The organism is Streptomyces sp. 796.1, from assembly GCF_047525675.1.
GTDB lineage: Bacteria > Actinomycetota > Actinomycetes > Streptomycetales > Streptomycetaceae > Streptomyces.
In genome coordinates, this window is record NZ_JBLIWA010000023.1 from 47,334 (window position 1) to 105,004 (window position 57,671).

The following is a 57,671-nucleotide window of genomic DNA, read 5'->3' on the forward strand; positions in this document are numbered from 1 at the left end:
CCCCCCCCCCCCCCCGGCGTGGTCTGCGACGTCATGGACACCGGCCGCCCTGCCCAAGGACCCGCCGCAGCCAGGAGTCCCGCACGGCAGCCGCGGCCCTGGACGCCTCGGCGTCCGGCGAGAAGCCCGTGAAGCCGTGGTAGCCACCGGCCCATACGTGCAGTTCGGCCTGGCCGCCGGTGGCCCAGATCCCACTCGCGTACGCGAGTGCCTCGTCCCGGAAGACCTCGGCGGCGCCGACCGTGATGAAGGCCGGCGGCAGCCCGGACAGGTCGTCCGCGCGGGCGGGTGCGGCGTACGGGGACACGGCGTCGGTGCCCCGGTCGGCGCCGAGGATCGCGTTCCAGGCCGTGTCGTTGTTGTTGCGGTCCCAGATGCCGATGCCGTCGTACTGCCGGCTGGAGACCGACTCGTTGCGGTCGTCCAGCATCGGGCAGTCCAGGACCTGGCCGGCCAGCGCCGGGCCGCCGCGGTCGCGGGCCAGCAGGGCGACGCCGGCGCTCAGGCCGCCGCCCGCGCTGGACCCGCTGACCACGATGCGGCCGGCGTCGACGCCGAGTTCGGCGGCGTGCTCGGCGAACCAGAGCAGCCCGGCGTAGCAGTCCTCGACGGCGGCCGGTGCCGGGTGCTCGGGAGCGAGCCGGTACTCGACCGTCACGGCGACGGCCCCGTAGCGCACCACGTCCTCCACGAGGCCCGCGGCCCCGAAGAACCGGTTGCCCAGGACCATGCCGCCGCCGTGGATGGAGTAGATCCCCGGCGCGTCCCGCACCTCGCCGCGTGGCCGCAGCACGGTCAGCTCCACCTCGGGCGCCCCGGCCGGACCCGGCACCCGCACGTGCTCGAACTCCACCGGATGGTCGCCGATCACCGTCTCAAGCGGCGGCACGATGGTGGCGAAGTGGGCGCGGTTGGCCAGGATCGTCGCGGCCCGCAGCGGGATGCCCTCGATGAGTTCGCGGCACGCGGCCAGCCCCGGTTCGAGCTGCGGATCGTAGGGGACGGGGCGTGGCCGCGGCACGCCGCCCACCGCGGGTTCGGCCGGCACGGTCAGGGACCTTCCGGGTCGACGATGCCGCGGTCCACCCAGAACGGCTCGACCAGCGAGCGCAGTTCGTCGGCGCCGACCCGCTCCAGCAGGTCGAGGGCGCCGATGTTCTGCTCCACCTGCTCAAGCCGGGTGGCGCCCACCAGGGTGGTGACGTTCGCCGGGTGGCTGAGGGTGAAGGCGACGGCGAGTTGGGCGGCCGTGGTGCCCAGCTTCTCGGCGAGTTCGACGATGCCGGGGACGGTGGCCACGATCGCCTCGCGGACCGAACCGGGGTCGCGCCCGATCTCCCGGGTGGGCGCGGTCCGGCCGGCCAGGATGCCGCCCTCAAGCACGTCCGACGACTGCATGCTGAACCCGGCGCCGAACAACTCGGCGAACGGCTCGCCGTCCGGGATGGAACGGCGCGCCAGGCTGTACTTGAGCTGCGCGATCTGCGGCCCGGCCACCCCGCGCTCGGCGGCGATCCGGCGCAGCTCGCGGATGTTGGAGGCCGACCAGTTGTTGACGCCCCAGGCCCGGATCAGCCCGGCGTCGGTGAGCCCGGCCAGGTCGTCGACCAGGTCTTCCAGTCGTACGTCATCGCGCCGCAGGTCGCCGAGGATCACCAGGTCGGCCCGGTCGAGCCCGGTGCGCAGGAACGCGTTGTCCAACTGGGGCTTGAAGCCCTCCTCGCCGAAGCCCTCGATCCACAGCTTCACCGAGGCCAGATAGGCGTCGCGGGGCACGCCCACCGCGCGCATGATCGATCCCCACAGCACGTCGGTGAAGACCGGGGGCTTGCCGGGGAGGCCGTACACACCCACGTCGAACAGGTTGACCCCGCGGTCGAGCGCGTAGCGGACCATGGCTACGGCGTCGGCGAAGTCCATCCGGTCGAAGATGTGCCACGAGCCGAGGGAGAGCGCCGAGGTCTCCAGGTCGCTGGTGCCGATGCGGCGCCGGGGAAGCAGTGTGCTGGTCACGCGTGATTCCTTTCTGCGGGTCGGCTCACGGAGCCGGATCGCACTCGCTCAGGGGGAGTCTTCGCCGCGCTCAGGGCAGCCGGGGGTCGATGACGGCCTTGATCTCCTCGTGCCGGCTCATCGCGGCGATGCGCGCGGAAGCCTCGGCGAGTCCGACGGGCGCGCCGAACAGGCGGTCCCAGGGCATCCGGTCGGCGAAGGAGGTGAAGAAGCCGATCGCCTCGTGGTAGTCGGCGATGTCGCCGTTGAGCGAGCCGACGATGGTCAGCTCCTTGCCCATCACCGCACCGAGCGCCAGCGGGTCGGAGACCGGCCCGGTGCTGCCCACGATGACCACGCGCCCGCGCTGGGCGGCCATCGCCACCGCCTCCCGACCGACCGAGGGCGCGCCGGCGAAGTCCAGTACGAGGTCGGCGCCCTGGCCCTGGGTGAGTTCCTGCACCCGGGCCACCGCGGCGTCCGAGCCGTCGGCGATGTCCACGGTGTGCTGTGCGCCGAACTCCTTGGCCAGGTCCAGCCGCGCCTGCGGGGCACCGACGGTGATCACCGAGCCCGCGCCGCCGAGGTAGGCGACCGCGGTCGCGAACAGGCCGAGCGCACCCGAACCCTGCACCACCACCCGGGATCCGGGCCGCACACCGCCGGCCCGGGAGAACGCCCGCAGCACGGTCTTCGCCGCACAGCCGGCCATCGCCGCCCAGGTGTCGGGCACGCCGTCGGGCAGCAGCAGCTTGGCCGCCTTGGGGACCACGTACGCGTACTCCGAGAGCCCGGCCGTGGCGTACGGGTGCACGTCGGCGCGCTGCCGGAACCCGTAGCCGCGGTCGGAACAGGCGACCGGCTCGCGCAGCACGGTGCAGCCGTGGCAGGCGCCGCACGTCGACTCGGACCAGCCGATCCGGTCGCCCACGTGCAACTCGCGGCCCAGCGCGTCCCGGGTGCCATCGCCGAGGGCGACGATCTCGCCGACCATCTCGTGTCCGAGCACCATCGGCAACATGCCGGGGAAGGTCATCTTGCCCGACCAGATCTCGATGTCGGTGCCGCACAGCGTCGTGCAGACGATGCGCACCAGGGCGGCGCCCGGTTCGGGTTCCGCCGGAAGCGGCAGGTCGGTGAGGTCGAGCGCGGCGCCGTGCTCGCTCAGGACGGCGGCACGTGTCGAGGAGGGGAAGTCCATCGAAGCTCCTTCGGATCGAGCGTATCGGGGGCTCGACGATGCGTTAGTCTACGGACGTTGACTCAAATGTCGAGACCCTGAGAGCAACGAGGAGCACCCGTGCGCACAGCCGACGGCGACGCCCAACCTGCACCGGCCGACCTGATCCTGCGAGGCGGTGTGGTCCACTCCCTGTCCCCGGGTGGCCAGGGAGTGACCGCGATCGCGGTCCGCGAGGGGCGCGTGGCCCGGATCGGCGCCGACCATGAGGTGATGGCGCTGGCCGGCGCGGCCACCGAGGTGATCGACCTCGAAGGCCGCGCCGTCCTCCCGGGCATCAACGACGCCCATCTGCACGCCACGTGGCTGGGTGCCATGTGGCCCGACACGCTCTTCGGCGACCACGTGGCGCCGGGGCCGCCGCCGCAGCGCCCGCTGGCGGACGCCGCCCAGCGCCGCCGGGCGATCCTGCGCGCCGGCGAACTGGCCACCTCGCTCGGCATCACCAGCTACACCGAGCCCGGCCTCGGGCCCGGCGAGGACGAGGGCGCCAGTGGCGCGTTCGGCTCCTCGGTCGCCGAGCAGTACCGCGCCCTGGCGGCCGACGGCCTGCTGCGAGCCAGGGTCACGGTGCTGTGGCTGTTCGGCGAGCTCGACGGGCCGAGCGACATCGACAGCTTCCTCGCCGGGCTCGCCGCGACCGACGGCGCCACCAGCGACCCGCGGTGGCTCCGCTTCGCCGGCGTCAAGATATTCGCCGACGGCATCCCGCCCATGCAGTCCGCCTACACGCACAACTGCTACGCGGACGGCGTCAGCGCATCCCTGCTGGTGGCGGGCGCCGACGACGCGGAGCGCGAGGCGAACCTGAGCCGGATGATCATCGCCGCCCACCACGCGGGCCACCAGGTGGGCGTGCACGCCACCGGTGACCGCTCCATCGAGGTCACCCTCGATGCGATCGAACGGGCCCGCGCCGAGAAGGACGCCGACCTCGGGCACTACGTCATCCACGGCGACCTGGTCACCCGGCCGCAACTGCGCCGGATGGCGGCGCTCGGGGTCGGTCTCGACACCCAGCCGGAGATCGCGGTACGTACCCGCTCGTTGGTGGACGCCGCGCTCGGCCCCGGCGCCGCGGAAGCGGCCTGGCCGCTCCAGGCCGTGCTGGACGAGGGGGTGTCGCTGTGCCTGACTTCCGACGCCCCCGTGCTGTCCCCGGACTGGCGCCGGCAGATCGCCGCGGCCGACGAGTGGATGGGCCCCACGAACGACCCGCGCCGCCGCATGGCACGGCTGCTGCGCTGCTACACGGTCGAGCCCGCCCGCCAGGACCACGCCCTGGACTGGAAGGGCACGCTGGCCCCCGGCATGGTCGCTGACCTGTGCGTACTCGAAACGGACCCGCTCGCGGTGACCCCGGCCGAACTGCCGGACGTCGCGGTGGACCTCACGGTCCTGGACGGCGAGGTCATCTACCGGCGCGGGGCCGTGGCGGCCGAGGCCGCAGCGCCCGAGGCTGGGGCACCCGCGACCGTGGTGCCCGAGACAGCCTGACGGCGGCTCCGGCGGGCCTGCCCGGTGGTGGGTGGGCCGGCCGGTGGGTGGGCCGCGACGTGGCCGCGGGTCGGTTGTGCGCAGGCCAACCAACCCTCGCGCCAGCGCCCACCCGCCGTTGCCGGGTGGGTCGAGCCGGGGCATGTCAGACGGGCTGTGGGTGGGGTGGGTCGGCCCCCACCCACAGCCGTGGGGGAGTCGGCCCCGGTGCCGGCCCCGCCCCCGCTCCTGGCGGGTGGCCCGTCCTGGGGGACGCCAGGCCACCCGCCGGGGAACGGCATCGGCCCCGCTGCACGGAAGTGCGGCGGGGCCGATGTGCTTGGTGTTACGAGGCGGTCCGGGGCGCCAGGAAGACGCGGGCGCCCCGGCGGGTGTGGCCACCGGGTGGCCGGGCGGGTCGCCGGGGGCGGTGGCGTTCGTCGAACGTGCGCCGCCAGACTGTGGGCCGCCGGCCACGACAGGTGCCCAGGTCAGGTGCCCGGGTCAAGGCCCCACCCGTCAGGTGAGCAGTTGGCCGCCGTCCACCGGCAGGCTCGTACCCGTGATGTGCGCGGCGGCGTCGCTGGCCAGGAAGACGACCGCGGCGGCGACGTCCTCCATGGCGGCCATCTTGCGCAGCGGGATGCGGCTCTCCCACGCCTGGCGCTGGGGCGAGCCCTCCGGCATGCCGACCGCCAGCATCTCGGTGAGCACCGGGCCGGGAGCCACCGCGTTGACCCGGATGCCGTGCTCGGCCAGCTCGATGGCGGCCCAGCGGGTGAGTGCGTCCACCGCCGCCTTGCTGCTCTCGTAGCCACCCATGCCCGGGGTGGGTTGCCGGCCGCCGATCGACGACAGGTTGACGACCGTGCCGGCGGTGCCCGCCGCCACCATGCGCTGCGCGACGTGCTGGGTCATCAGGAAGGTGCCCACCACATTGGTCCGCAAGATGGTGTCCAGATCGCTGCCGGCCAACTCCAGCAGGCTGCCGTGGATGGTCAGCAGCCCCGCGTTGTTCACCAGCACCTCGATGGCGCCGAACTCCTTGTGTATGGAGTCGAGTTCGCTGATGATCGAGGACGCGTCGGTGATGTCGAGTACCCGGCTGTGTACGCCGAGTTCGGCCGCCGTGGCGGCGACGCGCTCCGCGTCCCGGTCGGCGATCACCACGGTGTCACCCGCCGCGGCGAAGGCGGCGGCCACGGCGCGACCGATTCCGCCGGCCCCACCGGTGACGAGCACGGTACGTGTGCGCTTCATCATCACTCCCCTCGCGCCACAACCCCTGTTGCGGCGTCGGCCGTATAGTATACAAGTGTAGACGAAAAAGCCGAGGCTTCCGGGAGGAGCTTTGAGCACTACGCAGTCCGTGCCGCGCCGCCAGTTGGGGCCCGGTGGCCCCGATGTTCCGGTGCTGGCGCTGGGGTCCTGGAACACCTGGGACCGGATGGAATTCGATGACGCGGTGGCCTTGATCGCACGGGCCGCGGAGCTCGATTGCGCCTTCTTCGACGTCGCGTACTACAACATGGGTCCGCACGCGGAGAACGCCCGGACCGACCTGATCTTCGGCCGCGCCGTACGGGAGGCCGGCCTCGCCCGGGCCGACTGGCAGTTCTGCGGCAAGCTCTGGCTCTGGGACTACCCCACCACCGGGTTCACCGAGCAGATGGAGACCTCGCTGGAGCGGGTGGGCGTGGAGCGGGCCGACACCGTGGTGGTCGGCGACTACTTCGGCGAGCTCGACGTGGCGCGGGTGGTCACCGACGTCGCCGAGCAGATCGAGGCCGGCCGCTTCGACACCTGGGGCGTCAACAACTGGCAGTACCGCGACCTGCGTGCGGCGATCGACATCGCACGCGAACGCGGCCTGGTGCCACCCACCTTCGCGCAGCTCAAGTACGGGCTGGTGCGCAGGTCGATGGCCGAGGGTGACTACTACGCGCCGCTCTTCGACTCCGGAGAGCTCGCCCTTCAGGCGTCCGACGTCTTCGAGGGCGGCATGTTGGTGGGCAACCTGAAACCGGCCCGCAAGATCGGCGCCGACGTCGGCGGCATCCGCGAGCGCATCGCCGCCTCGTTCGGCGAGGTGCAGCGGCTGGCCGAGTCCCTGGGGGCCTCGCCCGCCCAGTTGGGCATCGCCTTCTGCCTGGCCAACCCCGGCACCGCAAACGTCCTGGTCGGGGTCTCCCGACAGGCCCAGCTCGAAGACAACGTCGGCGCGATCGCGCTGCTCGACCGGGTGGGTGCCACGGCGCTGCGCGAGGCGGTGGCGGGCCTGTGGCTCGACCGCGACGTCGCGGCGGACGGCACCTGGTGAAGCGGGCCGCCCACGGGCGCACCCGCACCGGCTCAACCCCCGTAGCACAACACTTCAGGAGGACACGATGACCGCACCCAGCACGCCCACCTCGCCCGGCTCTCCCGACCGCATCGTTGAGATCGCGATCGGTTACATGGGGGCGAAGCAGCTCTTCGCCGCCGCCCGTACCGGCATCTTCCGCGCGCTGGTCGACGGCGAGCGCGACGTGGCCGAACTGGCCGCCGCGACCGGGGTCAGCGAGCGGATGGCGCGGATACTCGCCGACGCCATGAACGGCCTGGGGCTGCTGGAGCGCCGCGAGGGCCGCTACCGGCTGACGCCGGACACCGCCGCCCACCTGACCGGCGAGGGCGAGCTCGACCTGCACCCCTTCCTGTCCTTCCTGAACGAGATCAGCTACGGCCACTGGCTCCAGTTCGACACCACCGTCGACACCACCAAGCCCGGTGACCTGGCCATGGACGAGGAGCGGTGGAAGTCGTTCATGGCCGGCGTCATGCGCTACAACGCGCTGCACGCCGCCATGCTCGCCCGCACCTTCGACTTCGGCCCCTACCGTTCGCTGCTCGACCTCGGTGGTCTCTCGCCGGCCTTCGCCATCGGCGCGCTCCAGGCCAACCCCGAGCTTTCGGCCCGCTTCGTCTTCGACCCGGCCTCCACCGACGCCATCGCCGAGGCGCTGGCCGCGGCCGGCCTCACCGAGCGGGGTCAGATCGACCCGGCGCCCACCGACTCGGCCAACCCCGGCGGTGATCACGACCTGGTCATGGTCAACCACGTGATCCACCGCTTCACGGCCGAGCAGAACCGCGTCATCCTGGCCAACGCCCGGGCCGCCGCCCGCGAGGGCGCCACCCTGCTGCTGCTGGACTTCCTGCTCGACGACGACGAGCGGCAGCGCCCGATCGACGCCCTGCACGCCGGGGAATACCTGGTCATCGACGGTACGGTGGTCTACCCCGAGTCCGAGGTGACCGAGTGGCTGACGGCCGCCGGATGGCGTCAGCGCGAGGTACTTGCGCTGCCCGGCAGCCCGCGCGTTATCGTCGCGGAAGCGGTCTGACGCCGACCCGTAACACCCGGCTGAACAACGGCCCCGCCCCTGCCAATTTGGCTGTGGCGGGGCCATTGCCTTTTTTGCCGACGTCCGTAGACTAACGGCCACGACACGTGAGATGGCGGGCAAGGGAACATCTGATCCACCCCCCGTCTTTGGGCTGAGCGTTGCGATGGCGAAGAGGACAGCGGTTTTCCTCTCCCGGCTCGATCTGGCATCAGCGCCCCTCTTACTTGAGAGAAGATTCCATGCAGAGGATCTGGAGAGCCACACTTGTCGCGGTCATCGCCCTCGCGCTGGCCGCCTGTACGAACGCCGGAGCGGACTCCGGCAGCGGACCCGTCGAGAAGATCAAGATCGGCACCCTCCTCGACGTCACCTCCTGGGACCCGGCCCTGGCCGACATCGGCTTCGACGGTCCCTACCTGTCAGCCGTCTACGACCCCCTGGTGGCCCTGGACAAGGACTCCCACCCGGTTCCCGCACTCGCCACGTCCTGGACGTACTCGCGAGACCAGCGGATACTCACCATGCGACTGCGCTCCGGTGTCACCTTCACCGACGGGCAGCCGTTCAACGCGGCAGCCGCGGTGCAAAACCTCCAGCACCTGCAAAGGGGCGTGCGCTCCGGCCAGACGTACGCCAACGTCACCGGCATCCGCGAGGTGGACGCGAACACCATCGCCCTCCACCTCAAGAAGAAGGACGACGCCCTCCTCTACAACATGGGGCTCGGGCGGAGCTGGATGGCCTCACCCGCCGCGATCAAGGCGAAGTCGCTCGCGATGCAACCCGTCGGCTCGGGCCCTTACACCTTCAACACGGGGAAGTCGACACCCGGCTCGGAGTACGTCTTCAGCAAGAAGCCCCAGCACTGGGACCGGAAGACCTACCCCTTCGACTCCGTGAACATCTTCCCGATCTCCGACCCGACCGCCAGCTTCAACGCCATGCTCTCGGGTCAACTCAACGTCGCCTACGCCAATGCGGCCGACATCCCGCACGCCAAGCGCAACAGTTGGAACATCTCAGCCAAGGTAGCCACCTGGGTCGGCATCCAGTTCACCGACCGCACCGGCAAACAGCTCAAGCCACTCGGTGACCTGCGCGTCCGCCAGGCGATCAACCACGCCTTCGACGGCGCCGCCATCCTCAAGTCGGTCGGCCAGGGCGCCGGGGTCGCCACCAACCAGGTCTTCCCCGCCGGAGACCCCGCCTACGACCCCACGCTCAACGACCGGTACGCCTTCGACATGGACAAGGCCAAGAAACTGATGGCCGACGCCGGCTACGCCGACGGCTTCAAGGTGACCATGCCGATGTCGTCGATCTTCCAAGCCTGGCAGCCGGCCGTCCAGCAGATTCTCGGCCAGCTCGGCATCAAGGTGACCTGGAAGAACCTGTCGCCGGCCGACTACCAGAAGAACGCGTCGACCTACCCCATGTTCGTCGCGGTGGTGGCGCTCGACTCCAACTCGGCAGCGTCGGTCGACGGCCGGATCGCCTCCCAACAGTGGTTCAACCCGAACCCCTCCACCGAAGCGTTCCCGAAGCTCCACCAACTCCTCGGGGACATCGACGCCACCACGGGCAAGGAACAACTCGCCCACATCCGCGAGCTCAACGCCGCGGTCACCGACCAGGCTTGGCAGAACGTCTGGTACCAGGCGGACAACACCTACTTCAGCAAGAAGGGCGTCACGGTGACCCCCATCACCGGGATGATGTTCCCGACCCTGCGGTTCATCCAGCGCGGCTAGTTCCCGTAACGGCGGTGGTCACCCGGTGCGCGGGTGACCACCGCCCCCAGAGGGGTCCTTACATGATCAGATTCACCATTCGGCGTCTGCTGTCAGGAGTCGTACTCCTGGTGGTCGTCACGTCCGCCTCGTTCTTCCTGGCCCACCTGGCCATCGGCGATCCCACCGCCGCCCTGCTCGGCGACAGCGCCACTCCGGCCCAACGGGCGGCGATGCGCGAGCAACTCGGCCTGGACCGCCCGCTCATGACACAGTTCTGGGACTGGGCAAGCCACGCCGTACGAGGCGACTTCGGCACCTCGTGGCGTAACTTCCAGCCCGTCTCCGACCAGATCAGCCTACGCGTTCCCGTCACCCTTTCGATCGTGATAGCCGCCACGCTGCTCGCGGCAGTCATCGGCCTCGTCGTGGGCGTCGCCACCGGGCTGCGCCCGACCGGCGTCCTCTCCCGCGTCCTCAAGCTCGCCTCGGTCGTCCTCTTCGCCCTCCCCGGCTTCTGGGTGAGCCTGATGCTGGTGATGGCCTTCGCGATCAAACTCCAGTGGTTCCCGGCCGTCGGCTACGTACCGTTCTCCCACTCCGGAAGCGGCTGGCTGCGCTCCATCACCCTGCCTTCCATCGCCCTGGCGCTCGGCGCCATCGTGATGATCGCCGAACAGCTCCGCAACGGCTTCCTCGAAGTCAACAACCAGGACTTCGTCCGTACGCTGCGGGCCCGCGGGCTCTCCGCGCGCCGGGTGACGGTGCACGTGCTGCGCAACGCGTCACCGGCCGCGCTCACCGTGCTCGCGGTCATGTTCGTCGGGTTGCTCGGCGGCGCTGTCGTCGTCGAAATCATCTTCAACCTGCCGGGCATCGGCAGCCTGACCCAGTCGGCCTCCCAGATCGGTGACATCCCGGTCCTGCTCGGACTCACCGTCGTCACCGTGGTGTTCGTCGTCGTCGTCAACTTCCTGCTCGACCTCGTGCTCGGGTGGGTCAACCCGAAGGTGCGCGAGAAATGACCGTTGCCGCATCACCCGAAGCAACCGCGCCCGTCCCAGCCAAGCACGGCCTGTGGGCCCGCTACCTGCGCCGACCCGTCGGCGTCGGCGCCCTCGCGGTCTTCCTCCTGGTGGTCTTCGCCGGGCTGTTCGCCCCGCTGCTCGCCCCGCACGACCCCAACTTCGTCGACTTCGCCCTCACCCAGGCATCGCCCGACTCAAGCCACTGGATGGGCGGTGACTCGGCCGGCCGGGACATCCTCAGCAGGCTGTTGTTCGGAGCGCGAACCACCCTGTACGGGGCGGCCGTCGCCTGTCTGACGGGCATCGCGCTCGGCGTGCCCTCCGGGGTGGCCGCCGGCTACTTCGGCGGGCTCACCGACCGGGTCTTCTCCTGGATCAGCGACGGCGTGCAGTCCGTACCCGGCATGATCGTGCTGCTCATCGTCGCCGCCGGCACCGGCGCCGACTTCACCATCCTGATGGTGACCGTGGGCGCGTTCATGGCACCCGGCTACTACCGCATCTCGCGCTCCAAGGCGCTCGCCGTGCGCCAGGAGCCCTACATCGACGCCGCCCGCGTCGCCGGACTCACCCACCTCAAGATCCTGCACACCCACGTACTGCGCGCCGTACACGCCCCGGTGATCATCCAGTCGGCGCTCACCGCAGGCATCGCGATGGGCATGCAGACCGGCCTCCAGTTCCTCGGCATCGGCACCGCGTCCGACGCCAACTGGGGCCAGATGATGAACGACGGGTTCCGCACCATGCTGAACCACCCGCTCATCCTGCTGTGGCCATCGGCCGCGCTCGGCATCACCATCGCCGCCCTCGCCTTCATGGGCTCCACCCTCGCCGACCTGGTGAGCGTACGGGCCGAACCCGCGCCCCGGAGCCGGCGCGGCGCCGAGCCGGTCAGCGAGGCGGTGACCAGCAAGAGCGGCGACATGGTGCACCCGCTGGAGGCCAGTGCGCTGCGCATCGACAACCTGCGCGTCAGCTACCGCACCGCCCACGGCGACAAGCAGGTCGTCCGCGGCGTCTGCCTGGACGTCGCCCCCGGCGAGGTGCTCGGCATCGTCGGCGAATCCGGCTCGGGCAAGTCCCAGACCGTCTTCTCCGCGCTCGACCTGCTGCCCTCCGACGGCCGAGCCGTCGCCGACGGCATCTGGCTCGGCGGCCAGAGCGTGGGCGACCTGCCGCGGGCCGGCCGGCACGCCCTGCTCGGCACCCAGATCGGTTACGTACCGCAGGAGCCCATGAGCAACCTTGACCCCTGCTACACGGTCGGGCACCAACTCATCGAGCCGCTGCGGGCGGTGCACAAGCTGTCCAAGGCCGAGGCCAAGGAGCGGGCCCGCAAGATGCTGCTGCGGGTCGGCATCACCGACCCCGACCGCGTCATGGCCTCCCACCCGCACCAGATCTCCGGCGGCATGGCGCAGCGCGTCCTGATCGCCGGCGCGGTCGCCGGCAACCCCAGCCTGCTGGTGGCGGACGAGCCGACCACGGCCCTGGACGTCACCGTCCAGGCCGAGGTGCTGGAGCTGCTGCGGGAGCTCCAGCAGGAGTTCCAGATGGCGCTGGTCATCGTCACCCACAACTTCGGTGTGGTCGCCGACATCTGCGACCGGGTCGCGGTCATGAAGGACGGCCGCGTCATCGAGACCGGCACCGTCGACCAGATCTTCGCCAACCCCAGCGACCCCTACACCGCTGAGCTCATCCACGCCTCGCAGGACGACACCGAGAGCCGCGCCGACCTGGACGCGGCCTGGAGCACGGCCGGACGGACGGTGCACTCATGAACACGGAACCGCGCGAAGCCACCCCGCTGCTCCAGGTGGACGACCTCGTCGTCGACTACCGCAGGGGCCGCACCACCTTCCGCGCCCTCAAGGGCGTGTCGATGACCATCGCACCCGGCGAGTGCGTGGGCCTGGTCGGCGAGAGCGGATCGGGCAAGTCGACACTGGGCAAGGCCATCCTGGGCCTGGCCGAGGTCGCATCGGGCCGCATCACCTTCGACGGCGCCGACATCACCCACGCCAAGGGCGCTGCCCGGCGCAGGCTGGCCGCCGACCTCCAGGTCGTCTTCCAGGACCCGTACGGCTCGCTCGACCCGACGCTGACCGTCGGTCAGATCCTCGCCGAGCCGCTGACCGCATCGGGCACCAGCAAGGCCGACGCGCGCAAGGCGGTCGCCGAGATGCTGGATCAGGTGAGGCTGCCCGCCGACACGGTGAACCGCTACCCCAGCGAGTTCTCCGGCGGACAGCGGCAGCGGATCGCGATCGCCCGCGCGCTGGTGCGCCGACCGCGGCTGATCGTCTGTGACGAACCGGTCAGCGCGCTCGACCTGACCACCCAGTCGACGGTCATCGACCTGTTCATCGACATCCAGCGCGAGACCGGCGTCTCCTACCTGTTCGTCTCCCACGACCTCGGCGTGGTCCGGCGCATCTGTCACCGGGTTTCGGTGATGTACCAGGGAGAATGCGTGGAGACCGGACCGAACGAGACGATCACGCGCAACCCCGAGCACTCCTACACCCGCCGGCTGCTGCTGGCCTCCCCGGTCGCCGACCCGGCACGGCAGGCCGAGCGCCGGCGGAGCTGGCTCGGACTTCGTGCGACGGCGGGGTCGCCAGTACCGTAGGGACAACTATGCCGAAGATTATCGACCACGATCAGCGACGGCGAGAGATCGTCGCCGTCGCCAAGAAGCTCATCATCCAGGGCGGCTTCGAGGCCGCGACCATGAGGAGCATCGTCGCTGAGGCGGGTTTCGCCAATGGTGCGCTCAAGCGTTACTTCCCCAGCAAAGACAGCATCGTGGCCGCCACCTTCCAGAGCGTGCTCGCGGAGATGAACGAGCGGATCCTCGAAGCGGACCCCTCGCTCGACCCGCAGGAGGCGCTGCGGCGTGACATCGAAGTGACGCTGCCGCTGGACAAGTACCGCATCGACTCCGCCCGCGTGCTGCTCGCACTGTGGGAGCACTCGATGGCCAACGAGGAACTCGCGGTGCTCTACCGCGAGCACCTCGGGGAGTGGCGCCGGCGGCTGGCGGTGCGGATCGCGGCGGCGCGCGGCAGGGACGAGCCCTGTGACGCGCCGACCGTGCTCGAACTCGCGGGGGAGGTCATCGACATGTCGATCGGGGCCAACGTCACCTCCCTGATGTTCCCCGACGGCGCGCTGATCCCCGAGCACCGCGCGTACGTCGACCGGCTGATGCGCAACATCATCGACTGATCCGGTTCCCGCGGGTGCCTGCGCGGGGCCGTGACGAAGGCCAAGAAAAGGATCTTGTATGGACGTACGAGGCCGGCTCTTCATAGGCGGCGAGTGGGCCGCCGCCACCGACGGGGCGGAGTTCACTACCCACGACCCCGCCACCGGAACGGTCCTGGCGACCTGCGCCGAGGCCGGGCAGGCGGACGTGGACGCCGCCGTGGACGCGGCCCGCGCCGCCCTGACCGACCCGGCGTGGGCCGCGCTGCCAGCGGCCGAACGCGCCAGGCTGTTGTGGCGGGTCGCCGAACTCATCGAACGCGACGCCGACCACCTCGCCGAATTGGAGACCCGCGACCAGGGACAGCCCCTGGGGGTGGCGCGCGGTGTCAGCGTCGCCGGGGCCGCGGAACACTTCCGCTACTACGCGGGCTGGGTCACCAAGATCGAGGGGACCGTCAGCCCGGTCTCCTTCCCGAACACCCTGCACTTCACCCGCCGCGAACCGGTCGGGGTGTGCGCGCTCATCACCCCCTGGAACTTCCCGCTGATGATCGCGGCGTGGAAGCTGGCCCCGGCGCTGGCCTGCGGCAACACCGTGATCCTCAAGCCCGCCGAACAGACCCCGCTGACCAGCGAACACCTGGTGCGGCTGTGCCAGGAGGCCGGCTTCCCACCCGGGGTGGTCAACCTGATCACCGGCGGCCCCACCGCGGGCAAGGCCCTGGTGGCCCACCCCGGGGTGGACAAGGTCTCCTTCACCGGCTCCACCGAGGTGGGCCAGGAGATCGTCCGGACCTCCGCGAACGACCTCAAGCGCGTCACCCTGGAGCTGGGTGGCAAGGCGCCCAGCATCATTGCCAGGGACGCCGACATCGATGCCGCCGTACGGGGCAACGTGCAGGGGGCGCTGCTCAACAGCGGACAGGTGTGTGCCGCCTACGCCCGCTTCTACGTGGACCGCAGCCGGGCTGATGAGTTCACCGAGAAGCTCGCCGCCGCCGTCGCGGAGCTGCGCCTCGGCCCCGGCCTTGCCGCCGACACCCAACTGGGGCCGCTGGTCACCGGCGAACACCTGGCGCGGGTGGACGCCCTGGTCAAGGAGGGGGTGGGGGAGGGTGCCGAACTGGTCACCGGCGGGCTGCGCGCCGACGGCGACCTGGCGGCCGGCAACTTCTACCGGCCCACCGTCTTCGCCGGCGTGCGCGACGACATGACCATCGCCCGCCAGGAGGTCTTCGGCCCCGTGCTGCCCGTCCTCACCTACGAGGACGAGGACGAGCTCGCGGCCCGGGCCAACGACACCCGCTACGGCCTGGCGGCTGCGGTGTGGACCTCCGACCTGGCCACCGCACACCGGCTCGCGGGCGACGTCCGGGCCGGCGCGGTGTTCGTCAACATGCCGCCGATACCCGACCCGGCCGCGCCCTGGGGCGGCTTCGGGGCCAGCGGCTGGGGGCGGGAGATGGGCTCCGCCGCGCTGGATGTGTTCACCGAGACCAAGGGCGTATGGATGCACCACGGGTGATCCGTCCGACCGCACAAGAGGAGAGACAGATGAGTCAGGACCCAGCCGACCACGAGGGCGTGCACGCGGCCGTACAGGCATACGTGTCGGCGGTCAGCGTCGCCGACCCGAAGGCGGTGCGGGCGGCCTTCCGCCCCGACGCGCACATGTGGGGCTATCTGGGCGAGGAGTTCGTCTCGGCGCCGATCGAGGCGTTCTGCGAGGTGGTCGCCGCCGACACGGAGAGCGCGCAGTGGAGCCGGGAGTACACGTACGCCATCCGGTCGGTGGAGATCAGCGGCGAGGTGGCGGTGGCCGTCCTGGACGAGTTCGGCTACCAGGGCCACGACTTCACCAACCACTTCTCCCTGGTCCGCCAGGACGGCGAGTGGCGGATAGCCAGCAAGACCTTCTTCCGCCGCGATGCGGCAGCGGGCGCCGGGCCGCAGGGGTGATCAGCAGGGCCGGGCATCAGGTCAGAGCGGCAGGCTGAGCGGCCAGGCTGGCATAAAACAACCCTATGCAGAACGGCAGTTGGCCCCCGCGGCGGCGTCCGCGGGGGCCAACTGGTCTGGGTGGGTGTGTCTCAGGCGAGCGTGACCTCGACCGGCAGGTGCTTGATGCCGTTGACGAAGTTGGAGCGCACCCGGGGGGCCTCGCCGGCCAGCTTGATGTCCGCCAGCCGTGGCACCAGCTCCTCGAACAGGATGCGGATCTCGGTACGGGCCAGCAGGTTGCCCAGGCACAGGTGCGGGCTGCCCTTGCCGAAGGTGAGGTGGTCGTTGTCGCGGCGCGCCACGTCGAAGCGGTACGGATCGGGGAACACCTCCTCGTCCCGGTTGCCGGAGGCGAACCACATCACCACCTTGTCCCCCTCCTTGATCCGCTTGCCGCCCAGCTCGGTGTCCCGGGTGGCGGTGCGGCGGAAGTGGTAGACGGGCGAGGCCCAGCGCAGGAACTCCTCGACCGCGCCGGGGATCAGCGCCGGGTCGTCCCGTAGCCGGGCGAGCTGGTCGGGGTGCTGGAGCAGGGCCAGCATGGCGTGGCTGATGGTGTGCCGGGTGGTCTCGTTGCCGGCGACCACCAGCAGCAGGAAGTAGTTGTCGAAGTCGGCGTCCGAGAGCGGCACCCCGTCCCGCGGCACCTCGTTGACCAGCTTGGACACCAGGTCGCCGGCGTCGCCCCCGCGCCGCTGCCGGGCCAGCTCGCGTCCGTAGGCGAAGACCTCCAGCGAGGCGGGGGAGCGGAACGGCAGGTCGCGGTAGCGCTCGCTCTCCTCGCTGTGCAGCAGCACGTCGGCGTAGTCGGGGTCGGTGTGGCCGATGATGCGGTTGCCCCAGTTGATGAGCTGCTGGTTGTCCTCGGGCGGCACGTCGAGGAGGCGGGCCAGCACGTTGATGGGGAAGTCGGCCGAGACCTCCTTGACGAAGTCGAAGCTGCCCTTGGCCAGCGCCGCGTTCAAGGTGGTGGCGGTCAGGCCGCGCAGGAAGTCGGTGTAGCTGTTGATGACGCGGGCGCCGAACTGCCGCTGGAGCAGGCTGCGCAGCGCCCGGTGGCGCACGCCGTCCAGTTCCAGGAGCGAGGCCCGCCGCTTGATCTGGTCCTCGTCCACCTCCTCCAGGTTGACGAACTTGGTGGAGGTGAACGTCTCGGCGTCGCGGTCGACGCGGGCGATGTCGGCGTGCCGGGTGACGGCCCAGAAGCCGGCGTTCGGCGCGGGCTCGGGCTGCCAGTGCACCGGGTCGGCGTGGCGCAGGGTGTGGAACATCCGCCAGGGTGTGACGCCGTCCGCGAAGTGGTCCAGGTCGGCGAGGTCCACCTGGTCCAGCGGCAGCGGCTCGCGCACCGCGTCGGCGATGGACTGCCGGTCGGGTTGGCTCGGGAGCTGGGTCATGGGCGCGCGACTCCTTGCCGTCACAGGTGGTAGGCGTACTCGGTGAACTCCCAGTCGGTGACGTGCCGGTGGAAGCGGGTGACCTCGTCGCGCTTGTACGCGAGGTAGGAGGCGGTGAAGTCCTTGCCGAGGAGTTCGGTCAGCGCGGTGTCCGCCTCCAGGGCGTCCAACGCCGCCGGCAGACTGGTCGGCAAGGTGGCCGAACGCGCGCTGTCGTAGCCGTAACCCTCCAGCGGGGCGGGTGGCTCATCGCCCGCCAGGATGCCGATCAGGGCCGCGGCGAGGGTGCCGGCGATCAGCAGGTACGGATTGGCGCTCGCGTCGCCCAGGCGCAGTTCGAGCCGGGAGCCGGCGCCGCGCTCGGGTGGGATGCGCACCATGGCGCTGCGGTTGTCCAGGCCCCAGTCGATGAGCCAGGGTGCCAGGGTGTCGGGCCCGAGCCGCTTGTAGGAGTTGACCGTCGGGTTGGCCAGCGCGGACAGCGCCGGGGCGTGGGCCAGCACCCCGGCCACCGCGTGCCGGGCGGTGGCGGACAGGGCGTGCGGCGCCGCCGGGTCGGCGAAGGCGTTGCCGCCCGCCGCGTCCAGGCACGACAGGTGGAGGTGGAATCCGGAGCCGCCCGCGTCGTTGAACGGCTTGGCCATGAAGGTCGCCAGCCGTCCCTCCTTACGGGCCAGCTCCTTGATCGCCGACTTGAAGCGGAAGGCACGGTCGGCGGCCTCGGCGGCGTCGCCGTGGGTCAGGTTGATCTCGAACTGGGCGCCGTCGTACTCGTGGTTGCCGCTGCTGACGCCGATGTCGAAGTCGCGCAGCAGGCGCAGGGTGCGCAGCAGATGGTTGTCCGGGTCGGCGCGCAACCCTGCCGTGTAGACGACGCCGTCGGCCTCGCTGTAGCGCCGCCAACCCTGCTCGGATTCGGGCGCCGCGTCACACAGGAAGTACTCCAACTCCGGTCCCACCACCGGGCGCAGACCGTGTTCGGCCCAGGTGTCGAGGACGGCGCGCAGCAGGTCGCGGGGTGACTCGGGGGCCGGCAGGCCGGTGGCCGGGTCGGTGACGTTGCCCAGCACGGTGGCCACCCCGGGCTCCCAGGGCAGCGCGGCCAGGGTGTCGAGGTCGGGGGTGACGCAGATGTCGGGCAACCCGGCGTCGAGCCCGCCGGCGACGGAGACCGTGTCGCCCTGCGGGCTGGTGTGGTAGACGGCGCGGCAGAAGGCCAGGCCGTGCGTCATCGCCGAGGGGAGGTGGTCCAGGAGGACGTCCCGGGCCCGTTCGGTGCCGATGAGGTCGGGATAGGTCACCCGGACCACGTCGATGCCCTCGGCGGCCAGTTGTTCCATGCGCCGGCGGACGGCTGGGGTGTCGGATGCGCTCACCGGTTGCTCCTCAGGGGAAGGGGGCGCCTCCCCAGGCCGTGGGGCGCTGGGGGAGAGGGGAGTAAGGGGGGCGGACGTGCGCCGCGGTGGGGCGGCTGCGCACTGCGGTGCGTCGGGAGCCGCCGTTATTTGACGTCAAACGGTAGGCAGCCCGTCGCGCCCCGGCAAGGGGTTGGTCGAAGAAATTTATCCATCCGGATAGGTATTGACCGCGGGGGTGTCGCTTCCTATCTTGTTTGAAGCCAAACGAGTTGCGGTGGTGCCCGCCGTCCCGCTGGCTGACCGGGGCCCGGCCCCTGTGCCGGGCCCCTCCCTCCCGCTCTTCTCCCCGCCCCTGCTCCGCTGTTTCCGCGCCACAGCCGCACCCCGCTCCACCGCCCCAGCGCTGCGCCGCAGCCCCACCACCCCGAGCCCCACGGCACCCGTATCAGGAGGACCGGTCATGAAGGTCGTCGTCGACATGAACACGTGCCAGGACCACGGCCAGTGCGTCTTCGCCGCCCCCGAGGTCTTCAGCTTCGACGACACCGGCCGCCTGGCCTACGTCTCCGACCCCGACGACGCACTGGCCGACGCGGTCGAGGAGGCGGCCGACGTCTGCCCCCTCCAGGCCATCCGGATCGAGGACTGAGCCGTGAGCGCCCCCGTCGTCATCGCCGGCGCCGCACTGGCCGGTCTGCGCACCGCAGAACAACTGCGCGCCGCAGGCTGGCTCGGCCCGATCACCCTGGTCGGAGCCGAGCCCCAGCCCCCGTACAACCGGCCGCCGCTGTCCAAGGACTTCCTCGCCGGCACGGCCTCCGCCGCCTCCCTCACCTTCCGGCCGCGCGCCAGCGTCGCCGACGCCACCTGGCAACTCGGCACCCGGGTGGTACGCGCCGAACTCGACCGCCGCCTGCTGCACCTGGACGACGGCCGGACGCTGCCTTACCGCGCCCTGGTAGCCGCGACCGGCGTCCGCCCGCGCCGGCTGACCTGCCCGGGGCCACTGCCCGGACGGCACGTCGTACGCACCCTGGCCGACGCCGAACGGCTGCGCACCGCGCTGGTCGCACCGGGCGTACGGGTGGTCGTGGTGGGCGCCGGATTCATCGGCTGTGAGGTCGCCGCCACCGCCGTGGCGCTCGGCGCGGCCAGCGTCACGGTCATCGACCCGCTGCCGCTGCCCCTGCTCCGTTCGCTGGGTGAACTCTTGGCCACTTCCGTACTCGCTCGCCACCAGCGGCGCGGCGTGCGCTTCGCACTCGGCCGCGGCGTCACCGCCTTCACCGGCTCCGAACGGGTCACCGGCGTGCAACTGGACGACGGCAGCGAACTCGCCGCCGACGTCGTCGTGGAAGCGGTGGGCTCGCTCCCCAACACCGAATGGCTCGCCGACAACGGACTCGACCTCACCGACGGCGTCCGCACCGACGACCGGCTACGGGTCGGCAACCGCCCCGAGGTGGTCGCCGTCGGCGACGTGGCCCGCTTCCCCAACGCCCGCTACGACGACCTGCCCCGCCGCGTCGAGCACTGGTCGATGCCCACCGACACCGCCAAACACGCCGCCCGGGTGCTCGCCGCCCACCTCGGCGACGCCCGGGCCGACGCCCACGACCTGCCGCCCTTCACCCCGCTGCCGACGTTCTGGAGCGACCAGCACGACTTCCGCCTCCAGTCCTTCGGCGCCCCGGCGCTCGGCACCGGCGAGGTCCGCGTACTGCACGGCGACCCGGCCGACGAGGGCGACCTCGTCGTCGGCCACCTGCGCCACGGCCGACTGGTCGGCGTGGTCGCCATCGGCGGCCCGGGGGCCACGGCCGCCGCCGCCCGCTTCCGCGCCGACCTGCTCGCCACGCCAGCCCCGACCGTCACCACCGCAAGGAGCCCCCGTTGACCAGCGTCCGTGGATACTTCCACCCCAAGACCGCCACCGGCGACGCCTCGCTCATCCCGTCGCCCCCCTGGCACTACTCGGGCGACCTGCTGACGATCGAGTACCGCACCGACCCGGCCCGGGTGCGCGAACTGCTGCCGGCGCCGCTGGAACTCGCCGACGAGGACCCCGGCGCGGTCGCGCTGATCTGGGCCGACTGGCAGTCGTGCAGCGCCTCCGGGCGGGAACTGCTCGACCCGGTCCTCTCGCAGTACAAGGAGGCGTTCGCCGTCGTCCGCTGCAAGTACCGCGAGCAGACCTACACCCGCTGCGTGTACATCTGGGTGGACAAGGACTTCGCCATCGCCCGCGGGTTGCACCAGGGTTACCCGAAGAAGCTCGGCTCGGTGCACCAGACCCGCCCGCACCCGTACGGGCCCGCCCCACGGATCGCGGCCGGCGCCCGCTTCGGCGCCACCCTGGCCGCCGCCGACCGCCGCCTGGCCCAGGCCGTCGTCACGCTGCGCGAACCGTCCGAGACCAACGGCTTCGTCAACGGCCATCCGATGGCCCACCACCGCTGGCTGCCCTCCATCGAGAAGGGCGGCGGCCTGGCCCTGGACGAACTCGTCTCCTCCGGCGCCGCCTCCTTCGAAGGCGGCCAGCCCTGGACGGGCGACGCCGAACTCGAACTCTTCGAGGCACCCACCGAAGAACTGGCCCGACTGGAGATCCGCGAACCGATCGCCGCCTACTACCGGCAGGTCGGCGTGGTGTGGGACGGCGGCCGACTCCTGGAGTCCGGCACCTCCGACGCCCAGTGACCCCACCACACCACCTCGACCGTCAGGAGCACCAGGGCATGACCGCACACCTCACCACCGTCGCCGGGGTCACCGTCGACACCCGGCACTGGATCGGCGGTGAACGGGTCGCCTCACCGCAGACCTTCACCGACACCTCACCCATCGACGGCGCGCCCATCGGCGAGATCGCCCGCGGCGGCCCCTCCGAAGCCGCCGCGGCCGTGGCGGCGGCGAAGGCCGCCTTCCCCGGCTGGGCCGCCACCCCGCGCGCCGAACGCGCCCGCATCCTGCACGCCATCGCCGACGGCGTCGAGCGGCGCATCGAAGAGCTGGCGATCGTGGAGACCACCGACAACGGCGCCCTGCTGCGCTCGCACCGGCGCGGCGTGATGCCCCGCGTCGCCCACAACTTCCGCTTCTTCGCCGACTGGCTGCTCACCCTGGAACACGAGGACTTCACCACCCGCGACCACACCAACCACGTCACCTGGGACCCGGCAGGACCCTGTGTCCTGATCACCCCCTGGAACGCCCCGCTGATGCTCGCGACCTGGAAGGTCGCCCCGGCCCTGGCCGCCGGCAACACCGTCGTCCTCAAGCCCGCCGAGTGGTCCCCGCTCACCGCCTCGCTGCTCGCCGACATCGCCGCCGACGCGGGACTGCCGGCGGGCGTCCTCAACGTCGTCCAGGGTTACGGCGCCGAGGTCGGCGACACCCTCACCGCTCACCCCGACGTACGCCGCATCAGCTTCACCGGCTCCGTGCCCACCGCCCGGCACATCGCCGCCTCGGCAGCCGCCCAGCTCACCCCGCTCAGCCTCGAACTGGGCGGCAAATCCCCGCTGTTGGTCTTCGCCGACGCCGATCTCGACCTCGCCGTCGACCTCGCCGTCGAGCAGTACGACAACGCGGGCCAGGTCTGCCTCGCGGCCACCCGGCTGCTCGTCGAGGAGAGCGTGGCCGAGGAGTTCACCCGCCGCTTCGTGGCGAAGGCCGCCGACATCAAACAGGGTGACCCGCGCGACGAGGCCACCGACATCGGCCCCAACATCCACCCCCGCCAACTGGCGAAGATCGACGGCTTCGTGCAGCGGGCGCTGGCCGCCGGCGCCCGCGCCGTCATCGGCGGCGCCCCGGGCCAGGGCCAGTACTACCCGCCCACCCTGCTCGCCGACGTACGGCAGGACTCCGAGGTCGTGCAGGAAGAGGTCTTCGGCCCGGTCCTCACCCTCCAGACCTTCAGTACCGAGGAAGAGGCCATACGACTGGCCAACGACACTCGCTTCGGACTGGCCGCCACCCTCGCCACCGGCGACCCCGAGCGCGCCGAACGGGTCACCGCCCGCCTGGTCGCCGGCACCGTCTGGGTCAACTGCTTCTTCGTCCGCGACCTCAAGGCACCCTTCGGCGGCTCGCGCCAGTCCGGGGTCGGTCGCGAGGGCGGCAACTGGAGCTTCGACTTCTACTGCGACCTCAAGAACACCGTCACCGCACCGAAGGGGTGGCAGCACCATGGGTGAGATCGTCGGGGCGGGCCTGCTGGCCCACGTGCCCACCATCGTGCTGCCCAGGGCCACCCGGCTCGAACTCAACGAGGGCAAGGAAGTCACCCTCGTCACCGGCCTGGAACAGCTCCGCAAGGACGTCTTCGAAGGCGACGACTACGACACCGTCGTGGTGATGGACTCGCACTGGGCCACCACCGTCGAGTTCGTCATCACCGCCCAACCCCGCAGGGCCGGCCTGTTCACCTCCGAGGAGCTGCCGCGCGGCATGTGCCGGATGCCCTACGACTTCCCCGGCGATCCCGAACTGGCCGAGAACATCGCCTCGTTCGCCGGCACCCACGGCACCTGGATCACCCCGATCGCCGACCCGTACCTGCCGATCTACTACGCCACCATCAACCTGTGGAAGTTCCTCGGCCAGGGGCTGCCGAACAAGCGCTGGGTGACCATCGGGGTCTGTCAGACCGGCGACATGGAAGACCACCTGCGGCTCGGCCGCGCGGTGGCCGACGGCATCGCCACCACGCCGGGCCGGCGCGTCCTGCTCATCGCCTCCGGCGCCCTCTCGCACACCTTCTGGCCGCTGCGCGAACTGCGCGACCACGAGGCCAGCGACCCGGTGCACATCTTCTCGCCCGAGGCACGGGCGGCCGACCACGAGCGCATCGACTGGCTCAAGCAGGGCCGCCACGACAAGGTCATCGACACCATGGACGAGTTCTGGAAGGTCAAGCCGGAGGCGAAGTTCTTCCACTACCTGATGATGGCCGGCGCCCTCGGCGAGCAGGCGTGCAGCGCGCCGGGTCGCCAGTACGGCGAGTACGAAAACTCCGTCGGCACCGGCCAGGTCCACCTGTGGTTCGACCGCCCGGCCGCCGGCTGGACCGGCCCCCGCCAACCCGCCCCGCCCGCCCCAGCCAGCGCCTAGAAAGGCCCCACGCCATGCCCGAGTACCGCCGCATCCTCCTCGCCGGGGCCGTCGTGGAGACCGTCCGCGACGGCGACGAACTCGTCGCCGGGGACGGCCGGCGCGTCGCCATCGAGGACGCCCACCACCTGCCGCCGGTCGTCCCCTCCAAGGTGATCGCCGTCCACCTCAACCACCGCAGCCGGGTGACGGAGTTCCAGATCGACCTGTCCGACACCCCCACCTACTTCCACAAGCCCACCTCGGCCCTCAACGGCCACCGCGGCGAGATCGTCCGCCCGGAGGGGTGCAAGTGGCTCAACTACGAGGGCGAGGTGGCCATCGTCATCGGCAGGACCGCCCGCAACATCGCCCCGGAAGAGGCCGGTGAGTACATCGCCGGCTACACCGTCGCCAACGACTACGGTCTGCACGACTTCCGGGACACCGACGCCGGGTCCATGCTCCGCGTCAAGGGCTCCGACACCCTGTGCCCGCTCGGTCCCGGCCTGGTCACCGACTGGGACTTCCACGGCAAGCGGCTGCGCACCCTGGTCAACGGGGAGGTGGTGCAGGACGGCTCCACCGACGAGATGACCTGGGACATGCACTACCTGGTCGCCGACATCGCGCGCACCATCACCCTCTACCCCGGCGACGTGCTGCTCTCCGGCACGCCTGCGGGCTCAAGGCCGGTCAAGCCGGGCGACGTGGTCGAGGTGGACGTCGAAGGGCTCGGCCGCCTCACCAACCACATCGTCACCGGACCCACCGCCATCCGGACCGACGTAGGTGCCCAGCCGACCGAGTCCGAGGAGGTGCTCTCCACCGCGCTCGGCGGCGACTGGGAGTTCCGTGGCATCAGAGCGCCGCAACGCTGAGCGGCCCGACGTGGGTAGGGTCGACGGCATGACCGAGCCCGGCGAGCACAGCACCCGCAAGCGCGTGACCAACTACGGCACCGGCCGGATCGCCCTGCTGGACGCCGCCGTGCGGGTGGTGGCCCAGGGCGGTCTGCGCAAGCTGACCTACCGGGCGGTCGCCGAGGAGGCCGGGGTCACCCACGGCCTGGTCGTCCACCACTTCGGCTCCCGCGACGCGCTCATCGAAGAGGCGGTCAACCACGCCATCCGCTCCTCGCTGCGGGTCAACGCGCTCGACAGCGGCTCCGGTACGGCCCGCGACTTCGCCCGCGACCTGGGCGCCATGGTCGACGCGGGGCCAGACGTCCAGGCGTTCCAGTACGAACTGCTGCTTGAGGCCAGGCGCCGCCCCGAGCTGATGCCGCAACTGCGCGACCTGTACGAGGAGTACTTCGAAGCCGCCCGGCGCGAGCTCACCGAGGTGCTCGGCCGGCCGGTCGAGCGGGGCACCTCGCGCCTGGTCTTCGCCGCACTCGAAGGGCTGGTCCTGCACCAACTCGTCTTCGGCGAACGCGAGGTGACCGAGGAGGCGCTGGCCGAACTGCGGGTGCTGCTGGCCGGGCTCGGCGCCGGGAGCGGGCGCCCGGCGCCGGCCGCGGGGGAGCGGACGGACCGGCCCGGGGCGGCTCCGACCGACGACTGACCCACCCGGTAGTGGACTTGGTCCGGCGCCGGATCGCAGCTCATCGATCCGGTGCCGGACCAAGGGTCAGGGGCCGTTGCCGGGGACGCTCGGCCCCTGACCCGCTCCACGCTGCACGTTGCTCCTTGGCTGTCCCTGGTTGCCCCCGGCTGTCTCGGCGCCGGTCAGCCCGTCCGACCTGACGGTAGGCCCCGGCCGAAGCAGCCGACCCGACCGCTGCGGCTCCGACGTCCAACCCGACCCAGACCAACCCAGACCAACCCACCCGTCCAGCCCCGGCAGACCTGACCCCGTCCCACCCTGCCTCGACCGCCGCGGGGGTCGCCGCCCCGAGCCAGCCTGCCCGGCCGCAAGGCCCGTACGCGGAGGATTGCCGTACGCGGAAGGCTCCCGTACGAGGGGCCGCCGCCCCACCCAAGCCAGGCCAACCCCAGATCAGCCCACCCACCCCGGACAGCCCGAAGCACCGACGAAACGAGGACGCACGGTGGATGCCACGCATGAGGACTGGATACGTCGGGCGAGCGCGCTCGCGCTCCCCGGTGCGCACGTCATCGACGGGCGCGAGCACTCCGGGGGCGGGGCCTTCACCGTGGTCTCGCCACGGGACGGCAGGCCGCTGGCCGAGGTGGCCGACGGGGGAGCGGCCGAGGTCGACCTGGCCGTCGCCGCGGCCCGCCGGGCCTTCGACAGCGGGCCGTGGCCCCGCCTGGCTCCCGCCGAACGGGGCAGGGCGCTGCTGCGCCTCGCCGACCTGATCGAGACGGAGCGGGCCGACCTCGCCCTGACCGTCAGCCTGGAGATGGGCAAGCCCGTCACCGACGCCCACGACATCGAACTGCGCGCCCTGATCAACACCTTCCGGTGGTACGGGGAGCTGACCGACAAGCTCACCGACGAGTCACCCCGCACCGCACCCGACACTCTCGCCCTGGTCACCCGGGAACCGGTGGGCGTGGTGGGTGCCGTGGTGCCCTGGAACTTCCCGTTGACGCTGGCGGGTTGGAAGGTCGCGCCCGCACTCGCCGCCGGCTGCACGGTCGTGCTCAAGCCGTCCGAGTACGCGCCCCTGTCCGCACTGCGGCTCGCCGCGCTCGCCACCGAAGCGGGCCTGCCGCCCGGGGTCCTCAACGTGGTCAGCGGTAACGGGCCGGTCGCCGGCCGGGCCCTCGGCCTGCACCAGGACGTCGACGTGCTGGCCTTCACCGGCTCCACCGCGGTGGGCCGCCACTTCCTGCACTACGCCGCCGACTCCAACCTCAAGCGCGTCTGGCTCGAACTCGGCGGCAAGTCACCCAACATCATCCTGCCCGACGCCCCCGACCTGGAACGGGCAGCCGCCACCGCCGCCTGGGGCATCTTCTTCAACCAGGGTGAGATGTGCACCGCGCCCTCGCGGCTGCTCGTACACTCCTCCATCGCCGAACGCGTCACCGACGCGATCGTCGAACGGGCCCGGGCGCTGCGCGTCGGCGACCCGCTCGACCCCACGACCGAGATGGGCGCCCTGGTCGGACAGGACCACCTGGACCGGGTGCTCGGTCACGTCCACGCGGCCGTCGACGCCGGGGCCCGGCTGCGTACCGGCGGCGAACGCATCCTGGTGGAGACCGGCGGCAGCTACCTCGCGCCCACCGTCTTCGACCAGGTGGCGCCCGGTTCCGCGCTCGCCCGCGACGAGGTCTTCGGCCCGGTCCTCGCCGTGCTCACCTTCGACGACCTGGACGAGGCGGTGGCGCTGGCCAACGCGACCGACTACGGCCTGGCCGCCGGCGTGTGGACCGCCGACCTGTCCACCGCCCACCGGGTCTCCCGTGCCATCAAGGCCGGAACCGTCTGGGTCAACTGCTACGAGGAGGGTGACCTGACGGTGCCCTTCGGCGGCATGAAGCAGTCGGGCAACGGGCGGGACAAGTCGGCCCACGCGCTGGAGAAGTACACCGAAGTGAAGACCACCTGGATGCAACTGTGACCCCCAACCAACGCCCCCTCATCGCCGTCCCGGCCCGCTTCGCCGCCACCACGTCGGCCCTGCGCTACGCCGCCGAGGTCAACGCCAGGGCCCTGATCGAGGCCGTCTGGCGGGCCGGCGGCGAGCCCGTCACCCTTCATCCATACGCGCCCGGCGGGGACTGCGACCCCACGCTGACGGCCGCCCGCATCTCCCGGTTCGACGGCGTACTCCTCCCCGGCGGAGGTGATCTGTCCCCGCACCGCTACGGGGCCGGTGAGTCACACGAGGCGGTCTACGACGTCGACCACGAACAGGACGCCTTCGATCTCGAAGTGGCCCGACAGGCAACCGAGTTGGGGATCCCGTTGCTGGCGATCTGCCGCGGGCTCCAGGTGGTGAACACCGCCCGCGGCGGCACCCTGCACCAGGACATGGGCGGGCCAGGGCGCGAGCACCGGCACCTGCGCCACCCGGTGAAGCTCGCCGCGGGCTCCGCCCTCGCAGCCACCGTGGAAGCCACCACCGTCGACGCGTCCTGCTACCACCACCAACACGTCGACCGGCTCGGCGCGGGACTGCTCGCCACCGCGCACGCCGCCGACGGCACGATCGAGGCGGTGGAGTCGACCGGGCCGGACGGCTGGTTCCTGGCCGTCCAGTGGCACCCCGAGGACACCGCCCACACCGACCCGGCCCAGCAGCGGCTGTTCGACGCGCTCGTGCAGGCCGCAGCGCACCGGCCGGGCGGCGCGGATGAGCCGCAGGGCGGGTACGCCCGGACGCTGACGCCGGGGGCCTGACGAGGGCCGGGGCCCGGCGACGGGCGTCGGCCGGCGGGGTGTTTGGCGTGGGAGGCTGACGCTGGGTGTGTGGCACGGGTGATTCGCTGTGGGGGTCTGACGGTGGGTGTTTCGCCGTGGGTGTGTGGCGGTGCGGTCAGCCCTTCGCGCGTCGGCCGCTGCGGCGCGGCGCCGGCTCCGCGCCGTTCAGCAGTGACCTGCGACGCTCCTCGCCGTGCTGCTCCACCTGGAGGACGACGCGCCGCAGCCCGTCCGCGAGGCTGCGGCACTCCTCGTCGCTCAACTGCGAGGTCACGAACGCCTCCTCCGCGTTGAACTCGGGAAACACCCGACCCATGAACTCCTCACCCTGCTCGGTGAGGCGCAACAGCACCAGCCGGCCGTCGCTGGGGTGGTCGGCCCGGTGCAGCAACCCGCGCGACTCCAGGGTGCGGGCGACACCGGTGAGCGTCCCCTTCGACACACCCGCCTCCTCCGCGACGTGCCGGGTCTCCGACTCGCCCCCCACCCACACCACCCACAGCACGACGAACGCGGTCCAGGTCAGGTCGGCGTCGCGCAGTACGGAGTTCTCCAAGTGGTGGCGCACGGTGGCGGCGGCCCGGTGGATGTTGGCCACGGCCGCCATCTGCTCCCGCCGCAGCGGAATGCCGCCCAGCTTGGCCTCCGCGAGCCGCTCGGCCTCTGTGATGGATCGCTGCCCGGGCAAGAGTGCTCCCTGCGTCGCCTGCGTTGCCTGTGCCGCCGAACGGTCTGCTGGCCCGCCCGGTCGTTCGGGACCAAATTGTACGGGCGGGCCCGCGGCCACCCACGTCACCGGCAACGTACTTGCCGGGCCGGGCCGGGCGGGACCGCGCCCACCACTGGCCCGGCCACGGACACGAGGTGCGGGCACCGGCCCGGCCCCCAGGCACAGAAACAGACATGGCCCCCAGGCACAGAAACAGACGCGGGCGCAGGGGAGCACCCCGCGCCCGGGTCGGCTCAGCGTGCGGCGAGCAGTTCCAGGGTGTCGATCACCCGGTTGGAGAAGCCCCACTCGTTGTCGTACCAGGCGACCACCTTGATGTGCCGGCCGTCCACCCGGGTGAGCTCGGCGTCGAAGATCGAGGAGGCCGGGTTGCCGGTGATGTCGGCCGAGACCAGCGGGTCCTCCGAGTACTCCAGGATGCCGGCGAGCGGCCCATCGGCCGCCGCCCGGTACGCGGCCAGCACCTCTTCCCGGCTCACGTCGCTGCCGACCACGGTGTTCAGCTCGACGATCGAGCCGACCGGCACCGGAACCCGGATCGAGTCGCCGGACAGCTTGCCGTCGAGCTGCGGCAGCACCAGACCGATCGCCTTGGCGGCGCCCGTCGTGGTCGGCACGATGTTGACGGCGGCGGCGCGGGCTCGACGGGCGTCGCGGTGCGGCCCGTCCTGGAGGTTCTGCTCCTGGGTGTAGGCGTGCACGGTCGTCATGAAGCCGTGCTCGATGCCGGCCAGGTCGTCCAGCACGGCGGCCAGCGGGGCCAGCGCATTGGTGGTGCACGAGGCGTTCGAGACGATGGTGTGCTGCTCCGGGTCGTAGACCTCGGTGTTCACCCCGTAGGCCAAGGTGACGTCCGCACCGGCCGACGGCGCGCTGACCAGCACCTTCTTCGCTCCCGCGGTGAGGTGGGCGCGGGCGGCTTCGGCCGAGGTGAAGCGGCCGGTGGCCTCAAGTACGACATCGACGCGCAGGTCTGCCCAGGGCAGGTTGGCCGGCTCGCGCTCGGCGAGCACCTGGATGCGCCGGCCGTCGACGACCAGGGTGTCGCCGTCGACGGTCACCGGGCGGCCGAGCCGGCCGGCGGTGGTGTCGTAGGCGAGCAGCCGGGCCAGGGTGGCGGGCTCCGTCAGGTCGTTGATGGCGACCACTTCGAGGTCGCTGCCGCGTTCCAGCAGCGCCCGCAGGGTGTTGCGTCCGATGCGGCCGAATCCGTTGATGGCGATGCGCGTCATGAGAGGTGTCCTTTCGCTCCGCTCGCTCCGCCACCCAGCCTGGCGCGCCACGGACGCCGATGGCCGTGGCGGGAGCGCCATGGTTCGCAAGGATCACGCCAATGGGTGTCTGCCTGCGGCCAGCGGGTGCGCGCCGGCCCCCGATGGGTGTCCGGTCGCTGCGGGCGGGCGTCCGCCGGCCCGGACCGGGTGTGCCGGGTGGCTGCCAGGGCCGGGTGTCCGCCCACCACCAACGGGGCACGGCCCCGCCCCCGTACGATCGCCCGCCGCGGGCCCGAGCCCGCTACCCACCCTTGGTGAAGGTGCGCCGGTACTCGCTCGGTGTGGTGCCCAGGATGCGCTGGAAGTGCAGGCGCAGATTGGCCCCGGTGCCCAGACCGACATCGTTGGCGATCTGCTCGATGCTCAGCCCCGAGCGCTCCAACAGCTCCCGTGCCCTGTCGATCCGGGCGCGCATCACCCACTGCATGGGTGTGTACCCGGTGTCCTCGACGAAGCGCCGCGAGAAGGTGCGGGCCGAAACCACCGCGTGCCGGGCCAGCGCCGCCAGCGTCAGCGGCTGGTCGAGCCGGTGCAGGGCCCACTCCCTGGTGCTGGCGAACCGCTCGCCGAGCGGCTCGGGCACGCTGCGCGGCACGTACTGCGCCTGACCGCCGCTGCGGTACGGGGCGGCCACCAGCCGGCGCGCCGCATGGTTGGAGGCCGCCACCCCCAGGTCACCGCGCACCATGTGCAGGCACAGGTCGATCCCCGACGCGGCCCCGGCCGAGGTCAACACGTCACCCTCGTCGATGAACAGCACGTTCTCGTCCACCTCGATACGTGGGTGCTTCGCGGCCAGCGCCCGGGTGTAGTGCCAGTGGGTGGTGGCCCGCTTGCCGTCCAGCAGGCCGGTGGCCGCCAGCGCGAAGGCCCCGGTGGAGATCGCGGCCAGCCGCGCACCCCGCGCGTGCGCCGCGATCAGCGCCTCCACCACCACCGGCGGCGGGTCCTCCCGGTCGGGAAACCGATACCCGGGGATGAAGACGATGTCTGCCCAGGTCAGCGCCTCAAGCCCATGGGCGAGTGCATACGAGAGGCCGTCCCCGCCATTGACCAGACCGGGCGCGGCACCACACAGCCGCACCTCGTACGGCATGCTCGCGCGGGTAGTGAACACCTGGGCCGGAATACCGACGTCGAGGGGCTTCGCTCCGTCGAGCACCAGGACGGCGACGGGGCGCAGTGCGGAAGCGGACACACCTTCAGGGTAGGCAGTCGGGGGTGTGGGGTGGTGGTGGCACCGGGCCACCTCGCGGCTTGGCCGGCGCGGTACGACGGGCCGCCGGCAGCAGCACGGGGGTCCAGGGCCGCCCCAGCCTCACTTCTCCTGCACCGGCGCCGGAAGGTACTGCACCGCCGAGGTCGCCAGGTCCTTGGCCAGGTCGCAGGCTTGGTCGGTCGCTTCCGCGCCGTGGACGACGATCGCCACCCGCTCGGTGCCGTGCTTGCGCCCAGGTCCGAGGTAGGTGCGGTTGTACACCTCCACCCGGCAACTGCCCGGGCCCCGGCTCGCCGGCTGCACCGCGGCGCTGCGGCTCCCGAGCTTGGTGTCCGTGGTGTTCTTGTTCCGCGGCCACTTGCCCTGCTGGAACTGTAGGTCGATCTCCAGGTCGTTGACCGTGGACTCCCACTGGCAGCTCCAATGCCCGTACCCGGACTTGGGATCCTCTGCGTCCACGCCGGGTACCACCTTGGCCAGCGCCGACGGGCTCAACATCAGGCAGGCGTCCTTGTGCGCCAGTGAGCCCCTAGGCAAGACCCCTTCGCGTCGCTCGACCTCACCGCCCTTGTTGAGCTGCGCGACGGTGAAGGCCGTGGCGATGTTGGCGGTCTCGCACAGGGGTTGCCGGAGTTTCTTGGGCTTGCGTGCCGCCGCGGTGACCCGCAGGCTGGTGCCGCGCACGCCGGTCACCGTCATGGCCCGTACGCACTCGTCGGTCTCGGCCTCCGGCTCGGCGATCGTCACCCGGCCCTCCGTACGCTGCTTCGTCCCCTCCGGCAGGTCGTCGTCGTCGAGCTCGACCCGCACGTCGACCACGTTCTCCTTGTCGACCTGGAGCAGCACGTCGCAGCGGTTGAAGTTGCCCTGGTACCGGTCGGGTTCGGCGCTGTCGTACGCGGTGAAGCCCTTGGCTTGCACCAGGGAGCAGGGGTCGGCCGTCTTCTGGTCGCCGAGGAAGGCCGGGGCGGAGCGGTTCGGTTTGCTCGCGGCGGGGCCGCTGCGGCCCGCCGGCTCCCCGTCGTCGGGCAGGTTCAGCAGTACCAGCGGGGTGGCGACGGCCAGCGCGGCGACGGTGGCGACACCGGCCGTCAGCAGCCGGTTGCCGTTGACGAAGGTGGTCACCTGCTCCCGGATGGTCGGGGTGGCGCCGGGCGGCAGGGGCGTCGGATAGGAGACGGTGATCCGCTTGAGCGGCAGGGTGGCCAGGCTGCCCGCCTCGCCGGCCAGGTCCGTCAGCGCCCGGTGCACGAAGTCCGCCGTGGGCCTGGCCCGCGGATCGGTCTGCATCATGGCCGTGAGCAGCGGGCCGAGCGTCCCGCTGGTCGAAGCGACGGCATCGAGCCGCACCGCCTGGGTCGCGGTGCGCAACGGTGGCGTCCCGGTAACTAAGCTGTACAGGGTGGCGCCGAGCGAGAACACGTCGGACGCCGCCTCGGGCGCGCCCCGGAACGCCTCGGGCGCCGCATAGGAAGGCGTCAGGCTGATCGGCCCGTTGGGGGTGATCGTCGCGCTGGAGTCCATCCGGTGTGCGGCGCCGAAGTCGGCCAGCTTGGCCACGTGGTTCTTGGTGATCACGATGTTGCCGGGCTTGACGTCGCAGTGCACCAGGCCAGAGGCGTGCAGCGCGGCCAGCGCGTCGGCGATCTGCGCGCCGATGCCGGCGGTGTGCGGCGGCGTCAGCTTCACCGAGATGTCCAGGCTGCCGCCCGTCACGTGTTCCATCACCAGCCACAGGGTGGCCCGCTTGTTCTTGTTCGTACGGATGACGTCGTAGAGGGTCACCACGTGCGGGTGGCTGAACCTCGCCAACGCCCTTGCCTCGCGCAGCAGTTCATCGAAGGAACCGCTGTCGTCACTCTCCGGCCTGGCGTGTTTGAGGACGACGTTGCGGCCCAGTTCGGTGTCGAAGGCGAACCAGACGGCTCCCTGGCCTCCCTCGACGGGCCCGTCCGTGAGCTTGTACTTGCCGACCCTCTCCCCGCGGCGCACGGCGCACTCCCCTCAGACGAGCCCGAAGGCGCTGTCGACCGGTACCCGGGTCGCAGCCGCCGGATGCCGGCCACGCCGCCCGTCGCCGTCGGCCCGCCGGCCGCGGCTCCCCGTCCCCACCTGCTGGTGCACTGGTCTCCATCCATCGAGGGTGTGGCCCACCAACGCGGTGGGATCGGCCGCGGCGGGCGTAGGGTGCTGGCGCCGCGGGCGTGCGCGCCCGAAGACCTACCGCCGGGCGCCCGCAAGACAGCCTGCCCGTAAGGAGTTTGGAGGGGTCCCGAAGTGGTGGGTGGACCATGCTCCGAAGGGCGCGTGCGCGGCCCTCGGGGTGCCCGGGTGCGGCAGGCGTCAGCGGTGCACGGGGGCCCTGGCACCGAGTCTCGTACGAGTGGCACCACGATCTCAAGGAGACGGCGATGAACGGCTCGGACAGCCTGGCCCGCGGCGTGCCACCCGGCCGCCCCGGCACGCTGCACGCACGCACCGTCTGCGGCGATCTCACCGCCCCGCCGCGGCCGGGCCTGACCGTGCGCTTCGGGCGCGGCGAGAAGCCGGGTACGGACCTGGGCGTGGGCGTGGACGACCGGCGGGTGAGCCGGCGGCACGGCGAACTGACCTTCCGCGCCGGCGGCTGGTGGCTGCGCAACACCGGCCAGCAGCTCGTCCGGCTGCCGGAGGGCCGCATGATGCACACCAGCTCCGAACCCATCCCGCTGGCCACCGGCTACACCCCGCTGTTCGTCCAGGGCTCGGGCCACCGGGAACACCTGGTCGAGCTGTACGTCACCGACCACGACGACCGGGGGCCGGTCTCCAGCCGCCGGGCGGAGACCGTACGGCCCGAGCGGTGGGTGCTCAGCGACGAGGAACGGCTCCTGCTGGTGGTCCTCGGCCAGCACTACCTGGAGTACGAACCGGACCCGCGACCGCTGACCTACAGCCGGGCCGCCGAACAACTGGGCTTCCTGCGCCCGGACGGCGGCTGGACCGCCCGCAAGATCGAGTACCGGGTGGAGGCCGTGCGCCGCCGCCTGCACCGTACCGGCTTCAAATACCCGCTCATCCACGACAACCCGGACGAGCGCCCGTCCGACAACACCCTGCTGCACAACCTGCTCAAGGGCCTGGTGGCATCGACCACCCTGGTGCCGCCGGACCTGGACCTGATGGACGACGCACAGGGTTGGCCCGCGCAACCGCCGTACGGCCCGGGGCGCTGACGGGCCGCTCGCCCGCCCGCCTGGGGCGCGGCCACGGTCACGGCCGTGGGGCCGCGCCCCGGCCCACTGCGGTCACCGACCCGGCCCTGGGACTGCGCCGGGTCCCGCCGCGGTCACCGCCCTGCCCCCGGGACCGCTCCCGGCCTCACCGATCACCGTTACGGGACCCGTCCCCACCACTTCCTCCTACGGTCGCCCGGAACGCCCGCAGGACCGGCCACACCCTCGGCCGGGCGCGGGCGCAGGTGCCACGCAACCATGGAGGTCAACCCCGTGACACACACCCGCTCTTCACACAACGGCGCGGGTCGGCGCGGCCGGGTGGCGCTGGCGTGTGCGCTGCCCGCCGCGGTGCTGACGGCGCTCATCGCGCCGGCGTCCGTGCAGGCGGCCGACGCGCACCCCGCCGCCACAACGGCGAGCGAGCGCGGCCACGGCGCCAAGCTGCCGTCCGACGTGCTCAACCTCAGGGACTGGAAGGTCACCCTGCCCATCGGCAAGGACGAACACCCCACCGAGATCTTCCAACCGGAGCTCGACGGCTACGCCAAGAAGCCCTACTTCACCGTCACCGACTCCGGCCGCGCGGTCCGCTTCCGGGCGCCCGTCAACGGCGTGACCACCAGCGGTTCGAGCAACCCCAGGACCGAACTGCGGGAGATGGAACGCGGCGGCGGTGACGAGACCGAGTGGTCATCCACCTCGGGCAAGCACACCCTGACGGTCCGTGAGGCGTTCACCCACCTGCCCAAGGACAAGCCGCACGTCGTCGGCGCCCAGATCCACGGCGGCGACGACGACGTGACCGCCCTGCGCCTGGAGGGCACCAAGCTCTACATCACCAAGGGTGACACCACCCACCACCACCTGATCACCGACAAGTACAAGCTCGGCACGGTCTTCAAGCTGACGTACGTGGTGTCCAAGGGCAAGGTCAAGATCTACTACAACGGCAAGTTGGAGACCACCCTGAAGCACTCCGACTCCAGCAACTACTTCAAGACCGGCGCCTACACCCAGGCGAACTGCAAGAACTCCAAGCCGTGCAGCGCCTCCAACTACGGCGAGGTGGAAATCCGCGACGTCCGCGTCCGCCACCAGCGCTGACGCCCCAACCTGTGCGCGCGACCCGCACGCGTCTTCGTCAGGCCCGGGTGTAGGGCCTGGGCATAGGTGTTGTGCGTAGGGGGCTTGGGCCGGTAACCCCCCTTCCCCTCGTCGGGGAGGGGGGGGTACCGGTGTCTTGCGTGCTCGGCTGATGCGGGCCGTGGGGATCTGGGGTTGCTTCGTTGGCGGTGCGGTGGGTGCTTGCCCCGGTCGGTTTCGGCGTCTCGCTGCCGCGTGGGGGCGCCGTCCTCGGTTGGCTGCCGGGAGCGGTGCCGGCCGGGGCGCCGCCGGAGACTTAGCGGGACCGGACGGCGAGGTGAGGCGTGACCTGGGCGTACGGGTCGCGAACGCAGCCGCCTTTTGGACAGCCCCGGCTAGCCGGTAGTGACCGCCTCAGCCCACTCCGCGGCGGTCAGGACCTCCGCCCACTGGGGGAACAGCCGCTCGACGAGGACCCGGTGTACCTCCGGGTCGAGATCGAGGCAGGCGTCGGCGAGCACGGTCAGGTCGAAGTCCAGGTCGTTGGCCTGGCACAGGGTGGACAGGACCACGGCGCTGGTGGCGATGCCGGTGAGGACCAGGCTCGTGATGCCGCGGGCGCGCAGCACCACGTCGAGGTCGCTGCCCGAGAACGCGCTCGCCCGGCGCTTGGTGATCACCACGTCGCCGGGTAGGGGCGCGACCTGCGGATGGATCTCGGTGCCGGGCGCGCCCGCCACGTAGTGGCCGGCGCGGGCGATGGCCGTGAGCGCCTTGTTCCGCGTGCCGACCTCGGGGAAGCCGGGGCGCAGCGCGATCACCACGTAGATCACGGGGATGTCGGCGTCCCGGGCCGCGTCGATCGCCGTACGTACCCGGGCCAGGTAGTCGGCGTCGGCGCGGGCGACGTCCACGATGTCCCGCTGGACGTCCATCACGAGTAGGGCACTGCTCATGTCGCCTCCACAGACGGCCGGTTCGGTGCCGCGGCGGCACGGTCGACGCGCGACCGGTCCGCGGCCCCCTGGGCCGCACCCTGCCATCCGCTGCGTTCTCCTGCGAGCCCTTTTCTGCTGGTCCGGACGCGTACCGCGGCCGATCGCGCCGCGTATCGGGATCGCCTCCACACCGCGCCGAGGCTGCCCGTACGGCGTACCGGCCGATCGCGCGAAGGCTTGGCGGTGACGCGTGGAGGCGGGTCCGGCGGATGGGGGAGGCCCGTGCCGTGATCCGTGGCGGCGCGCTGGCCGCGCCCCCATCCGACTCCGTGCGCCAGTGGCGCACTTGGCGGTGCGTGCGCCCATGCGCTTGTTGTTGCACGCAGCGCGTGCATAATGGATTCATGAGTACGTCGGCGACGCGGCTCCCGCCCGTTCGGCGTGCCCTGCACGTCGCGGTGCCGTGGCCGGCGGCCGACGTGCGCTCACTCGGGGACCTCAGACAAGGACATGCGCCATGCCGAACCCGCTGCATTTCGAGGAACTGAACACCGCCCTGAACGCCGCCCTGGCAGACGTGCACCGCGCCGGCGTGCCGGGCCTCTTCGCCGAGGTGCGGGCCGACGGCCGGGTCTGGCAGGGCGCCGCCGGCGTCGCCGACCTCGACACCGGGGAGCCCGTCACCGTCGACATGCGGCACCGGGTCGGCAGCGTCACCAAGACGTTCACTGCCGTCGCCGTCCTCCAGCAGGTCGAGAGCGGCCTGATCGACCTCGATGCGCCCGTCGGCCGGTACCTGCCGGACCTGGTCCCCGGCGAGCGTGGCGCGTGCATCACCGTGCGGATGCTGCTCAACCACACCAGCGGCCTCGCCGAGTACCTGCCGTACGCCTACCCCTCGCTGCGGGCGTTCCCGAACGCCGCCGAGACCAGCCCGCAGAGCCTGGACGACCACCGGTTCACCCGCTTCGAGGCCGCCGAACTGATCGCCCTCGGCGTCGACGCACCCGCAGCCGGCGCCCCGGGCGGCACGCCCGGCCTGTATTCCAACACCAACTACCTGCTGCTCGGCGCGCTGATCGAGCACGTCACCGGCATCACGGTCGACAAGTACCTCAGCGAGCACGTCATCGAGCGCGCCGGCCTGCGGAACACCGGGCTCCCGACCCGGCCGGAGATCGCCGGGCCGCACGCGAAGGGCTACGAGGCGTGGTTCGGCATGATCGACCCGCCGCGTGACTACAGCGTCTTCGACATGTCCTGGGTGGGTCCGACGGCCGCCCTGGTCTCGACCGTCACCGACCTCAACCGCTTCTACCGGCTGCTCCTGGCGGGCGAACTCATCAGCCCGGCCTCGCTCGCGCAGATGCAGCGCACCGTCCCGGTCGTCTCCCAGGAGAGCAAGGTCATCGACTACGGCCTCGGTCTGTACCCGACGCGGGCCGCGGGGCAACCCACCTTCTGGGGCCACGGCGGCACCGTCTGGGGCTCCGGGGCGCTGGCGGTGACCCGCGCCGACGGCAGACGGCAAGTGGCCGTGGCGGTGAACCTGCAACGGTGGAACGCGCTCGACTCCGCGGGCCGCCCCCGGCCCCACCCCATCGACGAGGCCCTCGCCGCGCTGTACCGGGTGGCCATGTACGGCTGAGCCGGGGCCGGCGCGGACAAACGCGCATCACGGATGTCAGGGGGCGCACGGGGAGCACGGGGCGGTGGTGGCGGTGCGCTGGTTCGTCTTCTGCGCGCCCTGCCTCGGAACCGAGTCTCGTGGAGAAGATGTGCGGCACGCGTGATGCATATGTGACGTGGCCCGTGCGTCCTGACCGGACGGGCCCAGGCGGAGGGGGTTTGGGTTGTTGCTTCTCGTTTCCCCGGACAGCGTCGCGGAGGCGCGCGACTGCGCACTGGCGGCGGAGCACCTCGACATCGTCGACGTGAAGAAGCCCGACGAGGGCTCACTCGGGGCGAACTACCCCTGGGTCATCAGGGAGATTCGCGCCGCGGTCCCGGCGGACAAGCCCGTATCGGCCACCGTCGGGGACGTGCCGTACAAGCCCGGTACGGTCGCCCAGGCAGCACTCGGCGCCGCCGTCTCCGGCGCCACGTACATCAAGGTCGGCCTCTACGGATGTACGACGCCCAGCCAGGCCATCGAGGTCATGCAGGGGGTCGTCCGGGCGGTGAAGGACCACCGCCCGGATGCGTTCGTCGTTGCGTCGGGCTACGCCGACGCGCACCGCATCGGCTCCGTCAACCCGCTCGCCCTGCCCGACATAGCCCACCGCGCCGGCTGCGACGCGGCCATGCTCGACACCGCGATCAAGGACGGCACGCGGCTCTTCGACCACGTATCGCCCGACGCCTGCGCGGAGTTCGTCCACCGGGCCCACGCGGCCGACCTGCTCGCCGCGCTGGCCGGCAGCATCAAGGCCACCGACCTCGGCACGCTCACCCGCATCGGCACCGACATCGTCGGGGTGCGCGGAGCGGTGTGCGAGGGCGGTGACCGTACCGCAGGGCGCATACGGCCACTCCTGGTGGCCGCCTTCCGGGCGGAGATGGACCGACACGCCCGGGAACACGCAGCAGCCACCACCACCACGAACTGACTACCGGATGTCGACGCGCCGACCCCGCACCGCGCCCCCGACCGGGCCCGGACGGCTCCCCGTCACCGACCCGGCGACCGGCGAGGTCTTCGACGAGGCCCCCGACCAGCAACCGGACACCCTGGACGGCGCCGTCGACCGGGCCCACCGGGCCTGGTCGCAGTGGCGGGCCGACCCACAGACGCGCAGCAGCGCCCTGCGCGCAGCCGCCGACGCCGTCGAAGCGGCCGGCCCGGAACTGGCCCCGCTGCTCACCCGGGAGCAGGGCAAGCCCCTGGTGGAGGCAGAGGCCGAAGTGGCCCGTACGGCCGCCAGGCTGCGCTACTTCGCCACTTTGGCCGCCGAGCCGCAGCAGATCACCGACGGCCGGCCGATGCGCAGCGAGGTCCGCTGGCGCCCGGTCGGGCCCACCGCGGCGATCGTGCCGTGGAACTTCCCGTTGCAACTCGCGTCCGCGAAGTTCGCGCCCGCGCTCGCCGCGGGCAACACGGTGGTGCTCAAGCCGTCCCCGTACACCCCGCTGGCCACCAGGCTGCTCGGCACCGTCATCTCCGCAGTGCTCCCCGCGGACGTCCTCACCGTCGTCACCGGCCGCGAACCCCTCGGCGCCCGCCTCGTCTCCCACCCGGGCATCCGCCACGTCACCTTCACCGGTTCGGTGCCCATCGGGCGGGCTGTCGCCGCGGGCGCGGCAGCCTCGCTCGCCCGACTCACCCTGGAACTCGGCGGCAACGACGCGGCCGTCCTGCTGGACGACGTGGACGTCGAGCGGATCGCCGACCGGCTGTTCTGGGCGGCGTTCCGCAACTGCGGCCAGGTCTGCATGGCCGTCAAGCGCGTCTACGCCCCGGCCCGGCTCTACCCGCAGGTCGTGGAGGCCCTCGCGCACCGCGCGCGGACGGTCGCCGTCGGACCGGGGCTCGACCCCGACACCCGCATCGGGCCGCTCAACAACCCGGCGCAGCGCGACCGCGTCGAGCACGTCACGGCCGAGTCCCTGGCAGCCGGTGCCCGGGCCGCAGCCGGCGGCCACCGACTCGACCGCCCGGGGTACTTCTTCGCCCCGACGGTCCTCGCCGACGTCCCCGCCGACAGCGCCGTCGTCCGCGAGGAGCAGTTCGGCCCGGTGCTGCCGGTGCTGCCGTACGACCACCTGGACGACGCCGTCGCAGCGACCAACGACACCGGCTTCGGCCTCGGGGGCTCGGTGTGGGGGACCGACCTGGACCGGGCTGAGGCGGTGGCCGACCGGCTGGAGTGTGGAACGGCCTGGATCAACCACCACGCCGAACTCTCCCTCGCCCAGCCCTTCGCCGGCATCAAGGAGAGCGGCGTCGGCGTCGCGGGCGGGCCCTGGGGCTTCTACGGCAACCTCCGCCCGTTCGTCGTGCACCGCCCGGAGGCGCCGTGAGGCCCGCCACCGCCTTCCGGGCGGCGGTGCTGCGCTCGTACGCGGGCCCGTTCACCATCGAGGAGGTCCGCTGGAGCGGGGAGCCGGCCGACGGCGAGGTCCTGGTGGAGATCGCCGGGTGCGGGATGTGCCGGACCGACCTCGCCGTCCGTGCCTCGGCCGGCCGCTCACCGTTGCCGGCGGTGCTCGGCCACGAGGGGGCCGGCGTGGTGGTGGCCACCGGCGGCCCGGGCACCGGCCTGCGCACGGGTGACCACGTGGTGCTCAGCTTCGACTCCTGCGGGAAGTGCCGGAGCTGTCTGGCCGCCGCCCCCGCCTACTGTGACTCCTTCGCCGCGCTCAACCTCTTCGGCGGGCGCCCGGGGGACGCGGCACGGTTCACGGACGCGGCCGGCGGGGCGCTGGCCCCGCGCTGGTTCGGCCAGTCCTCGTTCGCCGAGTACGCACTGGTCAGGGCGCGCAACGCGGTCCGGGTCGACCCGGACCTGCCCGTCGAACTCCTCGGGCCGCTCGGCTGCGGCTTCCTCACCGGCGCCGGGACGGTCCTGCACACCTTCGGTGCCGGCCCGGGCGACACCGTCCTGGTGATCGGCGCGGGCGCGGTCGGCCTGGCCGCGGTCCTCGCGGCCACCGCCGCCGGGGCACAGCCCATCGCCGTCGACCGGCACCCCGAACGGCTGGCCACCGCGCGGCGGTTGCACGCGGTCGCTCTGCCCGCCGCCGCGCCCGACCTGGCCGACCAGGTACGCAGGCTGACCGGCGGCGGAGCCGCGTACGCCCTGGACACCACGGGCGACGCGCGGCTGATCAACGAAGCGCTCCGCTGTCTGCGCCCGACCGGACACCTCGGCCTGGTCGCCCGGCTGCACACCGCGCTGCCGCTCGCCCCGGGGACCTTGGACAAGGGGCGACGGATCTCCCACGTCTGCGAGGGCGACGCGGTGCCGGGGCTGCTGATCCCGCGGCTGGCCGCCCTATGGCGGGCCGGGCTCTTCCCGTTCGAGCAACTGATCCGCACCTACCCGCTGACGGCCGTCAACGAGGCCGAACGCGACTGTGCGGCCGGTCGGGTCGTCAAGCCCGTACTGCTGCCGAGGGGGGTGGCCCGGTGAAGGGGCCGTCGCGCGGCACGGTGTGGGGGGCCGCCGCCCCGTACGGACCGGGGCCGGGCCCGCCCCCGTTCCGGGGCCCCCGCCTGGATCTTCGCCTGCGCTTCTCTACGGGCCTTTGTTCGGCCTTCTGTCTCGGTTCGGGTGTCGTGGCCCACGCTGGCGAGCTTGGCCGGCCCACCTGACCGGCCGCCGCCGGCGGGGCGCCGGCAGGTGGTCTCGCGGGGAGATGCCACGGGGCAGCGTCGCCCCGCCGCAGACACCCGCGCTGTCCTGTCTCTCACGCGTGACACGGGAGGACCCATGGTCGACACAGCACATCGGAACGCCGGAGCGGACGGGGTGGCAGGGGGCGTCGGGCTGACCGCGCTCATGGTCGCCGCCGGCCGGGCGCTCGAAGGCGGCCGTCGCGACAGCCTGGCGCGGGACGACTTCGCAGCACACTTCGTGCTCGCGGCGCCGGCGTCGGCCGGCTGGCCGGTCCACCCCGACCAAGTGCCGGACGGCGAGGCTAACCCGCTGTGGGGCCGCTTCGCACGCTACTTCGGCCTACGGACCAGGGTCTTCGACGACTTCCTGCTCCAGGCGGCGCACATCGGCGGCGCCCGCCAAGTGGTGCTGCTGGGGGCCGGGCTCGACACCCGGGCCTTCCGGTTGGACTGGCCAGCGGGCTGTGCGGTCTTCGAGGTCGACAGACCGGGGGTGCTGGCCTTCAAGCACCAGGTGCTCGACGGCCTGTCCGCCACCCCGAAGGCGACCCGAATACCTGTCACCACCGATCTGCGGGACGACTGGGCCGGCGCCCTGACCGACGCCGGCTTCGACCCGGCCCGGCCCACCGCCTGGCTCGCCGAAGGGCTGCTGTTCTACCTCCCAGCCCTGGCCGAGTCCCAACTCATGGGCATAGCAGACAAGTTGAGTGCCCACGGGAGTGCCCTGGCCTTCGAGGTCAAGGTGGACAAGGACCTGTGGGTGTACCGGGACAGTTCGATCTACACCGCCACGCGAGAACAGATCGGCATCGATCTCCTCACCCTCTTCGACGGCTCGCCACGCCCCGACTCCGCGGGCGACCTGGCGGGCCGGGGATGGTCAACCCTGGTCCAGACCCCCTTCGAGCACAGCCGACGACTCGGCCGCGGCCCGCTCCCGGTACCGAACGACGCACTGGAAGGCAACCGCTGGGTGTTCGCGAACAAGACCCACCCCTACGCATGACAGGCCCGCGGCCGGCCCCATCGGCGGAAGGGCTGCCCCCTCACGTACGACGGGGCGGGCAGCCCACTCCACCCACGGCAGGGCCGCCGCCCCACGCGACAGGCCCCCCCCACGGCGGGGCCGGCCCGCGCCGTGCACGTGCTGGTGAAGGGGCGCCGGGGTCAGCGCACGATCTCGCCCACCGGCAGGCACTCGGCGAGCAGGTTGACGACGTCGCGCCAGGCCCGAGCCGCGTGTCGCGGGTGGTGGCCCACCCCGGGCAGCACCTCGTGTTCCACCGACGGGTGGTGGAAGGCGTGCAGCGCCCCGCCGTAGACCACCAGCCGCCAGTCGACCCCCGCGGCCTGCATCTCCGCTGCGAAGGCGTCCCGTTGCGCGGCCGGCATGATCGGGTCCTCCGAGCCGACCCCGGCCCACACCGGGCAGGTGATCCGGCTCGCCTCTCCCGGCCGGCCGGTGGTCAGCGCGTTGATCGTGCCGATCACCCGTAGGCCGACCCCGGCGCGCCCAAGCTCCAGCGCGATGGCGCCACCGGTGCCGTACCCGATGGCGGCGATCTGCTCGGGGTCGGTACGCGGTTCGGCGCGCAACACCTCCAACGCCGCGTGGCCGATGTCCCGCATCCGGTCGGTGTCGGCGAGCAGCGGGGTGATGTACGCCAGCATCTCCTGCGGGTCGCTGAACCAGCGCCCGCCGTTGATGTCGAAGGCCAGCGCCACGTACCCCAACTCGGCGAGCGCGTCGGCCCGTTGCCGCTGGAAGTCGTTCAAGCCCGGCCCCTCGGGCCCGACCAGCACCGCGGGCCGGCGCCCGACACCGGCGGGCAGCGCGAGGTGGCCGACCATCGTCAGCCCGTCGGCCGGATAGCTGACCGTACGCGTGGTGATCGTCGTCATGCAGGGGACTGTAATCACGGTCGGGCCGCTGTGGACCGATCTTCACCCTGGGCGGAACCGGTCGGAAACAGGCCAGCAGCGGAGGACGCGGTGGGGCCGGTCGGCCGCAGTGGGGGAGGAGCAGGAGAGCGGTCGCGGATACGGGGACAGACGTGAGCGGGGACGGGCGCGAGCGCGGGCGCGGGCGGAGGGGGAACGAGCGCGGGAGACAGGGGGATCGGGCAGGCCAGGCGGGCACCCCGCAAGGCGGTCCCCGTCCCCGCGCGTCGGTGGCGCGATCATGGCTCGACAGCGCCCCCGACCATCGTGAAACGTCGCAGCGAGCGTGCGCCGCACTCGTCTCGGGACGCGCCGCGGCCGTACGGGCCCCTCGCCGTACAGCCCGTCGCCGCAGGCCCCACCGCCGCCCGACCGAGGTAGCAGCCGTACCCACTCAAACGCAGCATTCTGACGGCGCATCAACTCTACGTCAGGTGAGGTATTGCTTCCCCCAGGGCCGCCACGGTTCCATGCTGGATGGTCCTCCGGTGAAGATCCGGCGGAGGTGGCGTGTCTTACTTGGGGGAATCGTGAGGGGAAACGCGAACCGGAACACCACCAGACGCCTGCGGGCGGCCCTCGGCGTGGCGGTCGTGCTCGGTGCGGTCACGGTCACCGGGCCCACGGCCGCCACGGCCGCCCCACCGGGGCCGACCGCCGCGATCGGCGGTGTCGGTGTCGGTGTCGGTGTCGGTGTCGAGAGGATCAGCGTCGCGACCGACGAGGGTTACGGCGCCGCTTCGATCACACCCGATGGCCGCAACATCGTCTTCACCTCGTCGAAGAACGGCCCGTCGCAGGGCGGCAACGAGGTGTACGTCCACGACCGGCGGACAGCGCAGACCAGGACGGAGCCCCTGGTCGAGGGTTGGACCCCGGCGATCAGCGGTGACGGCAGGCAGGTCGCCGTCAACGTCCCCGCGCAGGGCATGACCGCCCCGCAGATCCGACAGCACTCTGTCGACCTGGGCCTGCTGCCGGTTTCCTGCTCCCGCTGCAACCAACCCTCTCTCAGCGCGAACGGCCGCTACCTCGCCTTCGGACTCCTGCGCTACCCCCAGCTCTACCGAAGCGTCCTGGTTGCGGACCGCAACGGCGGCTACGAAACCATCGCCGAACTCGGCAGTGGGGCCCCGGCCCGCCCCTCCATCAGCGGCGATGGCCGCTACGTCGCCTACCAGGACCTCACGTACCAGAAGCAGGGCGTCTACCTGTGGGACCGGACGACCGGCGCCACGTCGGGTCCACTCCAGAGCCCGTCCACGAGCGGGCTCCTCGTCCAGCTCAGTGACGACGGCAGCAAGGTCGTCTACCAGTCGGGTTCCGACACCTACGTCCATGACGTCAGCTCGGGCAACGCCCAACAGGTGCCGAACGTCAAGGCCGTGGCCATCGACCCCACCGGCCGCTACCTGCTGCACACCCCGAACACCCCCGGCGGCCCGTCGCTGGCCCTGCGCGACCTCCAGACAGGCACCGACGAAACCGTCTCCGACCAGCCCGCCACGGCCGAGGTCGACTCGGTCAGCGCCGGTGGGCGCGACGTGGTCTTCCAGTCGACGGCCGACGGAATCGTCCCCGGCGACACCAACGGCGCGTCGGACGTCTTCGTCCGCCGCTTCTTCTGACGCCAGGCAGACCGACCACTCTCACCTCGGCCGTCGCAGCCGGTCAAGGCGCCCAGGCGAGAAGTCACCCCGTACACGTCCTGGCGTACGGCCGGCCCGGGATGAACTGGCGCCACTCCTCCCGTGTCAGGTCCCGGTCCAGCGTCCGGCAGAGTCGAGCAACCGTGCGGGCCGGATCGGTGTCCCACAGTCGGGCGGTACGGTCCTCACCCGCAGTGGCCAACGTGTGTCCATCGGGGCTGAAGGCCACGGCGCGAACCTGCCCCGTATGGCCGGTGAGGGTAGCGAGACGGGTGTGGCTGGCGAGGTCCCACAGGACGACCGAGGTATCCGCGTTCACGGTGGCCAGAGTGTGCCCGTCAGGGCTGAAGGCGACGGAGTAGGCGGCGCCCGCGCTGCTGGCGAGGGTGGCGCGGCGAGTGTGTCGGGCGGCGTCCCAGAGCACCACGGTCTGATCGATGCCAGCGGTGGCCAGTGTGCGGCCGTCCGGGCTGAAGGCCACCGCGCGGACCTGCCCCGCGTGCCCGCTGAGGGTGGCGGTGCGCGCCCAGCGGTTCGTGTCCCACAGGGTGACTCGACCGTCGTAGTTGGCGGTGGCCAGGGTGTGACCGTCCGGGCTGAAGGCGACGGCGTTGACGCCGGTTCCGGCCGCGCCGGTGTCGGCGGTCAGCCGGGCCAGGCGGGTGTGTCGGACGGCGTCCCAGACGATGACCGTCTTGTCGGCGCTCGCGGTGGCCAGGGTGCGCCCGTCGGGACTGAAGGCCACGTCGGTCAGGTACGCGGCGTGGCCGGTGAGTCGGAGGGGACGGCCGCTGCGGGTGGGGTCGACCAGGAGGAGCGCCTGGTCCCGGGGCCGGGGCGGCCGGGTGAGGCCGCCGGCGTTGTCCGCGGCGACGCCCGTGACCATGGCCAGCACCCGGCCGTCGGGACGGTAGGCCACGGCCCGTACCGGACCCACGTCCGCGGCGAACTGCCGGTAGGGCGAACGGTGGGTCAGGTTCCACAACAGGGTGGTGCGGTCGTGGCTGGCCGTGGCGAGGGTGCGGCCGTCGGGGCTGAAAGCGACCTCGTTCACCCGGTCCGTGTGCTCGGTGAGCGGGCCCCGGGTGGGGTCCCACAACGAGATCGTGCCGCTCTCACCCGCTGCCGCCAACTGATGGCCCCCTGGATGAAAGGCGATGCTGTAGACGTTGGTGCCGTGGCCGGTGAACGTGGCCCGCAGGGTGTGCCGAGCGGTGTCCCACAGCCGGATCGTACGGTCCTGACCGCTGCTGGCCAGGGTGCGACCGTCGGGACTGAACGCCACGGCCTTGGCCTCCGCGCTGTGGCCGGCCAGCACGGCCACGCGTGTGCCGTGCACGGCGTCCCAGAGCCGGACCGAGTGGTCCTGGCTTGCGGTGGCCAGCCGCTTCCCGTCGGGGCTGAAGGCGAGTGAGTCGACCGAGCCGGTGTGGCCGGTCAATCGGGCGAGCGGTTGGCCGTCCGTCGTGCGCCACAGCCGTGCCGTGCCGTCCGCACCGGCGGTGGCGAGGGTACGACCGTTCGGACTGAAAGCGACCGACCACACCCGGGCCCCGTGCCCGGTCAGCGTCAGCCGGCGGTGCCCGCTGTCGATGTCCCACAGCGCGATGGCACCGCTGTCGCCGGCGGCTGCCAGGGTGCGGCCGTCGGGGCTGAACGCGACGCTCTTGATCGAGTCACCGGACGCCCCCTTGGCTGACTCGCTGGTTGAACCGTTTACCGGGGCACGGGGGCTGACCAGAGTGTCTGTGGGGGAGCGTCGCGCCACGTCCCACAGCAGGACCTTCCCGTCGTCGCCACCGGTGGCCAGTCGGCGCCCGTCCGGGCTCACTGCGACCGCCCGCAACCAGGTGGCGTGCGCGCCCAGCGTCGCAAGCCGGGCCCGGCGCAGGGCGTCCCACACGGTGACCTTCCCGTCCCGACCGACGCTGAACAGCGTCCCGTCGGGCCCGTACGTCAGCTCCGACACGGCATCCGTGTGCCCGCTGAGCTCGGCCTGGTAGTGCCCGCGTGCAGACATGCTGAGCAGGGCGCCGCGAGCCTCCTGGGTGTGTGCGGTGCGGTACGCCTCGACGCTCAGCAGCATCGCGGTGCCCGGCCGGGAGTCGGCCAGGCTCAACGACTGGGCGGCCAGTTGCCGGGAGAGCGCGGCCTCGCGGGCCCGTACGGCGCTGTGCCGCTGATAGACCGCCAACGTGCCGACCGCCGTGACCACGACGAGCAGCGCGGCCAGCCCCAACGCGAGGTACCGCAACTGACGCGTGCGCCGCGTGGCCACGGCCCGCTCCCGGTCCGCCGCGGTGACGCTCGCGTCGAGGAAGGCGAGTTCCAAGGGGGTGAGGGCCGCACGGTGGTCTCCCCTCGCAACCCACTCGCGGCCCACCTCCAACCGGGCGCCCCGGTACAGCGTGCCGGGGTCCCGCTCCCACTCGTCCCACGCCGTGGCCGCCTCGGTCAGCCGTCGATGGGTGAGCAGCCCCTCACGGTCCTCCTCGATCCACCCCTGCAACCGCGGCCAAGCGGTGATCAGCGCCTCGTGGGAGAGCTCGACGTGCTCGTGATCGAGGGTGACCAGCCGAGCCCTGGCGAGGTGTTCGATGACCAGCTCGACCCCCTCCGTACCGGCCGATGTCCCTTCCCCCGCGCCGCCGATGCCCGCCAACTCGGCCCGGGAAGCCGGACGCCGGGTGTCCTGCGCGCCCTCACCCGGAGTGATCAACCGCAACAGCACCCGGCGTGCCAGAACCAACTGCTCCGCGGAGAGTTGCGCACACACCTCTTCCGCCGTCGCCGCGATCGCCCCGTGCACACCGCCCGCGGCCTCGTACGCCGCTGTCGTGAGGGTGCGACCGCGCCGCCTGCGCCACGTTTCCAGCAGTACGTGCGACAACAGGGGCAGCCCACCGACCTCGCTGCGCACCTCCTCCACCAACCTGGCGGTCAGGGCCCGTTCGACGCTCAGGCCCTGCGTCTGCGCGGGGCCGACGATCGCCTGTCGCAGCTCGTCCGAGGTCATCGGGCTGACCAGGAGCGTCGCAGTGCGCAGCGCGTCGGCGAGCGGCCGGTGCTCCGCGCATCGGCCGTAGAAGTCGGCGCGTACCGCGATGACCAGGCGCATCCGGCTCCCCGGCCGCCGCACGGCCGCGAGGAGACCGTCCAGGAACGTGGTGCGCTCGGCCTGGTCCTGGCAGAGCGTGAAGATCTCCTCGAACTGGTCGATGAGGACGACGGTTTCGCCGGTGCCGGCATCGGGACTGGCACCGGTCACCGTGTGTGCCGTGGAGGCTGCATCGGTGCGCGTGGTGGCCGGACGCCCGGCCCTCGTACCCGTGGTGGCGGTGCCGGTGACCTGAGTGGTGTCGCTGTCCCGCCCCAGGTCCTTGCCTGCGTGCCCGCCTTCGACTGCGGTTCCGCTCCCGCTCGTGGCCCCGAGTTCGCCGTGCCGGGGTGCCAGCGCCGTGAGCAGGCGCCCGGGGTGGGGGCCTGGGGTGTGGATCTGGATGCGGGCCAGCCGCCCGGTCGTCGCGGGGTCATCGCGGTCGACCTGCTGGAGCCGCGGGACCAGCCCCGCGCGCAGCAGGGAGGACTTGCCGCTGCCGGACGCGCCGACGAGTGCCGTCAGGCGGTTGGTGCGCACCAGGGTAACGATGTCGCCGATCAACTGGTCCCGACCGAAGAACCGATCGCGGTCCTCCGGCTCGAACCGGGCCAGCCCCGGATAGGGCGAGGGGGAATCATCCAGGGTCGAGGGGAGATCCGCTTCGGCGGCCTCGCGCCAGCGCCGCCGCCACTCCTCCGCTTCCCCACCGCAGGCTGCGACGTAGGCCAGCGTGACCTCCAGGGTGGGCAGTCGCTCACCGCCCGCGGCACGGGAGAGCACGGCGACCGAGTAGCCGGCCCGCCGCGCCAGTTCGCGGTAGGTCGGGCCGCCGGCTTCGACTCGTAACTGCCTTAGCCCGTGGGCGAATTGCTGTACCGGACCGGCATGAGGATCCACCGGCTTCTCGCGACGTCCTGCCACAGATCCCTCTTTCGCGGTCACTGTCAAAGGAGTTCCTGAGCCCGTACGAGCGTGGAACCTACCGAGTGACATGGGGCGTGACCAGCGGCGGATTCGGCCAGCCGTGGGGGCGATCATCGGATGGGGCTGGCCTCTGCCCATTGTTGCGAGTGCCTGACCCCCCTGCGCAACATTCCGCGACCCTTGAAGACTCGACGTCGCAAGCAGCACTCCTCGGTGCGGCGCGAACTGCGCGGCACTGCGGGGGAACTCTCCATGCTCCATCGCAGAAATCGGCACAGCAATCGCACGAAGGAGAAGCAGGAGTGTTATCGCGTATGAAGGCGTCGTCGCCCTCGACCGGGTCGACCGACTCCGCAAACGGAACCGACAACCGCAACATTCGCCTGCGTGCCACCGTATTCGTGGCCGCCGCCGCGCTCGGCGCGGGCCTTGCCGTCGGGGCCCCAGCCGAGGCGGCCTCCCCGGCACCCAAGTCCGCGATCAGCGCGACGTCGGTCGCGATCGGTTCGAGCACGACGGCCGACCAAGCGGCGTCCTCGGTGTCCGCGCAGGCCAAGTGGGTCACGCTCTACCACAAGTCGAAGAAGAGCAAGAGCTGGAACACCGGAGCGGTCAAGTCCAGGTCCAAGGTCTTCCAGATCGTCATCCGGTCGTGGAACGGCGGGGACGGTACGAAGTTCCGGGTGCGCTGGCAGCAGCGGTCCGGCAAGAAGTGGAAGACCCTGTTCACCACGAAGTGGCGACCCTCTGACGGGAACGTGAACCGCTTCCGCAGCGACAAGGCGAAGAAGGGTGCCACTTACCGCGCCCAGATCCAGCTCTCCGGCCAGGAGCACACTAGCGAGATCTGGTTGCAGAACTACGCCTAGTCGTCTGAGTCGGGAATTCTGTTCAGATGTATGAGCTTGGTCTGTGGCACGTACCGGCGGCCGAAGGCTGAGTGATCCTGTCGGATGAGGAGCGGGCCGCGCTCGAAGGGTGGGCGCGGCGCCGTTCCACGCCGCAGGCGTGGGCTCTGAGGTGTCGGATCATCCTGGCCTGCGCTGAAGGTGCTCGGAACAAGGACGTTGCGGCCCGGCTCGACTCGGCCGCGCCCGCGGTGGGCCGCTGGCGGGCCAGGTTTGTCGAGCACCGGATCGCCGGCTTGGGCGACATGCCCCGCCCGAATGCTCCCTGACCGGTCACTGACGAGCAGGTCGCCACGCTGGTGAAGCGGAACGGATCTTGCGGGACAAGCAGTCCTTGTCGCCGGCCACCCGCAGCGGTCGGGTGTGCGGCCGGCCCGGCCCGCATCGCTTGTCAGGGGAGGCAGCCCATGTGAGGCCCACCTGTATCCACCGGATGTTGGTCGGGGCGCAGGAGCGCTGACAGCTGATCAGGCTCTTCCCCCAGGGCACAGGCGCCTGGCGCGACTGGAGCCGCCTGCGGGAAGAAGACTGCGGGCAGGAAGAAGCGGATCAGTTCCAACCGCTCCCTCAGGGCATTCATGGGGATTGGTCTGCATCAACAGGCCTTGGCAGCCTGGGGCGGAGGCCGCCTCCACGAGTGTGGTGCCTGGGCGACGAAGGCTCCTTGTTGGCGCGGGCCTGTCCTCGACCGGAAGTACCGGGTGCGGCGGCAGGGCCGGTGACCGGCTTGACCCGGTCGGGCACAAGTGCAGGCTGTACAAGTTAACCGGGGTACAGGGAGCTGGCTGAAACGGTTCGCCAGATGATGTGTCTGATGACGCCATGTCAGCGGTGTGTGCTCTCATAGCCCTGTGCGGCTGCCGTCTATGCCAATAGGGGGCCACTCCGTGGAGCGACACGTCGCCTGCCGCCCTCGGGCCCCACATTCGTGGGCAGAGAGCTCCATGCATATGGCCCGCGGCTTGCCCTCAAATCTGCTGCTAGTCCGGCCAGGCCACCCGCAGTGCGTCGCCCAGTGGACAGGTGCGGCCCCTGGGATGCTCGTTGCTCCACCCAGCGAGCTCGTCGCACGGCATGTCCCACTGAGAGGATTCCGTAACGATGCGACACCCCTCGCTCACCACACGGTACAGACGCGCGGTCGTCACAGCGGTAGCCACCCTAGCCTTAGGCGCCACCACCATAGGTGTGGCGCCACCTTCACAGGCGTCGGAATCGTCGCCGCGCCAGGAAACCAGGCTCAATCCGCCCGGCCCGGCCACAACCCCTCTTCCCGTTGAGACACAGTCCATCGCGGTGACCTCCGGGGAAAACTGCATGCCGATACCTAAGGGCTCGAAAGCACGTCAGACAGGCGCTGTCGACACATGCGTGCGAACGAGCCCTGCTTCATCGATGCACAACGGCAAGCAAGAGTCGACAGAGCAGCAAGGCCCTCCTCGAACTGCGGACACGAGCAGCTGCACCGTAAATAGCCCAAATGAATATACGTATACGCGCTTCGGGTACTGCGTCGCCAAGGTAAACGTCGTCTACTTCCTCCGCGATAACAACGGCAAGGAAGTCGGACGTGGAACCTTGGAGGTCTCCACCAGCGCTACGCTGCCGAAGGAGGGTACGGGCTGGGATGAGCAGGTCACTGTGAAGATGACCGAAGCAAAAGATGCTGTCACTACCCTTAACGCGAGCTTTCGCGCTCACTGCACGACCGGCTGTACGGTAACAAAGGATGCGCCCTACTACGGTAACAATTTCACCGTAAATAAGTCCAAGAGCGGGTTCGTCTCCTACTCCTCAACCCCTGCTCGGGGCGCCAAGGTGGAGTTCACCACCTCGTACAGGATGTATGTGACGATCCCGGAAATCCAGATCACTGACCCGAACGCCTCATGGGACAACCCTCGCGTGCTCCGGTGCGACGACGCCGCAGGGGATGCCACCCGCCCAGAGGGTTCCTCGTCAGGCTGCGTTGTACCAACGGTAATGCCCGTCGTGCCGATGAACGCAGCGGCGTCGGATCCTGGTGGTCTCGTCGCCGCCTACGGGTGGGCGCAGAGGACTTTCAACGGCGCCTGGGGCAAGAGCGGCACTCCTTTGACTCGTTCGACGAGCGGTGTGGCCGCACGCACTGCCAGCACGTGCGGGGGCTTCCTGGCTCAGACGGATCTAGTGGACACTGACAGTTGCGGCGACTTCCCGTTCGGCGATGCCAAGGAGGGCGGGACCGCCGGAGCTCAGTGCGCCCAGGTGATCCCCAACCTCGGCAAGGGGGGATGGGACGCCTACGTCTTGAACGATGCCCATGTCTCGGACCTCGCCGCCTCGCCCTGCGTGCAGGTCCACGTCACGCCCGATGAGAAGCAGTTTGCCGACGTGCAACTCGCTGGTGGATTCGAGGCGCAGCGGGTGATCGACGGTGATGAGTTTGAGCTGAAGGTCTCGGCGCCGAGCACTGACTTGCAGATCAGCTGTCGGAATGACCCCAAGCCCCCGGATGATGCGATTCTCACCAGTAACGGCTGGTTCTGGAACACAACTGACCCAGTTGCCCTCATCAACAAGACCAAACCGTCGAGTGGGCCCGGAGAACGGCCTGCCCAGGCGCTGGCCTGTATAGGTCGGAACGTCGAGCAGGGGACTGACACCAGCGATCCCATTACAGGTTGGGAAGACGCGCAGGATTTTAAGATAAGGAATAATGTCACTTATGGGCTGGACCGCTGTCATCTCATCGCCCGCAAACTTGGTGGGCAAGGTACGAGTGAACGCACACGGAAAAATCTCGTTCCCTGCTGGCATAGTGGATTGAACACAGGTACGCCCAGTATGCGGACGTTCGAGAAGATGGCCCAGGATCGGATGCAGGGGTCCGAATCCGCTTTTGGAGCGAACGACGCGATCTTCTACCGGGTGTCGCCCGTCTACAAGAACATGGACAGCACCATCCCAGTGGGTGTCACGATGAGCGCAACAATTCAACGTGCGAACGGGACGACAGAAGAACTGTTTCCCAACGTCTACGTCACCAACACCCTGCAAAACACCGGGACGCTCAACCTCGGTAACTGAATCACAGGCCTAGGGCCTGTCCGGCGGATCACGGTCGGAGCCGTAGGTGGATCGCTGCGACCGTGAGGGTGCCGTGGAAGACGTAGGCCCTTTTGTCGTAGCGGGTGGCGATGGCGCGGGAGTTCTTGAGCCGGTTGATCGTGCGCTCGACCTCGTTGCGACGCTTGTAGATCTCACTGTCGAAGCCGGTGGGCCGGCCGCCCTTGCTGCTGCGCCGTTTGCGGTTGGCCCGCTGGTCCTTCTGTTTCGGGATGGTGTGCTTGATCTGGCGTCTTCGCAGGTAACGGCGGTTGCGGCGTGAGCTGTATGTCTTGTCGCCACCGACGCGATCCGGCCGGGTGCGTGGATGACCGCCCTGTGGGCGGGGCACCCGACTGCGTTCAAGGACCTCGATCATCTGCGGGGCGTCGCCCCACTGCCCGGGCGTGATCAGGAAGGCCATCGGCCTGCATCCACCTTCACCCGCGAGATGGATCTTGCAGGTCAGGCTGCCCCGGGATCGTCCGAGTCCTTCGTCGGGGCGGTGGTGCCGGGGCGTTGTCCTTTTTTCGGGACGCGTGGCTTCTTCTTGCGGGCCCCTGCCGCGTGCTGATGGGCCCGGCAGGACGTCGAGTCGACACTGACCATGCTCCAGTCGATCCGCCCTGCGAGGTCGGCGTCGGCGGACGGCACGCAGGATCCGGTCCCACGTGCCGTCCGCTGACCAGCGCCGGTGCCGTTCATAGACGGTCTTCCAGCTGCCGAAACGCTCGGGAAGATCCCGCCACGGTATGCCCGTCCGGACCCGGAACAAGATCCCGTTGATCACCCTGTGGTGATCGCTCCATCGACCACCACGTCGCCCCAACGCCGGCAAGTGCGGTTCCAACCGGACCCACTCGGCATTCGTCAGATCACCCCGCCCCATGCCGGGAACAACGAGACAGCAATCCGACAGTCACATGATCCGCCGGACAGTCCCTAGCGGGGGCCGCTGATTTGGTGGATGTCATCCCAGACGGGCTAGCTTTTTGGTGACCGAGGAACCGATCCCCCCGCCCACCTTTATCACTTTGTCGATGGCTTTGCCGGGTGAGACCTTGGGTGCTACGGCGCTCAGGCCCCCCGTGGCGAGTTTCAAGGCGAGCCGCGAGGCGCTGGATACGAACTCGTCACTGGTGAACCCGTACTCGAAGCCTGTGAGGATGGTGCTAAGCCCCCCGGTCGCTATCGAAAAGCCGTACAGGAACTGCGAGACCGACTGCAGGGGACGGAATGCGGGGATCAGGGAGGCCAGTCGGAGGGCGATCGATACCTTGGCCGCACTGTCGCTGATGGCGTATAAGATGTCGGCCCATCGGCCGGCGGTTCCCTGCCCCGGCTCCTGTCCGCCAGGGCTGGTGCCGGTGCCGGGGGGTGGGTTGACCTGATCGTTCCCCGGGGTCTCGGCAGGAACTTGCTGCTTCTCCCGGTTTTCCCTGGCCTCCGCCTCTGCCTTCCGCGCGGCTTCGGCGATCTCGGCCTGCCGCTTGGTCACGGCGATGTGGCGGGCTTCGGTGGCCGCCGCGGCTGCCTGTGCCGCGTCCTGGCCGGCGGCTATCGCGGACTGCCGGGCGTTCGTGGCGGCTGCCCGTGCACTGTTGGACGAGGCCACGGCCTGTTGGGAAGCGTCGATGGCCCTGTTCGCCGCGTAGTTCGCGCTGCGCACAGCACTGTGTGCGGTGCGTGCTGCGGCCTTGGCGGTGTCCGCTGCGGCTCGGGCGTCGGCGGCGGACTTGTCGGCCGTGTCGGCGTGCTCGCGCGCCTCCTTGGCGAATCCGGCCGCCTTGTCCGCGGATGCCTGCGCCTTGCCGGCCCATTCGGCTGCCTCGGCGGCGGCCTGCCGTGCCTGCGCCGCGGCTTGCGACGCACGGGCCGCGTCTCGCTGTGCTTCCTGGGCGATCTTCGCTGCTCCGGCGATCGCGGCGCGGATGGCGGCGATGTGGGTGGCGGAGTCGTAGTCGAGTTGCGCGGTCTCGTACTGCACGACCTCGATGAACCGTCGCCGCATCCATGTGGGACCTTCCATCGCCACCTGTGCGTGCGCCTTGGTGTAGGGGGCGGCGGTAGCGATGATGCGTCCGGTGGCGACCGCGTCGTCCTCGCGGACCGCTTCGGCCAGGTCGCGGTCGAAGAAGTCCTGGAGGGCCTTGGCCGTGTTGGCGTTGAGGGCGTTGTTCGCCGCCGTCTTCACGGCCGTGCCGGGTTTGGTGGCCAGGATACGGAAGATGTTGATGCGGTTGTCGGTCTCTTTTGCCCCGATCACCCCCGAGGTGATGAAGTCTCCGACCGCGCGGGAGTCGTTGCTTTCCAGCGCCTTGCGCGCGGCTTCCGCGACGTCGGGGTCGCCCACCTGGGCGATGTAGAGGGCGGTTTCCCGGTCGTCCTGGCCTTGGGCGATGGCCCGGTCCAGGTCGATCCAGGAGAGAACGTCGTTCTCGCCTGCGGCCAAGGCGAACTGCGCGGCCTCCCGGGTCCAGGTGCCCGGCGCGTTCAGTAGTCCGGCCGCGGCTTTGCGCCCCAGTTGCACCGCCGTCGTCAGGTCATCGTCGTTCAGCGCCTGCTCGGCTTTGGCGATCGTCTCTTTGAGGGCCTTGTCGATCAGGTCGGCCTGTATGTGTTTGTCCCGGTAGGCTTCCTGTTCCTCCGCCTCGATGCGCGCGAGCTCCCGGGCTTCCTCCAAGCCTTGCTTCTTGTCCGCCTCCAGGCTGGCCAGTTCCGCCTCGCGGGCGGCCTGCTCCACCGCGATCGCCTTCTCGACCGTCGCGGTGGCGATGTCCGCGGCCTTCACCGCCTCGGCCGCGTGGGCGGTGGACCTGTTCGCGTAGTCGAGGGCCTCGCCCGCGTGCCGCACTGCCTCCTCGGCCGCGCCTGCCGCCTTTTCCGCGTGGTCGGCCGCCGAGTTGGCGGCGTCGCGCGAGGCGCGCGCCGCGGTCGCAGCGGTGTTGGCCAAGGCTTGGGCGGTAGAGGCGGCGTTGGTGGCCTGGTTCGCCGCGGTCGCCGCGATCTCCGCCTGGTGTCGTGCCTCGGCCGCGTCCTTCTGCGCCTTGCCGGCGGCCACCGCGGCCTGGGCCGAGGCGTGCGCCGCTGCGGAGGCGTTGCGGGCGGCGGAGGCGGCGCTGAGGCCGGCCTCGGCCGCCTGGGAGGAGGCAACCGCCGCGTGGTCGGCCGCCGTTGCCGCCGACCGCGCCTGGGCCGCCGCGTTGCGTGCCTCGATCGCGGCGTTCTTTGCCGCGTTGGTGTGTGCGGCGTCCTTGGACGCGGCGATCGCGGCGTTGTACGCGCGGGAAGCGGCGGCCCCGGCCGTCGCGGCGGCCTGGGAGGCGGCGGTGGCCGCCCAGGAGGCCCGGCGCGAGGCGGCCACGGCGGCGTGGGACGCCTGGATGGCGGTTCGAGCGGCGTTCGCAGCGCCCTCGGCTGCCTCGGTTGCTTTGCGCGCCGCCGCACCGGACCGCTTAACGTCCTCCTTGGCCTGCTCGGCTTCGGCCGCCGCCTTCTCAGCCGCGGCTTTCGCTTTCTCGGCCGAACTCTTCGCGCGCTCGGACGCCTCGACGGCGAGGTCGGTCTGGTTGCGTGCGCGCTGCCCCTCCCGCTCGACCACCGCGACGAGTTCTTCGATCGTGGAGGCTTCCTGGTCGCGGGCTCGGGCGAGGTGCTGGCCTGTGTCGAGGTACCACTGCACGTCCTCGGCCGTGCCACTGAGGGCCCGGTCAGCGTACTTACGGACCTCCGGGCCCGCGGTGCGCATGGACTTGAGGATCTCGACTCTGGCGTCCTCCGCGCGCGCGTCGTACTGACCGGACGTCAGGAAGTCCTCCAGGGCCTTGCGGGTGTTGGTGTCCAGGGCTGCCGAGCCCTCGCGTTTGACCGCAAGGCCCGCGTTCTTCATCACGGTGAGCGTGGTGACGCGCAGGTCCTCGAGGATGGCCGAGCGGAAGCCGTCTTTGACGAATGCCGCTATCGCGTCGTCGCCTTGACTGAGGGCCAGGCC

Annotated in this window: 45 protein-coding genes (1 of these 45 only partly in view); 30 read left to right on the forward strand and 15 right to left on the reverse strand. The window is 71.1% G+C overall.

Features of this window, described 5'->3' with window-relative positions:
- Nucleotides 1-31: 31 nt before the first annotated feature.
- From ACMA1D_RS17200 to ACMA1D_RS17210, 3 genes are all read right to left on the reverse strand, one after another.
- Nucleotides 32-1,048, reverse strand: coding sequence for an alpha/beta hydrolase (locus ACMA1D_RS17200; RefSeq protein WP_414724860.1), 1,017 nt, complete (start codon nucleotides 1,046-1,048; stop codon nucleotides 32-34).
- Between the two features lie 2 nt (nucleotides 1,049-1,050).
- Entirely contained in the window at nucleotides 1,051-2,013 is a 963-nt protein-coding gene (locus ACMA1D_RS17205) for an aldo/keto reductase (protein ID WP_414724861.1), read from the reverse strand.
- 70 nt (nucleotides 2,014-2,083) lie between these two features.
- Nucleotides 2,084-3,193, reverse strand: a complete 1,110-nt coding sequence (locus tag ACMA1D_RS17210; protein ID WP_414724862.1) for a zinc-binding dehydrogenase — start codon at nucleotides 3,191-3,193, stop codon at nucleotides 2,084-2,086.
- A 99-nt stretch (nucleotides 3,194-3,292) separates the two neighbouring features.
- Here ACMA1D_RS17210 and ACMA1D_RS17215 point away from each other — a divergent pair, with 99 nt between their 5' ends.
- Nucleotides 3,293-4,729 (forward strand): amidohydrolase, encoded by a 1,437-nt coding sequence (locus ACMA1D_RS17215; RefSeq protein ID WP_414724863.1) that lies wholly within the window; start codon nucleotides 3,293-3,295, stop codon nucleotides 4,727-4,729.
- 498 nt (nucleotides 4,730-5,227) lie between these two features.
- Here ACMA1D_RS17215 and ACMA1D_RS17220 read toward each other — a convergent pair whose 3' ends face one another.
- A complete protein-coding gene (locus tag ACMA1D_RS17220; RefSeq protein ID WP_414724864.1) occupies nucleotides 5,228-5,971 on the reverse strand; it encodes an SDR family NAD(P)-dependent oxidoreductase in 744 nt (247 codons plus the stop codon).
- 88 nt (nucleotides 5,972-6,059) lie between these two features.
- Between ACMA1D_RS17220 and ACMA1D_RS17225 the strand changes: the two genes are divergently transcribed.
- From ACMA1D_RS17225 to ACMA1D_RS17265, 9 genes are all read left to right on the forward strand, one after another.
- Nucleotides 6,060-7,028, forward strand: a complete 969-nt coding sequence (locus ACMA1D_RS17225) for an aldo/keto reductase (RefSeq protein WP_414724865.1) — start codon at nucleotides 6,060-6,062, stop codon at nucleotides 7,026-7,028.
- A 67-nt stretch (nucleotides 7,029-7,095) separates the two neighbouring features.
- Nucleotides 7,096-8,094, forward strand: a complete 999-nt coding sequence (locus tag ACMA1D_RS17230; RefSeq protein ID WP_414724866.1) for a methyltransferase — start codon at nucleotides 7,096-7,098, stop codon at nucleotides 8,092-8,094.
- Nucleotides 8,095-8,336: 242 nt separating this feature from the next.
- The gene (locus tag ACMA1D_RS17235; protein WP_414724867.1) at nucleotides 8,337-9,848 is read left to right on the forward strand and encodes an ABC transporter substrate-binding protein; all 1,512 of its coding nucleotides are present in this window, start codon (nucleotides 8,337-8,339) and stop codon (nucleotides 9,846-9,848) included.
- 62 nt (nucleotides 9,849-9,910) lie between these two features.
- Nucleotides 9,911-10,852: an ABC transporter permease gene (locus ACMA1D_RS17240; RefSeq protein ID WP_414724868.1), complete on the forward strand. Its 942-nt coding sequence runs from the start codon at nucleotides 9,911-9,913 to the stop codon at nucleotides 10,850-10,852.
- Nucleotides 10,849-12,642 carry a dipeptide/oligopeptide/nickel ABC transporter permease/ATP-binding protein gene (locus tag ACMA1D_RS17245; protein ID WP_414724869.1) on the forward strand — a complete coding sequence of 598 codons (1,794 nt, stop codon included), beginning with the start codon at nucleotides 10,849-10,851 and terminating at the stop codon, nucleotides 12,640-12,642. The genes ACMA1D_RS17240 and ACMA1D_RS17245 overlap by 4 nt, the downstream gene beginning before the upstream one ends.
- Nucleotides 12,639-13,493, forward strand: coding sequence for an ATP-binding cassette domain-containing protein (locus ACMA1D_RS17250; RefSeq protein ID WP_414724870.1), 855 nt, complete (start codon nucleotides 12,639-12,641; stop codon nucleotides 13,491-13,493). The genes ACMA1D_RS17245 and ACMA1D_RS17250 overlap by 4 nt, the downstream gene beginning before the upstream one ends.
- A gap of 8 nt (nucleotides 13,494-13,501) precedes the next feature.
- Nucleotides 13,502-14,092: a TetR/AcrR family transcriptional regulator gene (locus ACMA1D_RS17255; protein WP_414724871.1), complete on the forward strand. Its 591-nt coding sequence runs from the start codon at nucleotides 13,502-13,504 to the stop codon at nucleotides 14,090-14,092.
- Nucleotides 14,093-14,150: 58 nt separating this feature from the next.
- The gene (locus ACMA1D_RS17260) at nucleotides 14,151-15,599 is read left to right on the forward strand and encodes an aldehyde dehydrogenase family protein (RefSeq protein ID WP_414724872.1); all 1,449 of its coding nucleotides are present in this window, start codon (nucleotides 14,151-14,153) and stop codon (nucleotides 15,597-15,599) included.
- A gap of 29 nt (nucleotides 15,600-15,628) precedes the next feature.
- On the forward strand, nucleotides 15,629-16,033 hold the full coding sequence (locus ACMA1D_RS17265; RefSeq protein ID WP_414724873.1) for a nuclear transport factor 2 family protein: 405 nt from the start codon (nucleotides 15,629-15,631) through the stop codon (nucleotides 16,031-16,033).
- 131 nt (nucleotides 16,034-16,164) lie between these two features.
- Here the strand turns inward: ACMA1D_RS17265 and ACMA1D_RS17270 are convergent, their stop codons facing one another.
- Both ACMA1D_RS17270 and ACMA1D_RS17275 read right to left on the reverse strand, forming a co-directional pair.
- A complete protein-coding gene (locus ACMA1D_RS17270; RefSeq protein WP_414724874.1) occupies nucleotides 16,165-17,472 on the reverse strand; it encodes a cytochrome P450 in 1,308 nt (435 codons plus the stop codon).
- 20 nt (nucleotides 17,473-17,492) lie between these two features.
- Nucleotides 17,493-18,848, reverse strand: coding sequence for a glutamine synthetase family protein (locus tag ACMA1D_RS17275; RefSeq protein WP_414724875.1), 1,356 nt, complete (start codon nucleotides 18,846-18,848; stop codon nucleotides 17,493-17,495).
- Between the two features lie 442 nt (nucleotides 18,849-19,290).
- Between ACMA1D_RS17275 and ACMA1D_RS17280 the strand changes: the two genes are divergently transcribed.
- From ACMA1D_RS17280 to ACMA1D_RS17320, 9 genes are all read left to right on the forward strand, one after another.
- Nucleotides 19,291-19,479: a ferredoxin gene (locus tag ACMA1D_RS17280; protein WP_349997848.1), complete on the forward strand. Its 189-nt coding sequence runs from the start codon at nucleotides 19,291-19,293 to the stop codon at nucleotides 19,477-19,479.
- Between the two features lie 3 nt (nucleotides 19,480-19,482).
- Nucleotides 19,483-20,727, forward strand: a complete 1,245-nt coding sequence (locus ACMA1D_RS17285) for an NAD(P)/FAD-dependent oxidoreductase (protein ID WP_414724876.1) — start codon at nucleotides 19,483-19,485, stop codon at nucleotides 20,725-20,727.
- On the forward strand, nucleotides 20,724-21,530 hold the full coding sequence (locus ACMA1D_RS17290; protein ID WP_414724877.1) for an acetoacetate decarboxylase family protein: 807 nt from the start codon (nucleotides 20,724-20,726) through the stop codon (nucleotides 21,528-21,530). The genes ACMA1D_RS17285 and ACMA1D_RS17290 overlap by 4 nt, the downstream gene beginning before the upstream one ends.
- Before the next feature lie 38 nt (nucleotides 21,531-21,568).
- On the forward strand, nucleotides 21,569-23,032 hold the full coding sequence (locus tag ACMA1D_RS17295) for an aldehyde dehydrogenase (protein ID WP_414724878.1): 1,464 nt from the start codon (nucleotides 21,569-21,571) through the stop codon (nucleotides 23,030-23,032).
- The gene (locus ACMA1D_RS17300) at nucleotides 23,025-23,948 is read left to right on the forward strand and encodes a 3,4-dihydroxyphenylacetate 2,3-dioxygenase (protein WP_414724879.1); all 924 of its coding nucleotides are present in this window, start codon (nucleotides 23,025-23,027) and stop codon (nucleotides 23,946-23,948) included. Before ACMA1D_RS17295 ends, ACMA1D_RS17300 begins: the two co-directional genes overlap by 8 nt.
- A 14-nt stretch (nucleotides 23,949-23,962) precedes the next feature.
- Nucleotides 23,963-24,808: a fumarylacetoacetate hydrolase family protein gene (locus ACMA1D_RS17305; RefSeq protein WP_414724880.1), complete on the forward strand. Its 846-nt coding sequence runs from the start codon at nucleotides 23,963-23,965 to the stop codon at nucleotides 24,806-24,808.
- Between the two features lie 28 nt (nucleotides 24,809-24,836).
- Nucleotides 24,837-25,493: a TetR/AcrR family transcriptional regulator gene (locus ACMA1D_RS17310; protein WP_414724881.1), complete on the forward strand. Its 657-nt coding sequence runs from the start codon at nucleotides 24,837-24,839 to the stop codon at nucleotides 25,491-25,493.
- A 487-nt stretch (nucleotides 25,494-25,980) separates the two neighbouring features.
- A complete protein-coding gene (locus ACMA1D_RS17315; protein WP_414724882.1) occupies nucleotides 25,981-27,465 on the forward strand; it encodes an aldehyde dehydrogenase in 1,485 nt (494 codons plus the stop codon).
- Nucleotides 27,462-28,247, forward strand: a complete 786-nt coding sequence (locus ACMA1D_RS17320; protein WP_414724883.1) for a gamma-glutamyl-gamma-aminobutyrate hydrolase family protein — start codon at nucleotides 27,462-27,464, stop codon at nucleotides 28,245-28,247. The genes ACMA1D_RS17315 and ACMA1D_RS17320 overlap by 4 nt, the downstream gene beginning before the upstream one ends.
- 136 nt (nucleotides 28,248-28,383) lie before the next feature.
- On the opposite strand, the gene ACMA1D_RS17325 is transcribed toward ACMA1D_RS17320, so the two are convergent.
- The 4 genes from ACMA1D_RS17325 to ACMA1D_RS17340 form a co-directional block, all read right to left on the reverse strand.
- Entirely contained in the window at nucleotides 28,384-28,956 is a 573-nt protein-coding gene (locus ACMA1D_RS17325) for a MarR family winged helix-turn-helix transcriptional regulator (RefSeq protein WP_349990266.1), read from the reverse strand.
- A 275-nt stretch (nucleotides 28,957-29,231) separates the two neighbouring features.
- Complete coding sequence (gap, locus tag ACMA1D_RS17330) at nucleotides 29,232-30,230, reverse strand: type I glyceraldehyde-3-phosphate dehydrogenase (protein ID WP_414724884.1); 999 nt, start codon at nucleotides 30,228-30,230, stop codon at nucleotides 29,232-29,234.
- Between the two features lie 283 nt (nucleotides 30,231-30,513).
- Nucleotides 30,514-31,470, reverse strand: a complete 957-nt coding sequence (locus tag ACMA1D_RS17335; protein ID WP_414724885.1) for a GlxA family transcriptional regulator — start codon at nucleotides 31,468-31,470, stop codon at nucleotides 30,514-30,516.
- Between the two features lie 120 nt (nucleotides 31,471-31,590).
- The gene (locus tag ACMA1D_RS17340) at nucleotides 31,591-33,483 is read right to left on the reverse strand and encodes a serine/threonine-protein kinase (RefSeq protein ID WP_414724886.1); all 1,893 of its coding nucleotides are present in this window, start codon (nucleotides 33,481-33,483) and stop codon (nucleotides 31,591-31,593) included.
- 419 nt (nucleotides 33,484-33,902) lie between these two features.
- Between ACMA1D_RS17340 and ACMA1D_RS17345 the strand changes: the two genes are divergently transcribed.
- Complete coding sequence (locus tag ACMA1D_RS17345; protein ID WP_414724887.1) at nucleotides 33,903-34,706, forward strand: FHA domain-containing protein; 804 nt, start codon at nucleotides 33,903-33,905, stop codon at nucleotides 34,704-34,706.
- A gap of 273 nt (nucleotides 34,707-34,979) precedes the next feature.
- Nucleotides 34,980-35,813, forward strand: coding sequence for a polysaccharide lyase family 7 protein (locus ACMA1D_RS17350; protein WP_414724888.1), 834 nt, complete (start codon nucleotides 34,980-34,982; stop codon nucleotides 35,811-35,813).
- 374 nt (nucleotides 35,814-36,187) lie between these two features.
- Here ACMA1D_RS17350 and ACMA1D_RS17355 read toward each other — a convergent pair whose 3' ends face one another.
- Nucleotides 36,188-36,748: a cysteine hydrolase family protein gene (locus tag ACMA1D_RS17355; RefSeq protein ID WP_414724889.1), complete on the reverse strand. Its 561-nt coding sequence runs from the start codon at nucleotides 36,746-36,748 to the stop codon at nucleotides 36,188-36,190.
- Between the two features lie 499 nt (nucleotides 36,749-37,247).
- Between ACMA1D_RS17355 and ACMA1D_RS17360 the strand changes: the two genes are divergently transcribed.
- The 5 genes from ACMA1D_RS17360 to ACMA1D_RS17380 all read left to right on the forward strand — a co-directional run bounded on the left by ACMA1D_RS17360 (nucleotide 37,248) and on the right by ACMA1D_RS17380 (nucleotide 43,077).
- Entirely contained in the window at nucleotides 37,248-38,378 is a 1,131-nt protein-coding gene (locus tag ACMA1D_RS17360; protein WP_414724890.1) for a serine hydrolase domain-containing protein, read from the forward strand.
- 205 nt (nucleotides 38,379-38,583) lie between these two features.
- The gene (locus ACMA1D_RS17365) at nucleotides 38,584-39,339 is read left to right on the forward strand and encodes a (5-formylfuran-3-yl)methyl phosphate synthase (RefSeq protein WP_414724891.1); all 756 of its coding nucleotides are present in this window, start codon (nucleotides 38,584-38,586) and stop codon (nucleotides 39,337-39,339) included.
- Between the two features lie 7 nt (nucleotides 39,340-39,346).
- Complete coding sequence (locus tag ACMA1D_RS17370) at nucleotides 39,347-40,750, forward strand: aldehyde dehydrogenase family protein (RefSeq protein ID WP_414724892.1); 1,404 nt, start codon at nucleotides 39,347-39,349, stop codon at nucleotides 40,748-40,750.
- Nucleotides 40,747-41,862 carry an NAD(P)-dependent alcohol dehydrogenase gene (locus ACMA1D_RS17375; RefSeq protein ID WP_414724893.1) on the forward strand — a complete coding sequence of 372 codons (1,116 nt, stop codon included), beginning with the start codon at nucleotides 40,747-40,749 and terminating at the stop codon, nucleotides 41,860-41,862. The genes ACMA1D_RS17370 and ACMA1D_RS17375 overlap by 4 nt, the downstream gene beginning before the upstream one ends.
- Nucleotides 41,863-42,162: 300 nt before the next feature.
- On the forward strand, nucleotides 42,163-43,077 hold the full coding sequence (locus ACMA1D_RS17380; RefSeq protein WP_414724894.1) for an SAM-dependent methyltransferase: 915 nt from the start codon (nucleotides 42,163-42,165) through the stop codon (nucleotides 43,075-43,077).
- Between the two features lie 161 nt (nucleotides 43,078-43,238).
- On the opposite strand, the gene ACMA1D_RS17385 is transcribed toward ACMA1D_RS17380, so the two are convergent.
- Nucleotides 43,239-43,973: a dienelactone hydrolase family protein gene (locus ACMA1D_RS17385; protein WP_414724895.1), complete on the reverse strand. Its 735-nt coding sequence runs from the start codon at nucleotides 43,971-43,973 to the stop codon at nucleotides 43,239-43,241.
- A gap of 569 nt (nucleotides 43,974-44,542) precedes the next feature.
- Here ACMA1D_RS17385 and ACMA1D_RS17390 point away from each other — a divergent pair.
- Complete coding sequence (locus ACMA1D_RS17390) at nucleotides 44,543-45,640, forward strand: TolB family protein (RefSeq protein ID WP_414724896.1); 1,098 nt, start codon at nucleotides 44,543-44,545, stop codon at nucleotides 45,638-45,640.
- Between the two features lie 64 nt (nucleotides 45,641-45,704).
- On the opposite strand, the gene ACMA1D_RS17395 is transcribed toward ACMA1D_RS17390, so the two are convergent.
- A complete protein-coding gene (locus tag ACMA1D_RS17395) occupies nucleotides 45,705-49,682 on the reverse strand; it encodes a hypothetical protein (protein ID WP_414724897.1) in 3,978 nt (1,325 codons plus the stop codon).
- A gap of 317 nt (nucleotides 49,683-49,999) precedes the next feature.
- Between ACMA1D_RS17395 and ACMA1D_RS17400 the strand changes: the two genes are divergently transcribed.
- The 3 genes from ACMA1D_RS17400 (at nucleotide 50,000) to ACMA1D_RS17410 (ending at nucleotide 53,662) form a co-directional block, all read left to right on the forward strand.
- The gene (locus tag ACMA1D_RS17400) at nucleotides 50,000-50,554 is read left to right on the forward strand and encodes a hypothetical protein (protein WP_414724898.1); all 555 of its coding nucleotides are present in this window, start codon (nucleotides 50,000-50,002) and stop codon (nucleotides 50,552-50,554) included.
- A 71-nt stretch (nucleotides 50,555-50,625) separates the two neighbouring features.
- Nucleotides 50,626-50,862, forward strand: a complete 237-nt coding sequence (locus ACMA1D_RS17405; protein WP_414724899.1) for a helix-turn-helix domain-containing protein — start codon at nucleotides 50,626-50,628, stop codon at nucleotides 50,860-50,862.
- A gap of 1,126 nt (nucleotides 50,863-51,988) precedes the next feature.
- Complete coding sequence (locus tag ACMA1D_RS17410; RefSeq protein ID WP_414724900.1) at nucleotides 51,989-53,662, forward strand: DNA/RNA non-specific endonuclease; 1,674 nt, start codon at nucleotides 51,989-51,991, stop codon at nucleotides 53,660-53,662.
- Nucleotides 53,663-53,690: 28 nt separating this feature from the next.
- On the opposite strand, the gene ACMA1D_RS17415 is transcribed toward ACMA1D_RS17410, so the two are convergent.
- Together ACMA1D_RS17415 and ACMA1D_RS17420 are read right to left on the reverse strand one after the other, a co-directional pair.
- Nucleotides 53,691-54,569 carry an IS5 family transposase gene (locus ACMA1D_RS17415; RefSeq protein WP_414724901.1) on the reverse strand — a complete coding sequence of 293 codons (879 nt, stop codon included), beginning with the start codon at nucleotides 54,567-54,569 and terminating at the stop codon, nucleotides 53,691-53,693.
- An 81-nt stretch (nucleotides 54,570-54,650) separates the two neighbouring features.
- Nucleotides 54,651-57,671, reverse strand: partial view of an ALF repeat-containing protein gene (locus tag ACMA1D_RS17420; protein WP_414724902.1) — the 3' portion only. Its footprint extends 348 nt past the window's final position; 3,021 of the gene's 3,369 nt are visible here — the last part of the coding sequence; its start codon lies beyond the right edge, outside the window; it ends in the stop codon at nucleotides 54,651-54,653.

Excerpts from the sequence above, each read along its gene's own strand:
- ACMA1D_RS17245 (WP_414724869.1), top strand. The coding sequence starts at position 10,849 with ATGACCGTTGCCGCATCACCCGAAGCAACCGCGCCCGTCCCAGCCAAG.
- ACMA1D_RS17355 (WP_414724889.1), bottom strand. The coding sequence starts at position 36,748 with ATGAGCAGTGCCCTACTCGTGATGGACGTCCAGCGGGACATCGTGGAC.
- ACMA1D_RS17400 (WP_414724898.1), top strand. The coding sequence starts at position 50,000 with ATGAAGGCGTCGTCGCCCTCGACCGGGTCGACCGACTCCGCAAACGGA.
- ACMA1D_RS17305 (WP_414724880.1), top strand. The coding sequence starts at position 23,963 with ATGCCCGAGTACCGCCGCATCCTCCTCGCCGGGGCCGTCGTGGAGACC.
- ACMA1D_RS17360 (WP_414724890.1), top strand. The coding sequence starts at position 37,248 with ATGCCGAACCCGCTGCATTTCGAGGAACTGAACACCGCCCTGAACGCC.
- ACMA1D_RS17415 (WP_414724901.1), bottom strand. The coding sequence starts at position 54,569 with ATGGGGCGGGGTGATCTGACGAATGCCGAGTGGGTCCGGTTGGAACCG.
- ACMA1D_RS17300 (WP_414724879.1), top strand. The coding sequence starts at position 23,025 with ATGGGTGAGATCGTCGGGGCGGGCCTGCTGGCCCACGTGCCCACCATC.
- ACMA1D_RS17260 (WP_414724872.1), top strand. The coding sequence starts at position 14,151 with ATGGACGTACGAGGCCGGCTCTTCATAGGCGGCGAGTGGGCCGCCGCC.
- ACMA1D_RS17370 (WP_414724892.1), top strand. The coding sequence starts at position 39,347 with ATGTCGACGCGCCGACCCCGCACCGCGCCCCCGACCGGGCCCGGACGG.
- ACMA1D_RS17255 (WP_414724871.1), top strand. The coding sequence starts at position 13,502 with ATGCCGAAGATTATCGACCACGATCAGCGACGGCGAGAGATCGTCGCC.
- ACMA1D_RS17230 (WP_414724866.1), top strand. The coding sequence starts at position 7,096 with ATGACCGCACCCAGCACGCCCACCTCGCCCGGCTCTCCCGACCGCATC.
- ACMA1D_RS17345 (WP_414724887.1), top strand. The coding sequence starts at position 33,903 with ATGAACGGCTCGGACAGCCTGGCCCGCGGCGTGCCACCCGGCCGCCCC.
- ACMA1D_RS17220 (WP_414724864.1), bottom strand. The coding sequence starts at position 5,971 with ATGATGAAGCGCACACGTACCGTGCTCGTCACCGGTGGGGCCGGCGGA.
- ACMA1D_RS17270 (WP_414724874.1), bottom strand. The coding sequence starts at position 17,472 with ATGACCCAGCTCCCGAGCCAACCCGACCGGCAGTCCATCGCCGACGCG.
- ACMA1D_RS17210 (WP_414724862.1), bottom strand. The coding sequence starts at position 3,193 with ATGGACTTCCCCTCCTCGACACGTGCCGCCGTCCTGAGCGAGCACGGC.
- ACMA1D_RS17250 (WP_414724870.1), top strand. The coding sequence starts at position 12,639 with ATGAACACGGAACCGCGCGAAGCCACCCCGCTGCTCCAGGTGGACGAC.
- ACMA1D_RS17265 (WP_414724873.1), top strand. The coding sequence starts at position 15,629 with ATGAGTCAGGACCCAGCCGACCACGAGGGCGTGCACGCGGCCGTACAG.
- gap (WP_414724884.1), bottom strand. The coding sequence starts at position 30,230 with ATGACGCGCATCGCCATCAACGGATTCGGCCGCATCGGACGCAACACC.
- ACMA1D_RS17240 (WP_414724868.1), top strand. The coding sequence starts at position 9,911 with ATGATCAGATTCACCATTCGGCGTCTGCTGTCAGGAGTCGTACTCCTG.
- ACMA1D_RS17380 (WP_414724894.1), top strand. The coding sequence starts at position 42,163 with ATGGTCGACACAGCACATCGGAACGCCGGAGCGGACGGGGTGGCAGGG.
- ACMA1D_RS17310 (WP_414724881.1), top strand. The coding sequence starts at position 24,837 with ATGACCGAGCCCGGCGAGCACAGCACCCGCAAGCGCGTGACCAACTAC.
- ACMA1D_RS17235 (WP_414724867.1), top strand. The coding sequence starts at position 8,337 with ATGCAGAGGATCTGGAGAGCCACACTTGTCGCGGTCATCGCCCTCGCG.
- ACMA1D_RS17385 (WP_414724895.1), bottom strand. The coding sequence starts at position 43,973 with ATGACGACGATCACCACGCGTACGGTCAGCTATCCGGCCGACGGGCTG.
- ACMA1D_RS17410 (WP_414724900.1), top strand. The coding sequence starts at position 51,989 with ATGCACAACGGCAAGCAAGAGTCGACAGAGCAGCAAGGCCCTCCTCGA.
- ACMA1D_RS17280 (WP_349997848.1), top strand. The coding sequence starts at position 19,291 with ATGAAGGTCGTCGTCGACATGAACACGTGCCAGGACCACGGCCAGTGC.
- ACMA1D_RS17295 (WP_414724878.1), top strand. The coding sequence starts at position 21,569 with ATGACCGCACACCTCACCACCGTCGCCGGGGTCACCGTCGACACCCGG.